This is a genomic window from Grimontia sp. AD028 (genome assembly GCF_000973155.1).
GTDB lineage: Bacteria > Pseudomonadota > Gammaproteobacteria > Enterobacterales > Vibrionaceae > Enterovibrio > Enterovibrio indicus.
Window position 1 is genome coordinate 1 of the sequence record NZ_LASY01000020.1, and the last position, 56,030, is coordinate 56,030.

The 56,030-nt window shown below is 51.0% G+C and carries 52 protein-coding genes; 18 read left to right on the top strand and 34 right to left on the bottom strand.

Going from position 1 to position 56,030, the window contains the following annotated elements; all coding sequences use genetic code 11:
- Window positions 1-143: 143 nt before the first annotated feature.
- Together ubiA and RN22_RS05140 are read right to left on the bottom strand one after the other, a co-directional pair.
- Window positions 144-1,004 (bottom strand): 4-hydroxybenzoate octaprenyltransferase, encoded by an 861-nt coding sequence (gene ubiA, locus RN22_RS05135; RefSeq protein WP_046303385.1) that lies wholly within the window; start codon window positions 1,002-1,004, stop codon window positions 144-146.
- A complete protein-coding gene (locus RN22_RS05140; RefSeq protein WP_046303386.1) occupies window positions 1,005-1,541 on the bottom strand; it encodes a chorismate lyase in 537 nt (178 codons plus the stop codon). It lies immediately after the preceding gene.
- Between the two features lie 201 nt (window positions 1,542-1,742).
- Here RN22_RS05140 and RN22_RS05145 point away from each other — a divergent pair, with 201 nt between their 5' ends.
- On the top strand, window positions 1,743-2,150 hold the full coding sequence (locus RN22_RS05145) for a flagellar basal body-associated protein FliL (protein ID WP_046303387.1): 408 nt from the start codon (window positions 1,743-1,745) through the stop codon (window positions 2,148-2,150).
- A gap of 57 nt (window positions 2,151-2,207) precedes the next feature.
- Here the strand turns inward: RN22_RS05145 and glpD are convergent, their stop codons facing one another.
- The 8 genes from glpD to ftsY form a co-directional block, all read right to left on the bottom strand.
- Complete coding sequence (glpD, locus tag RN22_RS05150; RefSeq protein ID WP_046303388.1) at window positions 2,208-3,743, bottom strand: glycerol-3-phosphate dehydrogenase; 1,536 nt, start codon at window positions 3,741-3,743, stop codon at window positions 2,208-2,210.
- Between the two features lie 151 nt (window positions 3,744-3,894).
- Window positions 3,895-4,656: a DeoR/GlpR family transcriptional regulator gene (locus RN22_RS05155; RefSeq protein ID WP_046303423.1), complete on the bottom strand. Its 762-nt coding sequence runs from the start codon at window positions 4,654-4,656 to the stop codon at window positions 3,895-3,897.
- Window positions 4,657-4,750: 94 nt separating this feature from the next.
- Window positions 4,751-5,587 carry a rhomboid family intramembrane serine protease GlpG gene (gene glpG, locus RN22_RS05160; RefSeq protein ID WP_046303389.1) on the bottom strand — a complete coding sequence of 279 codons (837 nt, stop codon included), beginning with the start codon at window positions 5,585-5,587 and terminating at the stop codon, window positions 4,751-4,753.
- A gap of 22 nt (window positions 5,588-5,609) precedes the next feature.
- Window positions 5,610-5,939: a thiosulfate sulfurtransferase GlpE gene (gene glpE, locus RN22_RS05165; protein WP_046303390.1), complete on the bottom strand. Its 330-nt coding sequence runs from the start codon at window positions 5,937-5,939 to the stop codon at window positions 5,610-5,612.
- Between the two features lie 321 nt (window positions 5,940-6,260).
- Window positions 6,261-7,124: an RNA polymerase sigma factor RpoH gene (rpoH, locus tag RN22_RS05170; RefSeq protein WP_002535417.1), complete on the bottom strand. Its 864-nt coding sequence runs from the start codon at window positions 7,122-7,124 to the stop codon at window positions 6,261-6,263.
- 128 nt (window positions 7,125-7,252) lie between these two features.
- The gene (gene ftsX, locus RN22_RS05175; RefSeq protein WP_046303391.1) at window positions 7,253-8,158 is read right to left on the bottom strand and encodes a permease-like cell division protein FtsX; all 906 of its coding nucleotides are present in this window, start codon (window positions 8,156-8,158) and stop codon (window positions 7,253-7,255) included.
- On the bottom strand, window positions 8,151-8,816 hold the full coding sequence (ftsE, locus tag RN22_RS05180) for a cell division ATP-binding protein FtsE (protein ID WP_046303392.1): 666 nt from the start codon (window positions 8,814-8,816) through the stop codon (window positions 8,151-8,153). Before ftsE ends, ftsX begins: the two co-directional genes overlap by 8 nt.
- A 5-nt stretch (window positions 8,817-8,821) precedes the next feature.
- Window positions 8,822-10,705 carry a signal recognition particle-docking protein FtsY gene (gene ftsY / locus RN22_RS05185; RefSeq protein WP_046303393.1) on the bottom strand — a complete coding sequence of 628 codons (1,884 nt, stop codon included), beginning with the start codon at window positions 10,703-10,705 and terminating at the stop codon, window positions 8,822-8,824.
- A gap of 245 nt (window positions 10,706-10,950) precedes the next feature.
- On the opposite strand from ftsY, the gene rsmD reads away from it, so the two are divergent.
- Window positions 10,951-11,586 (top strand): 16S rRNA (guanine(966)-N(2))-methyltransferase RsmD, encoded by a 636-nt coding sequence (rsmD, locus tag RN22_RS05190; protein WP_046303394.1) that lies wholly within the window; start codon window positions 10,951-10,953, stop codon window positions 11,584-11,586.
- The gene (locus RN22_RS05195) at window positions 11,583-11,867 is read left to right on the top strand and encodes a DUF1145 domain-containing protein (protein WP_002535427.1); all 285 of its coding nucleotides are present in this window, start codon (window positions 11,583-11,585) and stop codon (window positions 11,865-11,867) included. Before rsmD ends, RN22_RS05195 begins: the two co-directional genes overlap by 4 nt.
- 49 nt (window positions 11,868-11,916) lie before the next feature.
- Here the strand turns inward: RN22_RS05195 and RN22_RS05200 are convergent, their stop codons facing one another.
- From RN22_RS05200 to RN22_RS05215, 4 genes are all read right to left on the bottom strand, one after another.
- Complete coding sequence (locus RN22_RS05200; RefSeq protein WP_046303395.1) at window positions 11,917-12,153, bottom strand: YecH family metal-binding protein; 237 nt, start codon at window positions 12,151-12,153, stop codon at window positions 11,917-11,919.
- A 97-nt stretch (window positions 12,154-12,250) separates the two neighbouring features.
- Window positions 12,251-12,562, bottom strand: coding sequence for a DUF2007 domain-containing protein (locus RN22_RS05205; RefSeq protein ID WP_046303396.1), 312 nt, complete (start codon window positions 12,560-12,562; stop codon window positions 12,251-12,253).
- Between the two features lie 9 nt (window positions 12,563-12,571).
- Window positions 12,572-13,195, bottom strand: a complete 624-nt coding sequence (locus tag RN22_RS05210) for a lysoplasmalogenase (protein WP_046303397.1) — start codon at window positions 13,193-13,195, stop codon at window positions 12,572-12,574.
- Between the two features lie 197 nt (window positions 13,196-13,392).
- Window positions 13,393-13,755, bottom strand: a complete 363-nt coding sequence (locus RN22_RS05215) for a hypothetical protein (RefSeq protein WP_002535430.1) — start codon at window positions 13,753-13,755, stop codon at window positions 13,393-13,395.
- Window positions 13,756-13,968: 213 nt separating this feature from the next.
- On the opposite strand from RN22_RS05215, the gene RN22_RS05220 reads away from it, so the two are divergent.
- Window positions 13,969-14,304 carry a DUF2500 domain-containing protein gene (locus tag RN22_RS05220; RefSeq protein WP_046303398.1) on the top strand — a complete coding sequence of 112 codons (336 nt, stop codon included), beginning with the start codon at window positions 13,969-13,971 and terminating at the stop codon, window positions 14,302-14,304.
- Between the two features lie 10 nt (window positions 14,305-14,314).
- Here the strand turns inward: RN22_RS05220 and RN22_RS05225 are convergent, their stop codons facing one another.
- Window positions 14,315-15,355, bottom strand: coding sequence for an acyltransferase (locus RN22_RS05225; RefSeq protein WP_046303399.1), 1,041 nt, complete (start codon window positions 15,353-15,355; stop codon window positions 14,315-14,317).
- A 196-nt stretch (window positions 15,356-15,551) separates the two neighbouring features.
- Between RN22_RS05225 and RN22_RS05230 the strand changes: the two genes are divergently transcribed.
- The 3 genes from RN22_RS05230 (at window position 15,552) to RN22_RS05240 (ending at window position 19,272) form a co-directional block, all read left to right on the top strand.
- Window positions 15,552-17,153 carry an AbgT family transporter gene (locus tag RN22_RS05230; RefSeq protein WP_046303400.1) on the top strand — a complete coding sequence of 534 codons (1,602 nt, stop codon included), beginning with the start codon at window positions 15,552-15,554 and terminating at the stop codon, window positions 17,151-17,153.
- A 174-nt stretch (window positions 17,154-17,327) separates the two neighbouring features.
- Entirely contained in the window at window positions 17,328-18,338 is a 1,011-nt protein-coding gene (locus RN22_RS05235; RefSeq protein WP_046303401.1) for an alpha/beta fold hydrolase, read from the top strand.
- 133 nt (window positions 18,339-18,471) lie between these two features.
- Window positions 18,472-19,272, top strand: a complete 801-nt coding sequence (locus RN22_RS05240) for a Cof-type HAD-IIB family hydrolase (protein ID WP_046303402.1) — start codon at window positions 18,472-18,474, stop codon at window positions 19,270-19,272.
- Window positions 19,273-19,330: 58 nt separating this feature from the next.
- On the opposite strand, the gene RN22_RS05245 is transcribed toward RN22_RS05240, so the two are convergent.
- Window positions 19,331-19,798 (bottom strand): EVE domain-containing protein, encoded by a 468-nt coding sequence (locus RN22_RS05245; RefSeq protein WP_046303403.1) that lies wholly within the window; start codon window positions 19,796-19,798, stop codon window positions 19,331-19,333.
- 74 nt (window positions 19,799-19,872) lie between these two features.
- Between RN22_RS05245 and RN22_RS05250 the strand changes: the two genes are divergently transcribed.
- The 3 genes from RN22_RS05250 (at window position 19,873) to RN22_RS05260 (ending at window position 23,560) form a co-directional block, all read left to right on the top strand.
- Window positions 19,873-21,414, top strand: a complete 1,542-nt coding sequence (locus RN22_RS05250; RefSeq protein WP_046303404.1) for a COG3650 family protein — start codon at window positions 19,873-19,875, stop codon at window positions 21,412-21,414.
- Window positions 21,415-22,047 (top strand): tRNA-uridine aminocarboxypropyltransferase, encoded by a 633-nt coding sequence (locus RN22_RS05255; RefSeq protein WP_231590852.1) that lies wholly within the window; start codon window positions 21,415-21,417, stop codon window positions 22,045-22,047. It begins immediately after the preceding gene.
- A gap of 70 nt (window positions 22,048-22,117) precedes the next feature.
- Entirely contained in the window at window positions 22,118-23,560 is a 1,443-nt protein-coding gene (locus RN22_RS05260) for a coniferyl aldehyde dehydrogenase (protein WP_046303405.1), read from the top strand.
- Window positions 23,561-23,594: 34 nt separating this feature from the next.
- Here RN22_RS05260 and RN22_RS05265 read toward each other — a convergent pair whose 3' ends face one another.
- Window positions 23,595-24,479 (bottom strand): aldo/keto reductase family oxidoreductase, encoded by an 885-nt coding sequence (locus RN22_RS05265; RefSeq protein WP_156168170.1) that lies wholly within the window; start codon window positions 24,477-24,479, stop codon window positions 23,595-23,597.
- A 649-nt stretch (window positions 24,480-25,128) separates the two neighbouring features.
- Between RN22_RS05265 and ygjK the strand changes: the two genes are divergently transcribed.
- Entirely contained in the window at window positions 25,129-27,684 is a 2,556-nt protein-coding gene (gene ygjK, locus RN22_RS05270) for an alpha-glucosidase (RefSeq protein ID WP_046303407.1), read from the top strand.
- A gap of 67 nt (window positions 27,685-27,751) precedes the next feature.
- Here ygjK and RN22_RS05275 read toward each other — a convergent pair whose 3' ends face one another.
- The 4 genes from RN22_RS05275 to RN22_RS24965 form a co-directional block, all read right to left on the bottom strand.
- Window positions 27,752-28,936, bottom strand: coding sequence for an NAD(P)/FAD-dependent oxidoreductase (locus RN22_RS05275; RefSeq protein ID WP_046303408.1), 1,185 nt, complete (start codon window positions 28,934-28,936; stop codon window positions 27,752-27,754).
- Window positions 28,937-28,998: 62 nt separating this feature from the next.
- Complete coding sequence (locus RN22_RS05280) at window positions 28,999-30,123, bottom strand: mechanosensitive ion channel family protein (protein ID WP_046303409.1); 1,125 nt, start codon at window positions 30,121-30,123, stop codon at window positions 28,999-29,001.
- A 108-nt stretch (window positions 30,124-30,231) separates the two neighbouring features.
- The gene (uspB, locus tag RN22_RS05285; protein WP_002535458.1) at window positions 30,232-30,570 is read right to left on the bottom strand and encodes a universal stress protein UspB; all 339 of its coding nucleotides are present in this window, start codon (window positions 30,568-30,570) and stop codon (window positions 30,232-30,234) included.
- Between the two features lie 3 nt (window positions 30,571-30,573).
- Window positions 30,574-30,783 (bottom strand): hypothetical protein, encoded by a 210-nt coding sequence (locus RN22_RS24965; RefSeq protein WP_156168171.1) that lies wholly within the window; start codon window positions 30,781-30,783, stop codon window positions 30,574-30,576.
- 375 nt (window positions 30,784-31,158) lie between these two features.
- Here RN22_RS24965 and RN22_RS05290 point away from each other — a divergent pair, with 375 nt between their 5' ends.
- Window positions 31,159-31,584, top strand: coding sequence for a universal stress protein (locus RN22_RS05290; protein ID WP_002535461.1), 426 nt, complete (start codon window positions 31,159-31,161; stop codon window positions 31,582-31,584).
- A gap of 93 nt (window positions 31,585-31,677) precedes the next feature.
- Entirely contained in the window at window positions 31,678-32,547 is an 870-nt protein-coding gene (locus RN22_RS05295; RefSeq protein WP_046303410.1) for a carboxylate/amino acid/amine transporter, read from the top strand.
- Window positions 32,548-32,623: 76 nt separating this feature from the next.
- On the opposite strand, the gene fre is transcribed toward RN22_RS05295, so the two are convergent.
- The 6 genes from fre to trxA form a co-directional block, all read right to left on the bottom strand.
- Complete coding sequence (gene fre / locus RN22_RS05300) at window positions 32,624-33,343, bottom strand: NAD(P)H-flavin reductase (RefSeq protein WP_002535463.1); 720 nt, start codon at window positions 33,341-33,343, stop codon at window positions 32,624-32,626.
- The gene (locus RN22_RS05305; RefSeq protein WP_046303411.1) at window positions 33,333-33,611 is read right to left on the bottom strand and encodes a 2Fe-2S iron-sulfur cluster-binding protein; all 279 of its coding nucleotides are present in this window, start codon (window positions 33,609-33,611) and stop codon (window positions 33,333-33,335) included. Before RN22_RS05305 ends, fre begins: the two co-directional genes overlap by 11 nt.
- Before the next feature lie 3 nt (window positions 33,612-33,614).
- Window positions 33,615-35,495 (bottom strand): 4-hydroxy-3-polyprenylbenzoate decarboxylase, encoded by a 1,881-nt coding sequence (gene ubiD, locus RN22_RS05310; protein WP_046303412.1) that lies wholly within the window; start codon window positions 35,493-35,495, stop codon window positions 33,615-33,617.
- Between the two features lie 85 nt (window positions 35,496-35,580).
- Window positions 35,581-36,579 (bottom strand): hypothetical protein, encoded by a 999-nt coding sequence (locus RN22_RS05315; protein WP_002535467.1) that lies wholly within the window; start codon window positions 36,577-36,579, stop codon window positions 35,581-35,583.
- 175 nt (window positions 36,580-36,754) lie between these two features.
- Window positions 36,755-38,020 (bottom strand): transcription termination factor Rho, encoded by a 1,266-nt coding sequence (gene rho / locus RN22_RS05320; RefSeq protein WP_002535468.1) that lies wholly within the window; start codon window positions 38,018-38,020, stop codon window positions 36,755-36,757.
- 188 nt (window positions 38,021-38,208) lie between these two features.
- Window positions 38,209-38,535 (bottom strand): thioredoxin TrxA, encoded by a 327-nt coding sequence (gene trxA / locus RN22_RS05325; protein ID WP_002535469.1) that lies wholly within the window; start codon window positions 38,533-38,535, stop codon window positions 38,209-38,211.
- Window positions 38,536-38,648: 113 nt separating this feature from the next.
- Here trxA and rhlB point away from each other — a divergent pair, with 113 nt between their 5' ends.
- Together rhlB and gppA are read left to right on the top strand one after the other, a co-directional pair.
- The gene (gene rhlB / locus RN22_RS05330; RefSeq protein WP_156168172.1) at window positions 38,649-39,947 is read left to right on the top strand and encodes an ATP-dependent RNA helicase RhlB; all 1,299 of its coding nucleotides are present in this window, start codon (window positions 38,649-38,651) and stop codon (window positions 39,945-39,947) included.
- A gap of 24 nt (window positions 39,948-39,971) precedes the next feature.
- A complete protein-coding gene (gene gppA / locus RN22_RS05335; RefSeq protein WP_046303414.1) occupies window positions 39,972-41,453 on the top strand; it encodes a guanosine-5'-triphosphate,3'-diphosphate diphosphatase in 1,482 nt (493 codons plus the stop codon).
- Window positions 41,454-41,520: 67 nt separating this feature from the next.
- Here the strand turns inward: gppA and prlC are convergent, their stop codons facing one another.
- A complete protein-coding gene (gene prlC / locus RN22_RS05340) occupies window positions 41,521-43,563 on the bottom strand; it encodes an oligopeptidase A (RefSeq protein WP_046303415.1) in 2,043 nt (680 codons plus the stop codon).
- Window positions 43,564-43,695: 132 nt separating this feature from the next.
- Between prlC and RN22_RS05345 the strand changes: the two genes are divergently transcribed.
- The 3 genes from RN22_RS05345 to RN22_RS05355 all read left to right on the top strand — a co-directional run bounded on the left by RN22_RS05345 (window position 43,696) and on the right by RN22_RS05355 (window position 48,088).
- Window positions 43,696-44,535, top strand: a complete 840-nt coding sequence (locus tag RN22_RS05345) for a 23S rRNA (adenine(2030)-N(6))-methyltransferase RlmJ (RefSeq protein WP_046303416.1) — start codon at window positions 43,696-43,698, stop codon at window positions 44,533-44,535.
- A gap of 89 nt (window positions 44,536-44,624) precedes the next feature.
- Window positions 44,625-45,980, top strand: a complete 1,356-nt coding sequence (gorA, locus tag RN22_RS05350) for a glutathione-disulfide reductase (RefSeq protein WP_002535478.1) — start codon at window positions 44,625-44,627, stop codon at window positions 45,978-45,980.
- Window positions 45,981-46,306: 326 nt separating this feature from the next.
- Window positions 46,307-48,088, top strand: a complete 1,782-nt coding sequence (locus RN22_RS05355; protein WP_046303417.1) for a hypothetical protein — start codon at window positions 46,307-46,309, stop codon at window positions 48,086-48,088.
- 48 nt (window positions 48,089-48,136) lie between these two features.
- Here the strand turns inward: RN22_RS05355 and RN22_RS05360 are convergent, their stop codons facing one another.
- The 6 genes from RN22_RS05360 to RN22_RS05385 form a co-directional block, all read right to left on the bottom strand.
- The gene (locus tag RN22_RS05360) at window positions 48,137-48,904 is read right to left on the bottom strand and encodes an SPOR domain-containing protein (protein ID WP_052737495.1); all 768 of its coding nucleotides are present in this window, start codon (window positions 48,902-48,904) and stop codon (window positions 48,137-48,139) included.
- A gap of 145 nt (window positions 48,905-49,049) precedes the next feature.
- Entirely contained in the window at window positions 49,050-49,847 is a 798-nt protein-coding gene (locus RN22_RS05365) for an SPOR domain-containing protein (protein ID WP_046303418.1), read from the bottom strand.
- Between the two features lie 115 nt (window positions 49,848-49,962).
- Complete coding sequence (locus RN22_RS05370) at window positions 49,963-50,895, bottom strand: ABC transporter permease (protein WP_369700090.1); 933 nt, start codon at window positions 50,893-50,895, stop codon at window positions 49,963-49,965.
- 11 nt (window positions 50,896-50,906) lie between these two features.
- A complete protein-coding gene (locus RN22_RS05375; protein WP_046303420.1) occupies window positions 50,907-51,884 on the bottom strand; it encodes an ABC transporter permease in 978 nt (325 codons plus the stop codon).
- A gap of 172 nt (window positions 51,885-52,056) precedes the next feature.
- A complete protein-coding gene (locus tag RN22_RS05380) occupies window positions 52,057-53,610 on the bottom strand; it encodes an ABC transporter substrate-binding protein (RefSeq protein ID WP_046303421.1) in 1,554 nt (517 codons plus the stop codon).
- 108 nt (window positions 53,611-53,718) lie between these two features.
- On the bottom strand, window positions 53,719-55,425 hold the full coding sequence (locus RN22_RS05385; RefSeq protein ID WP_046303422.1) for an ABC transporter ATP-binding protein: 1,707 nt from the start codon (window positions 55,423-55,425) through the stop codon (window positions 53,719-53,721).
- Window positions 55,426-56,030 lie beyond the last annotated feature (605 nt).

The window sequence follows — 56,030 nt, forward strand, 5'->3', positions numbered from 1 at the left end:
AAGGGAGGCCCTCAATGCGCCCACTTCTTCGTTAAATTCCACGGAAATAGAACGACTATTCCTCGCGAAATTTGCCTCGAATTGAACGCATTGATGACCTCTGAATTCAAGCATCTTCAGGTTGTTTGGGTATATACAGCGTATCACTTGATCAACACAGCAAGCGCCAAACCAATAAAGACCAGCATTCCGACGTAGTTATTATTCAGGAAGGCTTTGAAGCAAAGCTCTCTCTCACGACCACGCGCCAACCACTGCTGATAAACAAACAGCGCCGAAGCGGCCAGCAGGAACCAGTAGTAAACTTGTGAAAGCTCACTGAGGTAGCCCACCAGCACCAACAACAGGACCGTAATCAGTTGCAGGATACCAACGGCAATCTTGTCGAAGCGGCCAAAGAGAATGGCGGAGGATTTGATGCCGACTTTCAGATCATCATCGCGATCAACCATGGCATACAGGGTGTCATAGGCCACGGTCCATAACACATTGGCCAGAAACAGCATCCACGCCACTGGCGGCAATTCGCCGGATTGCGCCGCATAGGCCATCGGGATCGCCCAGCTAAATGCCATTCCAAGCACCAACTGCGGCATATGGGTAAAGCGTTTCATGAAGGGATAGACAGACGCTAACAGTGCAGCGACCACAGATAATTTGATGGTCAGCGGGTCAAGCGTGAGTACGAGCAAGAATGCGCCCAAAATCAGCAAGCCAAACAGGGCTAATGCCTCTTTGGCGGTCACCAGTCCTGAAGGTAGCGGGCGGGCTTTAGTGCGTTTCACATGGCCATCAAAGTTACGATCAGCAAAGTCATTAATCACACAGCCTGCTGCTCGCATCATAATAACGCCAAGCACGAAGACGACTAGTACGTGCAGATTCGGCACCCCGTCTGCAGCCAGAAACAATGCCCACAGTGTTGGCCACAGCAGTAACAAACTACCGATTGGCCTGTCCATGCGCGTTAATTGCCAATACGCTCTCGCCTTGGCCGCATCCATTTAGCCTTCCTCCTGATACACCGGCGCATCCGGCAAAAAAAGCTCGGAGACCAGCATTGGCTTTTCATTGACCCACAAGCGCGAACGGCGCGCCAGCAGGGTTTGTCCTTCTACCACAACAGTCGTGACTTCAATGGCATCACGACGGGCATTGGCCTGATTAAACACGCGCTGCCCCAAAGGCACCGCGCCAAGATCTGCAATATCTTGCTCTTTTTCTGTCAGGGTCGATTTAGGCACCAAAGTACGTGCACACAGCCATGCATCCCCATCACCAGACAGGACCACTTCACGCACCAAACAAGACTCTTCACCTAACAGGCCGAGCTCGTTCTCAGTCAGGGCAGATTGTTCTATTTCATGTAAGCCCAACACCTCAACGGCCAGCGTGCGACAGTGCGCTTTCAACCTTTCTGTCATCGAGTGGCGTTCCAGTAACCACGCCCCTTCGCGGGTAGTTTCAAGTGTTTGCCAGTCTGGCTCCTCCCACTTTGCATTCATGAGAGCTTGTAAGTGTAATTCCTTGAATTCTGACATGTTATCCTGAGCCAAAGAGCAAAAAAACCACAAAACTTTCGCCGAATCGGCCAATAGTGTTTAGTATTAATATACCTAAACCACTTAGAGATTCGGGCTTTAAGTGGTTTAGGTATATTGCGCTATTGTACAAGCTGTGCCCCTATTCGCGCAGCTAAACTACCATAAGAGATTGATGAAATCCGGGGTTTGGCAAAAACCATGAAAAAAAATATCACTGCTGTTTTCGCCTTAATCGTGTCTCTGCTGTTTTCCCTTCCAACCTTGGCTGAGGAAGAGAATGCCGCGCAGTTCAGCTATTTTACGCTTGAGCCAGAGATCACCACTAACTTTATTACGGAAGGCCGCAAACTTGGGTTTATTAATGTCCGAGTTGACCTAATGGTGGATGACCCTTCACTGATACAGATGCTGGAATATCACCAGCCGCTGATCCGCGACACCATCATTGAAGTGTTGAGCCAGGAAAATGAAGTGCGTGTGAAATCCCTCTCCGGCCGCGAGTCGATTCGCAAAGCGTGTCTGGACAAGGTAAACGAAATGCTATTGGCGGAAACCAATCAGAAAGTCATTTCTGACCTGCTGTTTACAAAATACTTGTACCAGTAAGCGTTAAGAACTGAAAAGGCGGCCAGAGGGCCGCCTTTTGTTTTTTGCTTTCCGGACTCAGGCCGTCGCGGCCTCATCCATTGCTGATGCGCCTCTGGAAATGTAGTCAGCAACCTGTTGTTGCTGTTCCTTAGAAAGGTACAAACCCAGTTTGGTGCGACGCCACAGCAAATCTTCAGCATCCTGCACATATTCAGATGCCATCAGATACTCCACTTCGCGCTGTGACAGACCTTCACCGAAGTCGATACCCAAATCAGCAGCCGTCTTCGCACCATTGAGCCACACCCAGACGCGACTGCCATAAGTGATGGCCAAACGGTTAGCCGTGAAATCATCCATCCACGGACACTCTTGTTTCAAGCGCTGCTGTACATCGTCGAAGCTTGAAATATCCTCACCGCCCGGCAATACCTGATCTGCGGTCCAGTCTTCGCCCATCTCAGGGAAGAAAGGTTCCAGCTTATTCACCGCTGCACGAGCCAGTTTACGGTAGGTCGTCAGCTTTCCACCGAAAATGGTCAGCATAGGCGCATCACCGCCATTGTCATCTAGGTCGAGGGTGTAATCACGGGTGATGGCTTGTGGTGAGTCAGATTCATCGTCACAAAGCGGGCGCACGCCGCTGTAGGTCCACACCACATCATCCGTACTTAACTGACGTTTAAAGTGCTGGTTATAAACCTTCAGCACATAATCGACTTCTTTCTGCTCAATCGCCACTTCACGTGGGTCGCCCTTGTATTCCACATCAGTCGTACCAATGATGGAGAAGCGGTCAAGATACGGCAGCACAAACACAATACGGCCATCTTCGTTTTGCAGGATGTATGCAGCCTCTTCGTTATGGACGCGAGGCACAACTACATGGCTGCCTTTGATCAGGCGAATGCCGCGAGGCGATTTGAGCGAGGTGCTGTCGTCATAGAAAGATTTCACCCAAGGGCCGGCCGCATTCACCAACACTTTGCATCGGCGACTGAAGACTTCTTGAGTCACAGTATCGAGGATATCCACGTCCCAAACTCCACCGTTTCTCTCTGCGCGCACAACCTTACAGCGGTTACGCACTTCCGCGCCACGCTCGGCTGCGTCCATGACATTCAGGATCACCAATCGCGCGTCATCCACCCAGCAATCTGAGTATTCGAAGCCCTTTATCATTTCAGGCTTCAGGACAGAATCAGCACCAAAACGAAGTCCTTTGCTGGCGGGCAAGGTGGTGCGCTTTCCAAGATGGTCATACATAAACAGACCGATACGGATCATCCAGGCCGGGCGCAGGTGTGGGCGATGCGGTAAACGAAAACGCATCGGCCAGGCAAGGAACGGGGCTTTTTTCAAAAGCACTTCACGCTCGGCCAAGGCTTCACTGACTAAACGAAATTCATAATGTTCGAGGTAACGAAGGCCGCCGTGAATAAGTTTGGAGCTGGCTGAAGACGTCGCAGAAGCAAAGTCGGCCGCTTCATAAAGGCCAACACTCAAACCGCGACCAGCAGCATCCGCAGCAATACCTGCGCCATTAATGCCGCCACCGACAACAATCACATCCAACACGTCGTTATTTTGATTTTCTTTTGCCTGTTCCATTACACCCTCGCGCTCATACGAACATTTTAACTTTCGTTTTCGAGCATTCTAGTACAAAAAAGCGCCATCCCCAATGACAAAATGAAGAAAAATCGCGCATTACGGGCATAAAAAAACCGCCATCAGGCGGCTTCATCATCGAAAAGGAAAATCACTCGACCATTTCTATTTGAGTTTCAGTATCTTGCAACCGCGCTTGCAGCGTTTCCGGTAAAGGCGCATTGGTGAAAAGCATATCGACCTGTGCAATGTCTCCGACGTTGACCATGGCACTTCGGCCAAACTTGGTGTGGTCAACGGCCAACATGACTGAGCGGCTATTCTCCATAATGGCCTGCTTTACACGCACTTCGTGATAATCAAAATCTAAAAGGCTACCGTCGAGGTCGATACCACTGATCCCCAGAATGCCGAAATCCAGACGGAACTGGGAAATGAAGTCCAGCGTCGCCTCACCCATAATGCCACCATCACGGTTGCGCACTTCTCCGCCCGCCATGATGATGCGAAAGTCTTCTTTGGCCATCAGAATACTGGCTGCATTGAGGTTATTGGTCACAATGCGCAGATCTTCGTGGTTCAGCAGCGCACGCGCGACCGCTTCCGGCGTGGTACCGATGTCGATAAAAAGAGTCGCACCATCTGGAATATGCGCCACAAGCGCCTGTGCCAACTTATTCTTGGCTTCGTGCTGCATTGCCTTACGGGCGTCATAAGCCGTGTTCACAGAGCTGGAAGGGATGGTTGCGCCACCATGCTGGCGACGGATTTTGTTCTCGGCCGCAAGCTCGTTCAGATCGCGGCGGATGGTTTGGGGGCTGACATCAAAGTGAGCCACCAGATCGTCAGTGCTGACGTATCCTTTGCTTCGAACAAGATCGAGTATTTCCTGGTGGCGTAATGTCTGTTTCACGGCATCCCCTGCGAAAAAGTAAAAACCACCCACAGTTTACGTGGCTGCACTGGGATTGCCAATCAGGCCAGTTCAAGGATGAGCAGAGCTCACATTACCTCGCTCTTCGCAGTTTGGCGTCTATGAACCCAAGCGCACAGCCTGACACTAAACCGAAAAGGTGCGCCATATTGGCAATGGCCATACCAAAGGGTTCGAAAAAGCCCACGGCAAGCCAAAGCAGCATAAAGCCAACATAGGCAGGTTCAATGGAAAGCCCACGTTCTGGGGCTAATGTGCCCATCAACCACAAGTATCCCAAAAGTGCATAAACTACACCGGACATTCCACCGAAAGCCGGGCCTTCAAAGGCGTACTGACCAAGGCCGGAGAAAAGTGCTGTCAGCAGAAAAAGCTGCATGAGCTTGGCGCTGCCACTGTGTTTTTCGATTTTGCCGCCAAGCACCCACCACCACAGCAGGTTGAAAACGATGTGAGTCGCAGAGAAATGAAGCAAAGCGTGGGAGAACAATCGCCAAAGTTGCCACTGCTGATCGTCCGTCGCCGGGAAGTGAAGCAGAGAGAAAACATCATTGCCGAAACCTAACGTCAGTCCGGCATACACCACAATACACACCACCATGATAGAGAGCGTGAAAGGCCCCGCATTTTGTTTGAGTGAAGTAAGCAGCCCCTGGCGTGGATAGAAAAACTTGGCGGTGCGGCTTTCAGCCATGTTCCACGACGCTGCCTGATATTTCTCATCGCCCGGGTTTTGAAGGAAAGCGGCGAGTTCGGCTTCAGCTTCAATCTGGTACTGGCTATCTGCCAGCCATAAGGCAAACTGCCCTTCCCCTTCTGGCATCATCTGAATCGCGATGTTCCTTGATGCCATGTAATCGATAAAAGCCTGCGCGGCTCGGGGGTTAGAAAGTGCAGTCAGCCTTATCATAGTACCTCTTTGTTGTTTTCGATCAGATGCCCGATTCCACCGGCAGGGATTGTCGGTGCCAGGCTTCGAATCCACCATCTACACTGTACACCTGCTCAAAGCCTTGGTTAATCAAATATTGTGCTGCGCCCTGACTGCTCACGCCGTGGTAACACATCACCAACACAGGCTGTTCGAAGTCCACTTCATTCATGAACTGCACAATGGAGTCATTGGTAAGGTGAAATGCGCCCTGTGGATGAGATAATTGAAATGACTGAGGATCCCGGATATCCACCATCACAGCGTGATGATCATCACCTTTCAGCATTGCCAAAGCGTCCGTTACAGAGATATGCGCAAATTGTTCCATGGGTTATTCCACTCCCGTCTGACCTGATCAATATACCTCTCCCAGCCACTTATGGCTCCAAGAGACGTAAAACAGCATTGTACATGACTTTTTTCTTCACCATGCCATGGAGAATACAAGGACTTTGTATGCTTTTTCACCACCTGTGGAAAACACTGTGGATTGCGTTGATAAAGTATGATCTGAAAGCCGGATCCACTATATGTTGTGTTGATCGTAATAAAACTGTGGAAAACATTTTTATCGGGGCGATTTTGGAAGAATTTTAGGTACAAAAAAACCGACAATCTGTCGGTTTTCTTCAACGTATTCAGTAGGCAATCACAAAGCGTCGCCAACGGCTTCTTTCAGTTTACGCATCGCGTTCTTTTCAAGTTGACGGATACGCTCTGCAGACACCTGATAGTGATCAGCCAGTTCCTGCAACGTGGCTTTGTTGTCATCGTCCAGCCAGCGTGAACGGATAATGTGCTGGCTACGCTCGTCGAGTCCGGACATGGCTTGTGCCAGGCGACGATTCGCGTGGTCTTCCCAGTTCTGTGATTCCAGGTTGGTCGCGACATCCGAGCTTTTATCTTCCAGATAGAAGACAGGAGCAACTGCACCACCTTCACGCTCATCATCATCTGCGCCAGCGTCAAACCCAGCATCCTGCGCCGCAAGACGGGATTCCATCTCACGCACTTCTGCCGCATCAACGCCCAACTGGTCTGCGACCATATTCACTTCTTCGGCGTTGAACCAGCCCAGACGCTTCTTAGACTTACGCAGGTTGAAGAACAACTTACGTTGCGCCTTGGTGGTTGCGACTTTCACGATACGCCAGTTACGCAGTACGTACTCGTGAATTTCTGCTTTGATCCAGTGAACAGCGAAAGAAACCAGACGCACACCCACTTCCGGGTTAAAGCGCTTCACGGCCTTCATCAGACCAATGTTACCTTCCTGCACCAAATCAGACACTGGTAATCCATAACCGGAATAACCACGGGCGATATGAACAACAAAGCGCAGGTGAGATAGGATTAGGCCTTTTGCCGCATCCAGATCTTCCTCGTAGTGAAGACGTTCTGCCAGCTCACGCTCCTCGTCCGCAGACAGCATTGGGTAGCCGTTTACCTGCTGCAGATAGCTATCAAGGCTATCTTGGGAGATGGGGGCCAGTGCATACATCTCTGTTGTCATTTTCACCTCTTTTCGACTTTATCGAACTATTCTTCGCTTTCGAAGCGAACCAGATACTCTACTCGAGTTCAAAAAAACTGCAAGTAGGTACCATTTTGTGACCTGCTTTTATCGGATAGGTTCAAACATCAAACAGGTTCAATATCCCGCATATGTTTTGCTGCGGCGAGTCTGGCAGCCAGAAGGCCAATCAGTCCTGACACCATCAGCAAAATCAGCCCTTCTTCAAGGCTTAGCGCCGATAGCCTGAAACCGCTGCTATATAATGTAGCCAATTTTGCTACGGCTGCATCTAAAAGTAGGCTATTTACCATAGTAACCAACCAAGCCACGATGGCCCCAGACAACGCCAGCCAAACGCCAGTGTATAAATAAGGGCGTAGGATGTAGCTGTCGGTCGCACCCACCAGCTTCATGACCTGAATCTCTTCTTTCTGGCTTTGTACCTGCAGGCGCAGGGTGTTGCCGATGATCAGGAACACTGCCATTAGCAATAGACCGGAGAACACCCAGGTTAATGTCAGAACCAGTGATTCAATAGCAGACAGGCGTTGAAGCCAATCGCTGTCGAGACGCACTTCCTCCACTTCCGATGTGGCTCGCAATTTCGCGGCAAGGGCAGTCACGGCCGCCGCATCATCACTCGCAGGCGTCAACACCACGACTGCGGGCAGCGGATTATCTTCCAAAAGGCTTACGGCTTCTTCAAACCCTTGGATCTGTCGAAGCTCGGTTAATCCCTGCTCCGGAGAGATATATTCAGCAGTCGCCACTTCAGACCAAGCAGCAAGCTCTTCGCCGAAGGCTTCCGCGCGGCTTTCCGACACCGGGTTCAGATAGACCGTTAATTGGTTGGGAGCCTGCCACTCTTGCGTCACTGCAACGACGTTTTTCGCCAACATAAACAGCGTGGCTGGCAGTGCCAGTGAAAACGCAAGCGCCAGAATGGTCAGCAAGTTACCTAAAGGTTTCGCCATTAAATCGCGAAACGCCTGACCGCCCTGCTGTTTGTGCACAGAAATGAAGTTAGCCACGTGTCACCTCCGACAGATGACCCTGATTCAATTCAAAACGACGCATGTCATAGCGGTTGAGTAGCGACGTATCGTGGGTGGCCATCAGTATGGTCACGCCGACTTGGTTAAACTGGCGGAACAGTTCCATGATTTGCTGTGACAAATCTGCATCCAGATTACCCGTTGGCTCATCAGCCACCAGCACCATCGGACGGTTGACCACCGCACGGGCAATGCCCACGCGTTGCTGTTCACCACCGGAAAGCTGAATCGGCAAGCAGGCTGCCTTATCCAGCAAACCTACTTTATCCAGTGCCGCTGAGACACGTTTCTTGATGTCGTTTTCACTCGCCTGTTCGATGCGTAGCGGCAATGCCACGTTGTCGAACACACTTCTGTCCATCAGAAGTTTGTGATCCTGGAAAATCACACCGATATGGCGGCGCAGAAAAGGAATATCTTTTCGCGCAATACGTGAGATGTCGTGGTCATTAAACAGAACTTGTCCGTCACTTGGCCGTTCAATCGCACACAGCAATTTCAGCAGGGTACTTTTCCCCGCACCCGAGTGACCGGTCAAAAATGCCATGTCACCCTTGGGTAAGTGAAAACTCACTTTTTGCAGTGCCTGCTGCCCACCGCGGTAGGCCTTACTTACCTGCTGAAACTGGATCACGCCTATCAGTCCTCCTGACTAAACAGAGCTTCGATAAAGTCTTCCGCCACAAACGGACGTAAATCGTCAATGCCTTCACCTACACCGATAAAACGGATTGGGATGTTGAATTGGTCAGCCACCGCGAAAATCACACCACCTTTCGCCGTCCCATCCAACTTGGTCAGGGTGATCCCGGAAAGCGGTGCGATGTCGTTAAACAGACGCGCCTGACTGATCGCGTTTTGGCCTGTGCCTGCATCGATGGTCAGCATGATTTCATGCGGCGCATTCTCGTCGAGCTTTTTCATCACGCGGACGATTTTCTTCAGCTCTTCCATCAGGTTAGCTTTGTTTTGCAGACGACCCGCAGTATCGGCGATGACCACATCCACATTACGTGCTTTTGCAGCTTCAATCGCGTCATAGATCACTGATGCACTATCCGCGCCTGTGTGCTGTGCAATCACGGGAACGCTATTGCGATCGCCCCATACTTGCAGCTGTTCGACTGCGGCTGCGCGGAAAGTGTCACCTGCTGCCAGCATGACTGACTTACCTTGCTGCTGGAATTGCTTGGCAAGCTTACCGATGGTGGTGGTTTTACCCACACCATTCACGCCAACCATCAAGATGACGAATGGGCCATCTTTTTTCTCAACGTCCAGTGGCTTTTCCACCTTGCTCAGGATGTCTGCCATTTCTTGCTTGAGGATGCCGTAAAGCGCTTCACCATCTTTTAACTCTTTGCGAGACGCTTTGTCAGTGAGGCTGTCGATGATCTTGGTAGTGGTGTCCATACCCACATCAGCAATCAGCAGCTGTTCTTCGAGCTCTTCAAACAGCTCATCATCAATTTTCTTACCGCTGAACAGGCCAAAGAAACCTGCGCCCAGATTGACTTTGGTTTTCTGAAGACCACGTTTCAGGCGCGCAAAGAAGCCTTCTTTTTTCGGTTTTTCCTGCTCAGCCTGAGCCGCTTGCTCCGCTGCAAGACGCGCCTCTTCCTCGGCTTTTGCTTGCGCTTCAGCTTCTGCCGCTAAGCGAGCCTGTTCTTCCGCCTGCGCTTTTGCTTCAGCTTCTGCCGCTAAACGGGCTTCTTCTTCCGCCTGTGCTTTCGCCTCAGCTTCTGCCGCTAAACGGGCTTGTTCTTCCGCCTGCGCTTGCGCTTCAGCTTCTGCAGCTACACGGGCTGCTTCTTCCGCCTGCGCTTTCGCTTCGGCTTCTGCCGCCAAACGGGCTTGTTCTTCGACCTCTGCTTTGGCTTCAGCTTCTGCCGCCAAACGGGCTTGCTCTTCCGCCTCTGCTTTTGCTTCAGCTTCTGCCGCTAAACGGGCTTGCTCTTCCGCCTGCGCTTTCGCTTCAGCTTCTGCGGCTAAACGAGATTGTTCTTCCGCCTGCGCTTTCGCTTCAGCTTCTGCCGCTAAGCGAGCTTGTTCTTCCGCCTGTGCTTTCGCTTCAGCTTCTGCAGCTAAACGGGCTGCTTCTTCTGCCTGTGCTTTCGCCTCAGCTTCTGCCGCTAATCGAGCTTCTTCTTCCGCCTGTGCTTTCGCCTCAGCTTCTGCTGCTAAACGGGCTTGTTCTTCCGCCTGTGCTTTCGCTTCAGCATCTGCCGCTAAACGGGCTTGTTCTTCCGCCTGCGCTTTCGCTTCAGCTTCTGCCGCTAAACGGGCTTCTTCTTCCGCCTGCGCTTTCGCTTCAGCTTCTGCGGCTAAACGAGCTTGTTCTTCAGCCTGCGCTTTCGCTTCAGCTTCTGCCGCTAAACGGGCTTCTTCTTCCGCTTGCGCCTTCGCTTCTGCATCCGCCGCTAAGCGCGCTTCTTCTGCGGCTTTTTGCTGAGCATCTTGTTCGTCATTTTTTCGGCCGAAACCCAGCCAGGACATAAATCCGCGTTTCTTTTTTTCTGCCATTGGCAAATCCTAAAGCTTGATTGGTACAATCGGCGCGATAACAGCGAGCTGATCTAAAACTGTGAACACTGCGCCTAAGTCAATGCAGTGTGGTAACGGCGGTTAAATGCATACCTTTTCTCGACGCAGCAACCCCGGCGAAAGTGGCCAAAGCCCTTACGTCGCTAACTGAATAAGATTGGGGAAAATGCAGAGCCATTACCGAACGCGTATAGTCTAACACCTTCTTAGCGGTCAAAAAATCTATGGTACGACGTAACCCTAAAAACACTGCGAACCGAAACACCGGTCGTGGTAATGCTTCAGCAGCAAATGCAGGAGGCGGATCAGGATTTGTCCGCATCATCGCCGGCAAATGGCGTGGTCGCAAATTGCCGGTAAAAAACGTGGAAGGCCTGCGCCCTACAACAGATCGCGTGAAAGAAACAGTCTTTAACTGGCTGGCAGCAGATCTGTATGAAGCGCGCTGTCTGGATGTGTTCGCCGGCAGTGGCGGTTTGGGGCTGGAAGCCTTGTCCCGTCAGGCAGAGCAAGTGACACTGCTGGAGCTGGACAAAGGCGCAGCGACCCAAATCAGTCAGAATCTCAATACGCTGAAAGCGGATAACGCGACAGTGCACAATACTGATGCATTGTCGTATCTCTCCAATAAAGGGCAGCCGTTTGATGTGGTTTTCATTGACCCGCCGTTTCGTAAAGACTTGCTGAGTGACGTTATCAGCAAACTTGAGCAGAACGGATGGTTAAGCCACAACGCGCTGATTTACATTGAGGCGGAAAAAGAACTGGGACAACCGGTTGTGCCAACTCATTGGGACATGATTAAGGAAAAACATGCCGGACAAGTCAGTTTCCGGCTGTATCAAAGAGAGGAAAAATGAAAGCACTCATCCTGTTAGCAAAAGCGGCCATCGGCTTTGTCTGGTTTGTTCTGTTCGCCAATATCGTGCATCCGTTCCCGGGTGTGGCAGCAATGGCGCTATACATCATGACCGCTTTCCTGTTCTGTATGCACGGCCTGCAAATGCTGATCTTCATCGGTGCCTTCGGCGACAAGATCAACATGACGAAATGGGAGAAGTGGTCGATCCTATTTTTCGGGATCTTTGCCCTGCTCGATATTCGCCGCAAGTATATGGTTGGCGACAACGTCAAAGAATAAGATGAAAAAGGCCTCAGTAGAGGCCTTTTTTACGTCAGTTCACCGCAGTTCAGTGATTGCAGACCCGCGCTTCATTGACTGAAATCGCGCCCATGTCTTCAAAGATTTTTTTGCGACGACGCAGAAACTCCAGCACTTCGCTGAAAGAGAGCCCTTGTTGGCTGCAGGTATGAAAACGCGCACTCGCGCCCCATTGACCATCGACCCAATGAGTCAGCGCCTGTTCGGACATTGGCTGTTGCTTAAGATGATTCAGGATCTCATGCACATGAATTGATGCAGGCATGTTGGTTCCACGCTATTAGAATTTGCGCATATAGAAACACAGCCTCAGGCGGCAATTCTTGATATAGAGCAAAGCTTAATCAGCTTTCAATCAGTACTCAGCGCTCGCTGCGTGGTGTGCTGCACTGCCAGCAAATCTCAAAGCTGCCGCCATTTTCCTCACCACAGGCGTGACAAAACCAGACTTGCTCGGCCTGTGCTTCGTAGTCATTGAGGGCTTGACGTGCTTGTTGCTCGCGCATGGCATCCACCCAAAGCGTCACTGCAATAGCATCAGAAGGGAGCTCACCTGTCGCACTGGAAAGGGGTTCTCCTTTCAACACCACCTCAATGCCTATGCTTTCCAGCATGCCTTTAAGGCTGTGCGCCTCCAGTGAATTGCTCGCACTATACACCTGAACCCAAGACATCTTTACCTCCTACGACAATATGGAGAGCGTGATCAGCCCTTGCGCGCAAAAGTAAGTGCTCATGATGAGTAGCACTGAGGTTTTGAAAGGGCCTTTGAAACGGTCAAACGCCAATACAGTGTCAGACACCATAAACAGCAATGCACCACCGAAAGCATGCGCCGCGACCTGCGTTTGGGCATTCATCCAGAATTCCCCTGCGCCCCAGGCCATTTGGGCAATCACCGCTATGTATAGCCCAACAGGAATGAGCAAAGGGCCAAGGTTAGGAAGAAGAAGCAGGAAGACGATGACGCTCGCAGCGCCAATCAAAGAAGGCAGCCACCAGACCATTGGGCCTTCAAACTGCTGCCAGAAAGCGACGCTGTAGAGAATGTGCGCCACCAGAAAACTCGATAAGCCCGGAATAAACCGGTCTTTTGGCAACATCAGGAAAATATCGCCGACCAGCGAGAAGGCAAGCCCTGCAAGGATCAGGTAGGTATAGCTGCTCGCTTCACCGCCCATCATGCCAATCAACATCATCAAGGCGATCGTCAGGGGCTTGAACAGATAAAACTGCCATTGAGGCCCTTTATACGCGGCATTGATGTGTAGTAGGCCTGAAAAGCAGACGGCAACCCAACTCAACATGATTTATTCCCTTAAATTGCGAGCCAACCAAGTCTAGAGATGCAGGATTTATTGTCCACCGCACACGTCTCAGAAAGCGAACAAGGCATCAAAAGCACTTTTATACCCGCAACAAGGGTAAGTGTTTACATATAACTTTCAGTCTCGATTAAAAGAAAAAGGCACGGAAAACCGTGCCTTAGTCAATCATGCTGCCGTTACTGCCCGACAATATGTCGCCAGTTTTCGATATAAAACCAGACCGCTCCCGCCGTCACGGCGAAGATCAGGAACAGGGCAATTCGCCAGATAGTGCGGCTGCTGCGGGGAAGTAACTCTTTCTCGCACTGCTTACATGCACTCATGAATCCGCGCATGTCATCCACTTCATAGCCATCTTCATGCACCGCTTTGTTGCGGATGGTGGCAATGAAGCGAAGCTTGGAAATCACATCATGCGGCAGACGTTCCTGACAGCTGCTCACCAATTCATGCAATCCACGACCTTCTGCGTGGTAGTGTTCTTTGAGGAGCCGTTCCAGACGCCGACTCTGTCTCACGACAATGGCAATTTCATCCATGCAGGCCTCCTTCTTCTATTTAGTCCACCTCATATCATTAGCTTACGTCATAACACTAAAACTGAGAATGCACTTTAACTTTGTTTACATTAGCGCCAATGCTGAGCAGGATAAGTGGAGTGGATCACGAAATTTCTGCTCATCAGGTTTGCGAAATGGGTCTGTGAAGTAGACTCATTGCCGACCGATAATGGCCGGATAAAGGAGAACACCGTGCCGATTTCTGTGATATTGCTCGTAGGCGCCCTCGCGGTGATCGCTGGTGTTTACTTTGTACTTACCATGCAAAAGCACATGCTGGGCCAAGGGGCGGAAGAGCGTTCTATTGATATCCGTATTCTCGACAAGCAATCTGTCGCCATTCCCGACCCGCAGCAGCATGAAGATCCGGAAGAGTATTGGATCTATGTCGAGCCGATTGAAGGCGGACCAAAACGGGAATTTCAGGTGGGTATTCACTATTACCATGCCCTACAACCCGGTGATTGCGGCACCCTGACCTATCGCGGCGCTGAATTTATCCACTTCGCGAAGCTACAGCGCCACTAAAGCCTTCGTCTTATGGCACCAACCATGACGTGAAGCGCGACTTCGACAATCCCACACTGGCCATGTAAGACAATACGAACACGGCCAGTGTCACCAAGGGGATGGTCAGCCATGTCATTCCCGGCGTGAACGCCAACTCCCTCACAGGCCAGAGAAAGACGGGATGCACCAGATAAATCCCCAGCGAATGACGGCTAACCGCCGCGACCTTTCGCTGCATAGGCTCAGATACCCGCTCCGCCCAATGTTGGCAAAGCCCGAATACCATCGCAGCAATCAATACCGTGTTCAGGGTTTTATAGGAAAACCATCCCGCACTTGTGTATCGACTTCTTGAGACGCTTTCAGAAATGGCGGTGTACTCGGTTGCCACCAGCGCCGAGATGCCGATAAACAGCAGCCACTTCAACGGCAGTTTGCTTTGGTGCAACAAATAACCCAGCAGCAAATAGCCGCCATAAAGCACCAAGTCTTCCACCAGCCCCAGCGATATACCGGCAAGCCGCACTGCGCTCAGGACGAACCAAGACCCCAACAACGCATAAAAGAGCCCCGGATCATCCCGTTGGGCAACAGGACGCAATATCGGCACTAAGAGGTAAAGCGGAATAAAGTAATAGAAAAAACCCAAGTGATAGTAAGTTTCTTCGGTTGGAAAGGAGGTTAACCGCTGTACAGTTTCCGACCAATTTACATTTTGTAACGAAATCCCAGCTAGTATCGCGTAAAAAACCGACCATGCAACAAACGGCACGAACACTTTCATGATCCGTCGACGGACAAAATATCCCGGCGAAAATGGACGGGTGTCTGAAAGCAACAATGCACCGGTAATCATGATAAAAACCGGGACAGCCCAGCGACTTGCACCATTAATGGCTATCGCAGAAACCCAGTCGCTTTGCGGGATTTCGCCCATCAGGTAGCGATAAGGCCCCAACACATGAATGGCGATCACCGCCACCGCGGCGACCACCCGCAACAGCTCAATATAAAAGACTTTTTTCTGGGTTTGGCTGCTCAAACTTGATGTTCTCTCTGCATGTTTCATTTCCACACTAACCGTCGGTGACATTTCCATCAATCCGAATATAAAACAAACAATATTAACCACCATTTATTAATTTATTGTTAATTTTTATGCCTGCAAAAGTCATTATTGATAGCACTAAGTATTGCAAAATGACATTTCTATGACCTAGGATGCTTTCCAGTTAAATGGACCGTTGTATGACATGGAGGATCTGATGCAGTCATCAGCTTCGCAACAACAATCTGGCGGGAAGCCGAACAAGTCGTTTTTTTCCCGTTTTCTCGATACCGTCGAATTCCTCGGCAACCTTCTTCCTCACCCGGTAACCCTGTTTGCCATTCTGTGTGTGATCATTTTCTTTGCATCGGGTATCGCCGGCTATTTTGGCCTTTCCGTCGCTGACCCTCGTCCGGAAGGTGCCGCAGGCCGCGCTGCCGATGGCATGATTTACGTCAACAGCCTGCTGAACGCTGAAGGCGTGCAACTTATCGTCACCAACCTGGTGAAAAACTTCACCGGCTTTGCGCCACTGGGTACCGTGCTGGTTGCCATGATGGGTGTGGCGGTTGCTGAGCACTCAGGCCTGCTGTCTGCCACCATGCGTTCTATGGTGATGGGCGCCTCTCGCCGTATGGTCACACTGACCGTGGTATTCGCAGGTATCATCTCTAACACCGCTTCTGAGCTTGGCTATGTGGTGCTGATCCCACTGGCAGCGATGATCTTCCACTCACTGGGTCGTCACCCACTGGCGGGTCTGGCTGCAGCATTTGCGGGCGTATCCGGCGGCTATTCAGCGAACCTGTTGCTGGGTACCGTTGACCCACTGCTGTCAGGCATCACTGAAACCTCGGCACAGATGATTGACCCAACTTACACGGTTGGCCCTGAAGCAAACTGGTACTTCATGTTTGCCTCCACCTTCCTGATCACCATTCTGGGTGCCTTGGTGACTGAGAAAATCGTTGAGCCGAAACTGGGCAAATACGACCAATCGATGGCAGCGGAAGATTTCGAGGCCAAAGAAGCGGGCAAAGTGACTGCGATTGAGAAGCGCGGTATGCGTAACGCAGGTATCGCTGCACTGGCAGTATCAGCCGTGCTGGCACTGACCATCGTGCCTGAGTGGGGCATCCTGCGTCACCCGGAAACCGGTGAAGTGGCAGGCTCTCCGTTCCTGAAAGGTATCGTGGCCTTCATCCTGGTGTTTTTTGCGATTCCTGGTTTTGTTTACGGTAAGACTGTCGGTACCATGAAGAACGACCGTGACGTGATTGATGCGATGGCGAAATCCATCAGCGCCATGGGTCTGTACATCGTACTGGTGTTCTTCGCGGCGCAATTTGTTGCTCTGTTCAAATGGACCAACTTTGGTCAGGTGATTGCAGTCGGTGGTGCTGACTTCCTGCAGAGCATCGGTCTGACAGGCCCAATGCTGTTCTTCGCCTTCATCATCATGTGTGGCATCATCAACCTGACTCTGGGTTCTGCGTCAGCACAATGGGCAGTTACCGCGCCAATCTTCGTCCCTATGCTGATGCTGGTTGGCTACGCGCCGGAGACTATTCAGGCGGCTTACCGTATCGGTGACTCAGTGACCAACCTTATCACCCCGATGATGAGTTACTTCGGCCTGATTCTGGCAGTCGCAGCAAGATATAAGCGTGACTTGGGTATCGGTACTTTGATTGCCACCATGCTGCCATACACACTGGTGTTCCTGGCGGGCTGGAGCGTGTTCTTCTACCTATGGGTATTCGTGGCAGGCTTCCCAGTCGGTCCAGGCGCTGAGACCTATTTCAACTTCCAACAGTAAGTATGAAACTCTCTTCCCTAAACAGCCGGTCTTGACCGGCTGTTTTTCTTTTACGTTATGCGTGACGTTTCACCCGCTGATAGAATCCTTTATTAACCTGAGTGAAAACGCCATAAACTCGGGTCTGTTTGCCATTAAGTGATATGCTAATAAGAAAACAACACCGGATTCCACATGCCAATTGAACACCCTTTTTTATTTTCCCGCGAGGATGCGCTAACCGAGACCATGGAAAAGGTGATTGCCCCGTTTTGGGCGAACCGTCAGCACGGTGAATTCGTCGGCCATGATGGCCTGCGTTTGAACTGGTGCGCCTTTACCAAGCCCGAGCACACCCGCGCGATTGTGGTGGTCAATGGGCGTATTGAAGGGGTGGCGAAATATCAGGAAATTTTTTTCGACCTCTTCAACCAAGGCTTTGATGTTTACAGCTATGACCACCGTGGTCAGGGCCACAGCCAGCGTCTGGTGACAGGTTCAGATATCGGCCATGTGGTGGAGTTCGACCATTACGTTGACGACCTTGATACCTTTATCAATGAAGTCGTCACCACCAAGACACACAGCCAGCGCATGATCCTTGCCCATTCCATGGGTGGTGCTATTTCTGTGCTTTATGCTGCGCGTAAACCCAATGCCATTGATGCGATTGCGCTCAGCGCACCCATGCTCGGCATTAACTTGTCACGCCCTTTGCAAATGGCTGCCAAGCCGCTGTGTAAAGTGCTGTCTAAGCTCCAGCACCCAGCTGGTTTCGCGCCGGGTCAGGTGCCGTATTGGGCAAAGCCTTTCAAGCACAACCTGCTGACGCAATCTGAAGCACGTTATCAGTGGTTCCGCGAACTGTATGAAAGTGACGAGACACTAAAGGTGGGCGGCCCGAGCGCGCAGTGGATTTGGCAAAGTATGGACGCCTGCGAGCGCGCCGTGAAAACCGCCACTGACATAGATATGCCAATCCTGCTGATGCAAGCCGCACGTGATGAGATTGTCTGCAATGGCGTGATGTTCCAATTCCACCGTGAGCGTCAGGCAGCAGGCCTGCCGATTCAGTTCGAAATTCTGGCCGACTCCCGCCATGAACTCTTGTTCGAGCGCGACGTGACCCGCGATAAATCACTGGCATTGGCTCTGACATTTTTCGACTCGCTCATTGAAGAAACCGAGCTAGAACAAACCGCATAAGCCTATCTAAATTTCCGGTCAGTTTTTTCCTAAAGCGGAAAAATTGGCCGGCATTTTGATCCCTTTTATTTCCCCTTTTTCTGGATACACTGGAGAGGTGTTTAAAAACATCTTCTCTCCTATTGAGGTATCCATGTACAAAATCGTTGCATCTGATCTCGACGGCACTCTACTTACTCCTGAACACACCATCGCGCCTTTTACCCGCGAAGTGCTTCAGCGCCTTCATACAAAAGGGGAGCACTTTGTGTTCGCCACTGGCCGTCACCACATCGATGTGGCACACATCCGCAAAAGCGTTGGCATTCCAGCTTGCATGATCACCTCTAACGGTGCCCGTGTGCATGATGAAAATGACAAGCTGATCTTCAGCCGTAATGTTGACCCGGCATTGGTTGCCCAACTGGTGGAAATGGTGAAAAGCGACGAAACCATCACCATCCACATTTACCGCGAAAATGACTGGCTGCTGAACCGCGTTGACGAAGACCTGGCGAAATACCACAAAGATTCCGGCTTCAGCTTCAAAGAGTTCGATGTGGAAAATCCACCGGTTGATGACGTAGCGAAAATCTTCTTTATCCGCCACGACCACGATTACCTGATGGGTTACGAGCAAAAATTCATCGAAACCTTTGGTGATAAAGTCAGCGTGGCCTTCTCAACCCCATTCTGTCTGGAAGTGATGGCAGCGGGTGTTTCTAAAGGTGAAGCACTGAAAGCGGTAGCGGAAATCAAAGGTTTCAGCCTGAACGAGTGCATCGCGTTTGGTGATGGCATGAATGACGTGGAAATGCTGAGTGCTGCGAAGAAAGGTCTCATCATGGAAACGGCGCACCCGCGCGTGAAAGCAACCTTGCCGGACAATGAAGTGATTGGCAGCAACGCCGAACAAGCGGTTGCCCGTTATCTGGAAACTCATCTACTGGGCTAACAACGCCGCTAAGTAGATAGCCAAACGGCAGCGCTCCCCCTCGCTGCCGTTTTCTTATCTAACGCTTAAACCCGCCTTCCGACATCGCGATAATTTCATCCCACTGTGCTTCGGTCACTGGCATGATGCTGAGACGGCTGCCCTTCTTTACCAGCGGTAATTCTTCCAGTGCTGGATTCGCTTTGATGCGTGCCAAAGAAACATATTTCAGGTGCTGGCGGTATTCCACATCCACCATGATCCAGCGGGTATTGTCCGGCGAGCTTTTGGGATCAAAATAGGCACTTTCCGGGTCGAACTGGAAATGATCGGGATAAGCTTCTTTCACCACTTCCGCGATACCCACCACACCCACATCCTTACAAGAAGAGTGGTAAATAAACACTTTATCGCCAAGCTTCATCCCATCACGCATCATGTTTCGTGCCTGATAATTTCGCACACCTTCCCAGCAAGAGACCTTTTGTTGTTTTAAGGTGTCTATAGAAAAGGTATCGGGCTCGGTTTTCATCAGCCAATACGCCATAATTTCCCCGTTTCAGCTTTTGGTTTTCCCAAAGTTGTACCCCGTTGGGCTTTGAATGAGAAGAGGAATCTCCGTTGATTATCCAAAAACGCCGCCTTTCCCACGTGCTGGGTCTGCTCTCCGCTGCCGCCTTGCTTTCTGCCTGCAGCCAAACACCATCAGGCCCGGTCGAACTCGGTAACTCTGACGATTTAAACCCGCAGCAGGAGATTGCCAAAGTGGCAGGAATTCAACCCCAGCGTTTTATGCTGCGTGGTGAAGTCACCCTCGGGCATGAAGTCCGTGCCATCACACCTTGTGGCAGCAACACCCAATACTGGCTGCAACTGCCGGACTTGCTCAATCAAGAAGGTCAGGCGCTGACCATGGAGCCTTACCAAAGTGTGTATGGCGAAGTGATTGGCGAATTTGTAAAACCCGCGATGGATGGCTTTGCGGCGGATTACCCGGCAACGTTCAAGGTGACACAATTGAACCTGATGTCGGCAGAAATTGATGGCTGCAACCAAACGCGAAACCGCACCGTAGCGTCCGGCAATGAGCCATTCTGGTCAGTGTCTCTAGAAGGCAATGCGCTCAATTACCAACAGCTCGGCTTTGAAGCGGAGACATTCCCGCTAACCGGCCGAGATATTTCTCCAGCTGCCCGAATCTATCAGGCCAATGGCGCGACACTCACACTTCGTCCAGAACTCTGCAGCGACACCATGAGCGATAGCATTTACGGCTGGCGTTCAACCTTCACCAAAGGCAACAAAACCCTGACGGGCTGCGCGACGCTCTCGGCGGATGACCCGACGCTCGGCTGGGTCGGCGACTATCAGGGCATGACCAACCTAGGCGGCCAGTCACTGACCACCACCTTAGTGCTCAATCCCGACCACACGGCCACAACCCGCTATGAGCAGGCAGGCGAAGATGCCGTTGTGGAAACCGGTATCTGGCAACAGGTCGGCGATAGCAAGGTTCAGGTGATGATGACCCGCCATCAGGGACAATATCTGGTCAGTGAGCGCCTTTTCACCCGCAGCGGCTTTACCCTGAAAGCCGAAAAGGAAATCATCAACGGCCGCGAATACAGCCTGGGTCCGGAGGGACTCGCGCTCTCTTTGATGGTCGGCAACCAGCAGCCTGTCATTTCCGGTGGTGTGGAAGGCTCTGCCTCCTTTAACGAGAAAGTTGATGCGGCTTTTAAGGCATATCTTGGCGAGGAAGGTGTGAAGCAGGCAGCGGGCACCCGCTATCGTTGGCTGACACAAGATCTCAATGGTGACCTGCAGGATGAGTTGATGATATTCACCGACTGGTGTGGCACAGGCGGCTGCACCCTTTTGGTGTTTAACAATGACAGCAATGTCTGGCGCTTCAACAGCCGCATCACGCTGGTTCATCTGCCGTTTCAGATGAGCCAATCCACCAGCAACGGCTGGCACGATCTCATCATGCCGGTTGGCGGAGGCGGTGCAAAAGCCTCTTCCCGCGTGCTTGAATTTAATGGCAAACGCTATCCGGGCAACCCTTCAGTGGCGCCGGAAGTGCTGTTGCCTGACAGCGCCGACCCTTACCTTTTCGCTGACGGTATTTATCCGCAGCAAGAAGGTGTAGAGCTGAAATAAATGGAAAAGGTATCCCGAATGGCAGAAAAGCCAACGCCCTGCCCATCTTGCGGCTTTCACTACAACTGCCTGTGCGAGGCCGTGCCTAAGCTCGATAGCCATGTGCGTATCGAGCTATTAATGCACGAAACAGAAACCGGGCGCGCCACCAATACCGGTCAGCTGCTGGAAAATGCGCTGCCGCATTGCAGACGCCACGTCTGGCAACGCAAAACGCCGCCACTGGAATTACTCACGCTGCTTGCCGACCCGGCTGCGCTGCCGTATCTGGTATTTCCCGGTGAAGGGGCTGTTGCGCTCGAAAAAGCAGTCAGCCGACCGACGTCCAAACCGGAAGCCAAGCCGATTCACTTCATCATTATCGATGCGACCTGGCAGCAGGCGCGGAAGATGCTGCGCCAAAGCCCATGGCTTGAAGATGTGCCTATGGTGACACTGCCTGAAGGACTCAGCACCCGCTATGCCCTGCGCCGCAATCAGCCGGAAGGTTCTCTTTGTACCTGCGAAGTCGGCATGGTGCTGCTGGACGCCATGGGAGAAACCGAGAACGCGGTAGCAGTAGGCCAATACTTCGATAAATTTATGCAAGTATTTGAAGCGGATAGACAACATCAATCGTTACAAAAGCTGTGATAGAGAAACTTGCACAGAATCTGGTCAGACCTTAATGTTAAGAAGGTAATCAATAAGAAAGGATTTGCAGATGAGCGTGGTTTCGATGACAACTGGTATCCCTGCTGAACAGCAGATCAGCGAACTGGAATCGCAATTTGCCAAACTGGTCGCCAAGACCACCCAAGATCCCGACCCTGCCTACGCCGAGCGTATTCGGGACTTGAAGCATCTGCAAAAGGCATTGAAAAAACACGCCGACACCATCGTCGATGCCCTGTCTCAGGATTACGGGCATCGCAGCCGCACCGATTCACTGATGGCAGACATCCTTCCCTGCTTCCAAATGTTGCATTACACCAAGCGCAAGCTGAAACGCTGGATGAAACCATCTCGCCGCTCCGCGGGATTGCTCATCACTCCTGCCAAAGTTGAAGTGCACTATCAGCCGCTTGGCGTGGTTGGCATTATCGTACCGTGGAACTTCCCCATCACTCTAAGCCTCATTCCACTGATGACAGCAATAGCCGCCGGAAACCGAGTGATGCTCAAGATGAGTGAGTTCACGCCTCTGACTGCACAGGCCGTTAAAGCCATGCTGGCCGAAGTGTTCGATGACGATAAAGTCTGCGTCGTGGAAGGCGATGTATCAGTGGCAGAAGCCTTCACCCGGCTTCCGTTTGATCACCTGATGTTCACTGGCTCGACCGAAGTCGGCAAGAAAGTGATGAAAGCGGCATCTGAAAACCTGACGCCGGTAACGTTAGAGCTTGGCGGCAAATCACCGGTGATTGTCGGACCGGACATCGACCCCATGCTCGCAGCAGAACGCATGCTGTTTGGTAAGAACCTCAATGCCGGGCAAATCTGCGTGGCGCCGGATCATGTGTTTGTGCACGAAGACAATCTGGAAGAGTTCGTCGAAGCGCTGCGCGTGAAGTGGAATGAAGCTTACCCACAAGGCATTCAGAGTGATGACCGCACCGCCATCGTGACTGAGCGCCAGTTCTCGCGCCTGAAAAGTTTGATGGAAGACACCGACAAGCGCGGCATCACCACCATCCCACTGGCTAATCCGGCTATCTTGCCTGAAACGCGGAAAATGGCGCTTCATCTGGTGATCAATCCGCCAAAAGACAGTGCCATCATGCAGCAGGAAATTTTCGGTCCCCTGCTACCGATCATCACCTATCAGGATGTGCATGATGTGCTTAATGCACTTCGCCATCAGCCCCGCCCGCTAGCACTGTACCTGATGACACTCGATCAGAATTTCATCCAATACACCATTAGGCATACGCATTCTGGCTCTATCGCTGTGAATGACACCATCATGCAGGTCGCGGTGGATGACACACCTTTCGGCGGCATTGGTGCATCCGGTATGGGGCACTATCACGGCATTGAAGGCTTCCGCACCTTCAGTCACGCCAAAACCGTATTCCAGCGCGGCAAGCTGAACCCCGGAAAACTGATGGCACCGCCGTATGGCAAATGGTGGCAGAAAGTGATGTTTAAGCTGTTTTTGCGTTAGATAGACACTAAGAAGGCGCCATTGGCGCCTTTCGTTATTTTACTCCGTGTCCGACTGCCGCGGTCCATACCTGGTACCACCGTTCCCTGTTTAAAGAGACTTTACTGGCTTCGACCAAAGGACGAATGTTATCTATTTTTCCGGAGCCGGTAATGATTCTTGGCTGGCTAGGTATCGCCAACACCCAAGCATAGATAAGCTCAGCCAATGAAGAGACACCAACCTCTTCCATCACCTCACCCAAGCTTTCTGATAATCGCTGAGTAACCTCATCCTGTGGGTCAAACAATCTACCACCTCCCAAACAAGACCAGATCATTGGACGGATGCGGTTTTGGTAGCATTGATCGAAAAGGCCATTGTCCAGAGCTTCTGTCTGAAAGGGGGAAAACTCAAACTGATTGGTACATAACGTCACATCCAGCGCGTCTTGCAATAGCGAGAATTGGGACACACTGAAGTTGGACACACCGAAACGGCGGACTTTACCCTGCTGCTTTAGTGTATTTAATGCCTCATTCACTTCCTCTACATCCATCAGGTAGTCTGGACGGTGCAACAGCAAGGTATCGACGTAATCCGTTTTAAGCGCTTTCAACGAATGATTGACCGACGACAGGATAGTTTCTTTGGAAGAGTCGTAATGGCTGACGCTGCGAGCATCAAGAGCACCGTTGCCTACACCTCGAATGCCGCACTTGGTAATGATGTTAACCCGGCTTCGTAATGTCGGTGAAAGCGCTAATGCTTCACCAAAGCTTTCTTCACTGCGATAAACATAGGCATGATCAAAATCGGTCACACCAATATCAATGAGCTCGCAGATAAAACGGTTCAACGCCTGGTCGGAAAGCCCCCACGCACTTGTGCGCCAAAAGCCAGCAATTATCGATTTATCACCATTCTCTGCCTGCATCATTGTGATCCTCTTCGCCTTCAAAAGTGCCGAGAATAAAGGCTTTCAGCAAAGTAAGAGTAATGAAGTAGCAACAGGTGCGAGAGACAACCCAAACTTTTCGGTTCCATCTACTTTTCAGACAACGTGAAGTGCTTCGAAGAGACATCCGCTTTCGGGGCTTTGTCTTCGCCACCTCCAAATGTAAGAAACGTTTGGTGGGGTTTCCTTTAGCTAGGAAGAACAGTTTCATTTAACGCCACACTAAACCCGTTTCTACTCTGCTCAGGGAGACATTGCTAACGGAGGATTGAAAAACACAGTTCGTTAGTGACTGGCTGTCATTCAATGAGCTTGCTTCCACTTTCCCGCCAATTTTATTCGGCCTCTCATCGCCTTTTCCATTAACCATCCACCGAACTTTTTTATTCCAACAGCGCCATAACCAAGCCTGTTTCTGTTTAGGGAAAATGATCTGACAGCAGCGCAAAATCTGACATTTCTACTGGTTAACATGCGGCATTTTTGCACCTTCTCCCGTGGTGTAATTTCAGGTAACGAAGCGTTTCACCGTGATCTTTATTTCAAATCGCTTTTTGTACTCCTCCTATGATGGTCGCCGAATTGAAGAGGCCGGTCTTGGCCTTTTGCAGATAACCTGACAGGTGTGAAAATGACGTTTAAATTGGCTCCTCTTTCTGCATCCATCCTGCTTTCACTGGCACTTGCCGCCCCTGTTACTGCTGCCCCCTCAAGCAGTGACTTACTTCAGCAATACACTAACGTTCTCGACCGAACTGGCGACCCACAATTTCTGCGTGACTACGACAGTTACAGCAACCTTAAATACAACGCCTTTGTCGATAACGGTGCCTGGCATGGCCACCTGCTGCCTACCGATGAAAAAGGCTATGGCGCAGTAGGCGGCATCATGCAGGTCACGCAGGAATACGCCCACTACCTGTCAGATCAAGCCTTCGATAAAATAGTACTGACTGACAACAAAAGCGGCGAGGTGATTGATTTTTCATCCGCACAAGCGAACATCTACAGTACGCCGGACGCCTTGGTACAGGAATTGACGACACCCAGCCTGAAAGTGACCATGACCCTGCGATTTGTCACCGACCGCACATCCTTGCTTGAAACCAAATTTGAAGATTTAAGTGGCAAAAACCGTCATTTCACTGCTGAATGGCAAGGCGAATTGCTTTCCCATGCCCTTTCGAGCCAGCCGACAAAAACCGTTGACGAGTTCTACCCTGATTACGGCCGTAAACTCACGAAAAACAGACTGGGCCTGACCATTTCCAGCAACGAAATGAAAGGCAACTGGGCGATTCGCAATGATGCAGATTCCGCGTTCGTGATTGCCCGTTCGGTCAAAACCGACACTGACATTGATGGTCTTGCGTACACCGAAACCGCCAAGATCAAGGTGAAACACAACAAAAACACCCGCATTTTCACCACCTTCTCGCATTTGCATAACGCCGAAGAAGTGGCCGCCGAAAGTCCAAAAATCAAAGCCATCCTGAAAAAGCCTGATACCTACATGGAAGCGGCAAAGACACGTTGGACGGAGTATCTCAGCAAGGGCCTGACTAACGAGCAGGCAACACAAGCGCAAAAGCGTGTTGGCGTGAAAGCCATGATGACACTGAACAGCAACTGGCGCGCCGCAGCTGGTGACGTAGAACATGACACCGTGACCCCTTCGGTCACGGGACGCTGGTTCTCCGGCAACCTGACCTGGCCTTGGGATACCTGGAAACAAGCCTATGCCATGGCGCACTTCAACCCAGACGTCGCGATGGAAAACATTCGCACCGTGTTCCAGTATCAGGTGCAGGAAGATGACGTTATCCGCCCACAGGACAAAGGCTACCTGCTGGATGTGGTGACTTATACTGCACCGGAATCCCGCGGTGGTGCGGGCTCTGAAAACTGGAATGAGCGCAACACCAAGCCATCATTGGCAGCCTGGGCGGTGATGGAGATTTATCACGCCCTTCGCGATGAATTTGACCGCCAGGCAGATGCACAGGCATGGATTGATGAGATGTATCCAAAGCTTGTTGCCTACCACGACTGGTGGCTGTCCAACCGAGATCACAACGGTAACGGCGTGCCAGAATACGGTGCAGCAGTCGACCCGGCCCACAACACAGAAGATGGCCGTATGTATGTGGAAGTGGTCACGAAAGAAGATCTTGGCGCCAAGTTTGGTGCAGATGCCGTCTTGATCGGCAACGTGAATGGCGAGCGTCAATATCAGGTTATCGGTGTGGATAACTATAACCGTGTGCTGGATGAAGTAATTTACTCCGATCTCCATGTTGGCGCTCAGGAAGCCGCTGGCTGGGAATCCGGCATGGACAACGCCGCACGCTTTGGTTTTATCTATGAAGACCAACTGCAAGCCTACGCTGACAACACCTACAACGGCGATGTGGAACGCGCACGCAGAGACTGGCAAGTCCGCTTTGGCGAGAACCGCGATGCTGAAACCAATGCGCTACTTGGCTTCTCTATGTTGCAGGAGTCGGTTGATCAGGCCTCTTACATGTACTCAGATAACTTCTATCTGGCGGACATGGCTGAGCGTGTATCGGTTAGTGTAGACGGTAAAGAGCGCGCACAAGAGTTCCGCACTGGTGCAGAACAAATCAAAACTTACATCAATACCTGCATGTTCGACGAAGCGACTGGCTTCTATTACGACATCCGCATGGTGGATCAAAATGGCAAGGACACCGCCTACGAGAAGAACGGCATCATCTGTGCGGGCGAACCACTGGTCGAACGTGGCCGCGGCCCGGAAGGTTGGGGGCCGCTGTTTAACGGCGCAGCTACCCAGGCGCAGGCTGATAGCGTGATCCGCACGATGACAGACCCAGACGAGTTTGCTACCTCGGATGCCTTCCCGGGTTACGGTATTTCCCTGCCTACCGCGAGCCAGACCAACCCGGCTTATGGCAAAGACATCTACTGGCGCGGCCGGGTATGGCTGGATCAGTTCTACTTTGGCGTAAAAGCGATGGAGAAATACGGCTACGGTCCAGAAGCGGTGCAAATGGCACATCAGCTGTTTGAAAACGCCGAAGGCATGACAGCCGACGGCGCCATTCGAGAAAACTATAACCCGGAAACGGGCGCGGTTCAGGGGGCTTCTAACTTCTCATGGAGTGCGGCGCACCTGTACATGCTCTACCGTGACTTCTTCTGATTGAAGGGTCTCAAAAAACAAAACGCTCCCATTAGGGAGCGTTTTTGTATGCATTGATTGATACAGCTTAAACGTGCTGCCCTGCTACCCAGCCTGAGCTCCAGGCCCATTGGAAGTTGTAGCCACCGAGCCAACCGGACACATCCATGACTTCGCCGACAAAATAGAGTCCCGGGACTTTCTTGGTTTCCATGGTTTTTGATGAAAGCTCGTCGGTATCCACGCCGCCAAGCGTCACTTCTGCCGTGCGGTAGCCTTCGGTGCCATTTGGTGCGATGTGCCACTGATGCAGATAATCGCCAAGCGCGCTAATGTCTTTCGGGTTTAGCTGCTTAAGAGGCTTATCCTGAATGTCACCACGTTCGATCATGGCTTCCACCAGACGCTTTGGCAGTAATCGCGCCAAACTGTTTTTCAGACTCTGTGCGGGATGCTTGTCGCGCATGGCGTTGATGGTTTCCACCACGTCTAAATCTGGCAGCAGGTTGACCTCCACTTTCTCGCCCGGCGTCCAGTAAGAGCTCACCTGAAGAACCACAGGGCCAGATAAACCGCGGTGAGTAAACAGAAGGTTTTCTTTAAACAGCACGCCGCTTTCGGTGGTAATGGTCACGGGAATCGCGATACCGGACAAATCAGCAAACGCCGCTTTGTCTTTGTCATGCAGGGTAAACGGCACCAGACCAGCAGTCGTCGGTATACGTGCCAGCCCGAACTGCTCGGCGATTTGGTAGCCAAACGGGGTGGCACCGAGCTTCGGCATGGAAAGACCACCGGTTGCCACCACCAGTGACTGGCAGCTTACCGTGTCCGTATCCAGCTTCAGGGTGAAGCCGTCTTCTGTCTTTTCGATATCATGCACATCGCAGCGGTAACGCTGTTCAACGGTCGGCAGGTCGCACTCTTTCAGCAGCATTTCAACGATGTCTTTGGCGGAGTCGATACAGAACAGCTGGCCATGCTCGCGCTCTTCCCACGCAATGCCGTATTCGTTGACCATGGAGAAGAAATCCCACTGGCTGTATTGCGCCAGTGCAGATTTCGGAAAGTGCTTGTTACGGCAGACGAAGTTAGCAGCTGAGACATCATAATTGGTGAAGTTGCAACGGCCACCGCCGGAGATCAGGATTTTCCGACCCGGTTTTTTGCCGTTATCGACCACCAGCACATTGCGACCACGCTTACCTGCCTGCGCGGCACACATCAGGCCTGCTGCGCCTGCGCCAATGATCACTACATCATACTGCTTCATCTTTATTGCCCATTACACGAAATCGGGCGGCATTGTAGCCGCCCGAGCACCTTGGAGCCAGTCTAGTTTTTGTCCGGCGCTGGCGCCAATTCGGGATTGAGCGGGATCTGCGCTTCCATGCCATCATCACGGTCAAAGGCGATGGTGCGGGTCGGGAAGGCAAAGTCGGCACCATGTGCATGAACAATCTCGACAATTTTCAGCATCACGTCCTGCTTCACTTCATGGTATCTCGCCCAGTTGATGGTTTTGGTGAAGGTGTAGATAAAAAAGTTCAGTGATGAACCTGCAAACGCATCAAAATTCACCATCAGGGTAGCGTTCTGCTCGATGTCCGGATGGGTCTCCAGCATCTTTTTCACATCGGCGACGATAGCTCCCATCTTGTCGGCATCTTTGTAGCGGATACCGATGGTTTCGTTGATGCGACGATTACGCATCCGCGACGGGTTCTGAACCACGATATTGCTGAACACCGAATTCGGTACATAAAGCGGGCGGCTTTCAAACGTGCGGATCATGGTCATTCGCATACCGATACGCTCAACCGTACCTTCTATGTGTCGGTCTGGAGAGTTAATCCAGTCGCCGACACTGAAGGGTCGGTCGAAGTAAATCATCAGGCCGCCGAAGAAGTTCGACAGCAAATCTTTCGCCGCCAGACCGACAATCAGGCCACCGACACCACCAAAGGTGAGAAGACCTGTCAGGCTGATACCAAACTCTTGCAGCAGCGTCAGCACACCAATAAAGGCAAGCAGAAGGCGCATCACATGACCAATGGCGGACACTGTGGTCTGATCGCGTTTATCCGACTGGGACAGGTACGCTTCGATAGCATTCACCAAACGCAGCATGACCCAGAGCATCAAAACGATGAGCAGTACGCGCCGGGAAACGCTCAGCCAATCCGTACCGACTTTGGCACCCACATCTATCAAACTGCCCATCGCAAAGGTTGTCGGCCATAGCCAGATAAACACGCTCACTGGCGTACTAACGGCCTTTAATACAATTTCGTCCCACTGGGTACGGGTTTTCTTAGAGACTTCCAACAGCTTACTGAACACCAATCGCCATACCAGCCAAGCGATTGCCGCTGCACCAAGCATCAGACCGACATGTTCCAGCCAATCAAAATTGAATCCCTCAGCACTTTGCTGCCACCACGTAAGAAATCTATCCAAAGCCTGCTCCGACGTTATGAGTTTGTTCTGGTTCAGAAGGTTAACAAAAAAAACGCTGGCATCTGCCAGCGTTTTCCGAGATTTGAGTTTGCGATGGTTTTTCTCGCTTTAAAGTCCTGCAAATGCCACAAAAAAGAGGGACATAACCAGTGCAAGCACCAGCGCCGTCGAAAGAATGAAAAGGTGGCGGACTTTGTTGCACTTGGCAATAAACGCATCGTCGTGGTGATGCAAATATTCCTGGCTTCGAATGTAATGAAACAGACGCTTCTGGCGGCTGATATCGCCTTGCGGCGCAAAAAAGTTATTGCCGCGTGCCACTTGTTGATACAGCAGAGGATTGGCGTCCCGCAACATTACCAGCAAGGTTCGCAGCGAGCTCAGATAGCGCATGATGTTAACCAGTGTGACGAAAAAAATCGCAATAATCAGGGCGTCTCCGCTCATGGTTCATCTCCCAGTATTACTGATGTGCAGCCCTATTAGGATTGCCCACCACAGAGGCAGTTCACGAAATACTGCGCCTGTCAGATAAAACTCAATGAAGAACAGGGTCTTTCCGTCTTCCCCCAAATCCGTTTTGCGCTCGCTTAGCGAAAATGCAAACCGATAGACCAGACTGAATGGATAGATACGACAATCTGGTATCAGATGGCTCAACCTCTCCGTAATGAGGTGTTATCCACGCTGCTGTCTCCATGGTTTGAGACCTGCGTTTTGCCATCACACGTCACCCTTAGTGATTTAGTTTTCGGCTCCGTGTTTTATTTAAGTATAGATTTGATGCAGAAAACGCCAACTCAAAGTGCATATTCTTTGTGCTTTGAGCTGGATTCCAGATAAGCGATTGTTTTTCTTTTTTATCAATCTGATAGCTATTCTATCTATAGAGGGAAAGCTGTTTTTCCCAGAAAAATCATGCACTGGTAGTCGAGTCACGCAATGCGCATCGGCAGTGGGATCCAGGCAACAGTCTTCGCACAGGGACAGTGGTAATTTTCACCTGTAATCATTGGCTTAATGGGGAGTCAGGCTATGGGCTATAAACACATTTTGGTGGCAGTGGATTTGTCATCTGACAGTGAGGTGTTGGTGCAAAAAGGTGCGGCTCTGGCAGCTCCTTTGGGCGCAAAACTCTCGCTCATTCACATTGATGTGAACTATGCGCAGCTCTATACCGGCCTTATTGATGTGAATTTGGTAGAAACCCGCAACCGCATCATTGATGAAGCGCAGTCCCAGTTAAATGCACTGGCAAGACATGCCGATTATCCTGTTGCGCATACGCTGGTTGCCAGTGGCGATCTGGCGGATGAAATCACGGAGTCCATTAGCCACTACGAGTTTGATTTAGTGCTTTGTGGTCATCATCAGGACTTCTGGAGCACCCTCATCTCGTCGGCCAAACAGCTTATCAACAAAACGCCGGTCGACATGCTGATGGTGCCACTGCCAAGCTGATCGCGACGCTCCTCCGTCCAGCATAAGATCGCTACACATTGCCGCCAAGTTCATTAGAATTGGCGGCAATTTTAATGATTTTAGGGAAAGAAAATGGGGTATTTATCGTTTGTCACCCTGCTATGGGCGTTTTCATTTAGCTTGATTGGCGTGTATCTCGCCGGACAGGTCGACGCTTGGTTTTCCGTTGTCACCCGTGTGGCACTCGCGGCACTGGTTTTCCTGCCGTTCCTGCGTCTGAAAGGCGTACCTAAACCACTGATGCTGAAACTGATGGCCATCGGTGGCATTCAGCTTGGCTTGATGTACTGCTTTTACTACCAGTCTTTCCTCTACCTTTCTGTACCGGAAGTCTTGCTGTTCACGGTTTTCACACCGGTCTATGTCACCCTCACCTACGATTTACTGAACCGTCGTTTCTCGCCTTGGTATTTGATAACAGCGGCATTAGCGGTATTAGGTGCGGTGGTGATCAAGTTCGCTTCCGTAAACCCGAACTTTATGCTGGGCTTCTTGATTGTTCAGGGTGCAAACCTCTGTTTTGCAATCGGTCAGGTCGGCTACAAGGTAGTGATAGAGCGTGCCGAAATTGAAGTGCCTCAGCGTACTGTGTTTGGTCTTTTCTACCTTGGCGCTCTGTGCGTTGCCCTGCCTGCGTTCCTACTGCTTGGCAGCACCGATAAATTGCCCACCACCAATCTGCAGTGGGGCATTCTGATTTACCTTGGCACTATCGCTTCCGGTTTGGGCTATTTCCTGTGGAACAAGGGTGCGACCCTTGTGAATGCCGGCGCGCTGGCCGTGATGAACAATGTGTTGGTGCCAGCAGGTATCATAGTGAATGTACTGATTTGGAACCGTGATGCAGACCTGATGACACTGGCGTTTGGCGGTGTGGTGATTCTGGCGTCGCTCTGGCTCAATGAAACCTGGGTGAAAAAGAAAGTCGAAGCGACCGCTTAATTCTTCCAAGCCTATAAACAAAAACACCGCCATCTGGCGGTGTTTTGCTATTTGACCTTCGCGCTTGGCTGAGCACTTACAGGAAAGCGTAAGCATCCGCAAACAAGTGGTCTCGCTCTGCGCCACGTTCGTTACAGAACATCTCGCGGGCCGCGCCTGCCATTTCAAATCGACCTGCGATGTAAACATCGTACGCAGACAGTGATACGAAATCTTCCATCACGGCTTCGAGCACGTTGCCCACTTTGCCATTCCAGGCTTCCGGTGCATTTTCAACCACCGGGATGTAGTTCAGGAGGCCGTTCTTCAGTGCCAGTGCTTCCATTTCGTCATTGGCGTAGAGCTGGCTCGCATCGCGGCCCCCCCAGTATAGGAAGATAGGCTGCGCAAAGTTCTGGCTCAGGCAATGGTCAACCATACTGCGTACGTAAGAGAAGCCCGTACCACCCGCAATCAAGACCAGCGGGCGCTGGCGTTCTTCACGCAGCCAGGCATCACCGTGTGGCGCTTCAATCACAAAAGAGTTGTCGCCTTTTTCCAATGTCGCTTTAGCCGCTTTCACCACGTCCATCGCGTAGGCATTTTCTTCTGCCGCGCCGATGTGCAGTTCCAGCTCATGGCCGTTCTGGCGACATGGGCTGCTGGCAATCGAGAATGGACGCTTGTCTTTCTCACCCATCACTGCCAACAGGTATTGACCTGCTTTGTAGCTCACTGGCTGTTCAGGCTTCAATAAAATTCGATAAGTGTTATTGGTCAGTGACGACACTGACGTAACTTCACATTTAATAGTCATCGCTTTCCTCAAAACTAACCACCAGATCACTGCATGGAATGGCCTGACAGGCAAAGATCCAGCCTTGTTGTTTTTCCTGTTCAGTCAGCATTGGTTCGAGATGATATCTCACCTCGCCTTCAACCAGCCGACACAGGCAGCTTGCACAAGCCCCAATCTGGCAACGGTTAGGAAAAGGTACCCCTGCGTCGAGCGCGCCTTGTAATAATGTCTGGTGTCCGGATACGGTAAATTGCGTTCCGGCAGGCATCAGGTGTACCGCATACATGTTCTAGAGACCCAGTTTATCCCACATTTCATCAACATTCGCGACAGTTAGCGGGTCTTTGCTGATAGGCGTTCCCCACTCACGAACCGACTCACCCGGCCATTTGTTGGTCGCATCTAATCCCATTTTAGACCCCGGACGCAGAGCCTGAGACTCATCATCCTGCGCGTTTGCGCGCAACAGGGTATCACGAGCGGGATCCATTCGGGTGGTTATTGCCCAAATTACATCGTTCCAGTCGCGGATGTTGACGTCTTCCTCATCAAACGCCATCACAAACTTCACGTCAGCCACTTCCCCAAGTGAATTCCAAATCGCCTCGATGATTCGCGGGCCGTCGCCGAGTGCCTGTTTCTTGATGGTCGCCATCACCATGCCATTGGCATGCGCTTCCGGTGGCAGGTAAATATCCGTCAGTTCACTGTGTGCCGCTTTAAGAGCAGCAACGCGGGATTCAATCTCTTCACTGTCCGCGACACGAGCGTCGTCATTGGCGTAACCTGAAAGCTCAGCTTCCCACTTCTTGGTGACATCCAAGCCCATTTTTGAGCCCAAGCCGACAACAGGGGATGCAAAGTCCAAGGAATCAATTGGCGTGTGCTCAATCATCAGGGTATCGCGCACCGGATCCATGCGGGTCGTCATCGCATGAGCCACACTGTGCCAGTCACGGGCGTCCACGTCTTCATCACAAACAATCACATACTTGGTGTACATAAACTGGCGAAGGAATGACCACACACCCATCATCACGCGCTTGGCATGACCTGGGTACTGCTTCTTCATGGTCACCACTGCTGCGCGGTAGGAGCAGCCTTCCGGTGGCAGGTAGAAATCGACGATCTCCGGGAACTGCTTTTGCAAAATAGGCACAAACACTTCGTTCAGTGCCACACCCAGCACCGCAGGTTCATCCGGCGGACGTCCGGTGTACGTGCTGTGGTAAATCGGCTTCTGGCGCATGGTCACATGAGTCACAGTAAACACGTGATGGCGTTCAACCTCGTTGTAGTAACCAGTGTGGTCACCATAAGGGCCTTCATCCGCAAACTCATTTGGGTCGATGTAGCCTTCCATCACAATTTCCGCGCTCGCAGGCACGTCCAAATCGTTACTCAGGCTTTTCACCACTTCGGTTTTACTACCACGCAATAGGCCAGCAAACGCGTATTCAGACAGGGTGTCCGGCACTGGGGTCACCGCGCCAAGAATGGTTGCCGGATCGGCACCATAAGCGACTGAAACCGGGAAAGGTTTACCTGGATGGGTTTCCATCCATTCACGCAGGTCGAGCGCGCCGCCACGGTGCGCCAACCAACGCATGATGACTTTGTTCTTACCGATTTTCTGTTGGCGGTAAATTCCAAGATTCTGGCGCTTTTTGTTAGGGCCACGGGTAATAGTTAATCCCCAGGTCAGCAATGGTGCCACATCACCCGGCCAGCAGCTCATTACCGGAATTTTATCGAGATCGACTTCATCGCCCTGCCACACCACTTCCTGACACGGGGCTTTGCGAAGACGCTTTGCGGGCATGTTCAGTACCTGACGGAATACAGGCAGCTTTTCAATGGCGTCTTTGAAGCCTTTTGGTGGTTCAGGCTCTTTCAGGTAGGCCAGCAATTTGCCGACTTCGCGCAGTTCTTTCACTTCTGTGCGCCCCATCCCCATTGCCACGCGCTTCGGTGTACCAAACAGGTTGGCCAATACAGGCATGTCATAGCCGACAGGGTTTTCGAATAAGAGTGCAGGCCCACCGGCACGCAGGACGCGGTCGGCAATTTCGGTCATTTCCTGATCTGGGCTGACAGGGTGAGAGATGCGTTTAAGCTCGCCCACAGATTCCAGGTGGTCGATAAATGCGCGTAAGTCAGTAAATTTCATAACCTTCCCGGTTGAGGTGTGTTGGTTCGATTATAACGAGCCGATAAAACCTGAACAGGCGGATATGTAAGAATTCTTAAGGCAATTAGCCTTCTACCTGTTCCAGTCCATTGCGGATGTTTCTGCGAGTCACGCCAGAGGTCGTTTGTTCGAGCTCACGCAGCCATTCTGTATGACCTTTGCGGGCGATCAGCTCAACAACGTTTTTACCTCGCTGACGATCGGCGATTTGCTTTTGCAGGAAGTCTTTAACGTTTTGAGGCAAAGGGTGCAATCCCGCGAGCTGTCGCACAGCCGTTTCCGCCAGTACGGGGTTGACGGTGGCGGCGATCATCAGCTCGATATGCTTGTTGGAAATAGGCGGCATTTCGAGTTTCTGGAGGGCAGCCAAACTATAACTGTCTGTGCGGCGAAGCCACAACAAGTCGTACACTTTGGGCTTGTCGCTTTTCTCAGCAAGCGCTGCAAGCAGTGCATTGTCTGGGCTCCATACCATGTTTTTGTCATCAAGGTACAAAGTGACCAACTTATCCAACTGGGTTTGATTGAGTGTGGGTACGAGAGTGACGATCGCTTCACGACGCAACGCGTAGTCATTCGAGGAAAAAGAGAGCCACTTCGACAGGTTAAGCTGGTTGTAGTTGAGAAGGCGCATCGCCTCATCCTGCATCAACTTGATTTGCCAACGGTTGAGTACCCATTTCGCTTCCCCAGCGTAGTTAAACGCCGGCATGGTGACCCAAAAGCCATCCCCCTGACTTTTCACCAGGTATTTGGGTTGTTGTCTGCTGATGGTTACCAGAAACTTTTCGCGCTCTGGTGTCATGGTTGAAAAATCGAGCGCCCTGCGAGCCAGAACGGTCAAGGCTTCTTCTTTTTGAAGTTCAGGCAGGGAGTCCAGGTACGTATTAAGCGCATCGATGTCGTTTTCATCGAACAATTTCGTGGCACGCAGGATTTTGGAGACGGAGGCAGGATCGGCCATGTGTGCTGCCACGTCGTTGGGAGAAAGCGTCACAGCACGTGACACCCCAAACAACAGGGTTGGCAACATAACAGCGAATAAAATCAGTAATCGTTTCATCCCGGAAATCCTACGTCAGCCTATCCATTTACGCTGACTGGTTGGCGATTTGCCTCAATTCTGATGATCTGTATCAGTTTTGGCAACTAATAAGATTGTAATTAGAGAACAATCCGTTTGTCAGCCTAATAAAAAAGCACCGCATTGGCGGTGCTTTTTTATCAATTTGAAACGCTTACGACTTCTGACGACGCATGGCTTCGAAGAACTCGTCGTTGGTTTTGGTCATTGCCAACTTGTCGATCAGGAACTCCATGCCTTCGATTTCGCCCATTGGGTGAACAATCTTACGCAGGATCCACATCTTCTGAAGTTCGTCAGGCTTGGTCAGCAACTCTTCGCGACGGGTACCTGAACGGGTGAAGTCGATAGCAGGGAAGACACGCTTCTCCGCAATCTTACGGGACAGGTGCAGTTCCATGTTACCTGTACCTTTAAATTCTTCGTAGATAACTTCATCCATCTTAGAACCGGTATCAACCAGTGCCGTCGCGATGATAGTCAGGCTGCCACCTTCTTCTACGTTACGTGCCGCACCGAAGAAACGCTTCGGACGGTGCAGTGCGTTGGCGTCCACACCACCGGTCAGTACTTTGCCTGAGCTTGGTACCACGGTGTTGTATGCACGTGCCAGACGGGTGATGGAATCCAGCAGGATAACCACGTCTTTCTTATGCTCAACCAGACGCTTGGCTTTCTCGATCACCATCTCAGCAACCTGTACGTGACGGCTTGCTGGCTCGTCGAAGGTTGAGGCAACCACTTCACCTTTAACCAGGCGCTGCATCTCGGTCACTTCTTCCGGACGTTCGTCGATAAGAAGTACCATCAGCTCACACTCAGGGTGATTGTAGGCAATGCTCTGCGCAATATTTTGCAGCAGCATGGTTTTACCCGCTTTTGGCGGTGCCACAATCAGACCACGCTGACCTTTACCGATTGGCGATGCCAGATCCAGCACACGTGCTGTGATGTCTTCGGTTGAACCGTTACCGCGCTCCATCACCATACGCTCGTTGGCGTGCAGTGGGGTCAGGTTTTCAAACAGGATCTTGTTACGCGCATTGTCAGGCTTGTCGTGGTTAACTTCGTTCACTTTCAACAGTGCGAAGTAACGCTCACCGTCTTTCGGTGGACGAATTTTGCCTGAAATGGTGTCACCGGTACGCAGGTTGAAACGGCGAATCTGGCTTGGCGACACGTAGATGTCATCCGGGCCTGCCAGGTAAGAACTGTCTGCGCTGCGCAGGAAGCCGAAACCGTCCTGAAGAATTTCCAGCACACCGTTACCAAAGATATCTTCGCCGCTTTTCGCGTGCTGCTTAAGGATGGCAAAGATGATGTCTTGTTTACGGAGGCGGGCAAGGTTCTCAAGGCCCATGCTTTCGCCCAAGGCTACAAGCTCAGAAACGGCCTGATTCTTCAGTTCGGTAAGATTCATAGTGGTAGGTGTCTTGTCAGTCAAATTTGAGGTCTGAGTTAGTTAGGGTTTAGCGATCAAGGGTGTGATCGAGGAATGAACAGAAATGTACAATTTACGTGCAATAAGTTAGCACCAGATTGGAAAGCTGTCTAGCTGGCGGAAAGAATTAAGCCGTGCCCGGGGATGGTCACGGCTTCTCTGTCACATTACAGGTTTGCGTCCAAGAACTCTTTCAGTTGAGTTTTAGACAGTGCGCCAACCTTAGTTGCCGCCACGCCACCGTCTTTGAACAGCAGCAGCGTTGGAATACCACGGATACCGAACTTAGGTGGTGTACCTGCGTTCTGGTCGATATTCAGTTTACCAATAGTGACTTTCCCTTCGTATTCTTCAGCGATCTCGTCAAGAATCGGGGCGATCATCTTACAAGGACCACACCACTCTGCCCAAAAATCAACCAGTACAGGGCCTGCAGCATTGATAACATCTGCGTCGAAGCTGTCGTCGGTCAGCTGCAAAATCTTGTCGCTCATCTTTCACTCCAATGATTATTTTTTGTCACTGGTGATATACCAACCAGTAAATCATCGCACTATTTGAATGTATTCACTATCGTATTGCAAGCCTAAGCTGATATTCTATGCGGATGAAAATGACGCATCTCACAGAGCAGAAATTTGCCGACTTCGGTCTTCACGCCGATGTTATCAAGGGTTTGGAAGAAAAAGGGTTTCATAATTGTACCCCTATCCAGGCTCTGGCATTGCCGGTCCTGCTCACCGGCCAAGACATTGCAGGACAGGCCCAGACGGGCACAGGTAAGACGATGGCATTCCTGACTGCGACTTTCCACCATTTGCTGACAACGGAGGCACCTGCCGACCGCAAGAAAAACTGTCCGCGCGCTATCATCATGGCACCAACGCGCGAACTTGCGATCCAGATCTATAACGATGCTGCTCCGCTGCTGGCTTCAACCTCTCTGACTGCGGGTCTTGCCTACGGTGGCGAAGCTTATGAGAAGCAAAAAGAAGTACTGGAAGGCGGCGTTGATATCCTGATCGGTACCTGTGGCCGTATTATCGATTTCTACAAACAGCGCGTGATTGACCTGAGCGGCATTCAAGCTGTTGTGCTTGATGAAGCAGACCGTATGTTCGATCTGGGCTTTATCAAAGATATCCGCTTCCTGTTCCGTCGTATGCCAGCACCGGCAGACCGTCTGAACATGCTGTTCTCCGCGACCCTTTCTTACCGCGTGCAGGAACTGGCGTTTGAGCACATGACCAACCCAGAGCATGTTGTGGTTGAGCCAGAGCAAAAGACCGGTCACCGCATTAAGGAAGAACTGTTCTACCCGTCGAACACCGACAAGATGCGCCTGCTGCAAACCTTGATTGAGGAAGAGTGGCCGGAGCGTGCGATCGTGTTTGCAAACACCAAGCATCGCTGTGAAGACATCTGGGGTCACCTGGCAGCTGACGACCTGCGTGCAGGCCTGCTGACTGGCGATGTTCCTCAGAAGAAACGCGTTAAGATTCTGGAAGAGTTCACCAAAGGCAATGTAGACATTCTGGTTGCAACCGATGTTGCTGCACGTGGTCTGCACATTCCTCAGGTAACCCACGTATTCAACTATGACCTGCCAGATGACTGTGAAGATTACGTTCACCGTATCGGCCGTACCGGTCGTGCGGGTGCAAGTGGTGCGTCTATCAGCTTCGCGTGTGAAGAATATGCCGTGAACCTGCCAGCGATCGAAGAATACATCGATCACGCCATTCCGGTATCTGAATACAATGAAGACGCCCTGCTGACTGACCTGCCTGCACCTATCAAGGTACATCGCCCACGTCAGGTAAACAGCCGCCGTAACACCTCCGGCAAATCCGGCTCACAATCACGTGGCCGCGGCCGTCGTCGCCCGTCGACCAACAAAGCGTAAATCTATCAGGGGTAACCACAGAGCATGGAAAACGCGCGTTCGCCCCTGTACGCTGCCATTGACCTCGGTTCAAACAGCTTCCACATGCTGGTTGTGCGTGAAGTTCAAGGCAGCGTACAAACGTTGGCAAAAATTAAACGTAAAGTACGCCTGGCCTCCGGCCTCGACAGCAATTTGAATCTCAGTGACGAAGCCATGCAGCGCGGCTGGGATTGCCTTTCATTGTTCGCTGAGCGCCTTCAGGACATTCCTTCAGACAACATCCGTATCGTCGCTACCGCTGCCCTTCGCAGCGCCAAAAACGCCGATGTGTTTATCAAGCGTGCCAACCAAATTCTTGGCCACTCCATCAATGTGATCACAGGTGAAGAAGAAGCCTGTACCATCTATCAGGGCGTGGCACACACCTCGGGTGGTAAAGGTAAGCGTCTGGTGGTCGATATCGGTGGCGCCAGTACCGAAGTGATTATCGGCGAAGGCTTTGATGCTGCGGCATTGACCAGTCTGGATATGGGTTGCGTGACCTGGCTGGAAAAGCACTTCAAAGATCGCTCACTCACCGAAAAGAGTTTCGACTCCGCCATTGAAGGCGCAAAAGCGGTGCTTTCCCCTATCGTCAAACGCTATCGCGAACTCGGTTGGGATGTCTGTGTCGGTGCCAGCGGCACCGTGCAGGCCTTGCAGGAGATCATGGTGGCGCAAGGTATGGACGAAACCATCACCCTGGCGAAACTCCAGCGCCTTCGCAAACAGGCAATTGGCTTTGGACAGGTAGAAGAGCTCGATATCGACGGCCTGACGTTAGAGCGTGCTTTGGTATTCCCAAGCGGTCTCTCTATCCTGATTGCGATATTTGAGGATTTAGGTATCGAGTCAATGACGCTGGCAGGTGGCGCACTGCGCGAAGGCTTGGTGTATGGAATGATGGATACAATGTCCGAACAGGACATCCGAAAGCGTACCATCCAGAGCATACAGTCTCGCTATCAACTGGACGACATCCACGCAGACAACGTCGCGAAGACAGCGCAAAGCCTGCTGCAACAATGCGGTGAAGGCTGGATTGCAGAGCCTGTCGCTCCCGTGATGCTTGATGCTGCTGCGAAGCTACATGAAATCGGAATGAGCATAGGCTTTAAAAAAGACGGTGAGCATGCCGCTTACCTGCTCGATAGCCTCGACCTACCCGGCTTTACCCGCGCGCAGAAAAAACTGCTGGCTGAAATGCTGCGCCACTACCGCGAGCAACTGGTTCCGATTGCGCCGCAAAGTGCGATTTCACCCAACAGCGCTAACCGCCTGCTGCGTCTTTTACGCATAGCGGTACTGCTCTGTCACCGCCGAGACAGTAAAGCGATTCCTGCTGTTACGCTGAAAGCAAACGGCGACTCGCTCGAACTGACGATGCCTGATAACTGGCTGAACGCAAATGTGCTGATGGCGACTGAGTTGACGCTTGAAGCAGAGCGCCAGAGCGATAACCACTGGCCGTTGACCATAGCGTAAGTCAATCGAAGGCACAAAAAAGCACGGTCAAGACCGTGCTTTTTCTTTTTGGGTTGATAATGGCGAGTTAAACGCCAATCCCGCTGTGGCGCAGCAGCGCATCCGGTGATGGCTCGCGACCACGGAAGCGTTTGAACAGCTCCATTGGCTCTTCACTGCCGCCGCGCTCAAGAATGTTCTCAAGGAACGACTGGCCGGTTTCAGTGTTGAAGATACCCTCTTCTTCAAAGCGGCTGAACGCGTCTGAAGACAGCACTTCCGCCCACAGATAGCTGTAGTAACCCGCACTGTAACCACCCGCAAAGATGTGGCTGAACGAGTGTGGGAATCGGTTCCAGTCTGGAGAAGGCACAACCGCGACCTGGCTCTTCACTTCTGCCAGCGTTTCTAACACTTTCGCCCCTTCTTCCGCGTCGAAACGGGTAAACAGGGTGAAGTCGAACAAGCCAAACTCCAACTGGCGCAACATGCCCATGGCAGAGTTGTAGTTCTTCGCCGCCAGCATTTTGTCCAGCATCTCTTTTGGTAGTGGCTCGCCGGTCTCATAGTGGCCGGAGATAAACGCCAGCGCATCTTCTTCCCAGCACCAGTTTTCGAGGAACTGACTTGGCAACTCAACCGCATCCCATGGCACACCGTTGATACCGGATACCGACGACACATCAACCTTGGTCAGCATGTGGTGGATACCATGGCCGAACTCGTGGAACAGCGTCACCACTTCATCATGGGTAAACAGCGCGGGTTTACCACCGATTGGCTTGTTGAAGTTACAGGTCAGGTAAGCGACCGGGCTTTGCAGCTCACCAGATTCGGTCACACGACGCACTCGGCATTCGTCCATCCAAGCGCCGCCACGTTTGTGTTCACGGGCGTAAAGATCAAGGTAGAAGCTGCCACGCAGTTCGCCTTTCGCATCGAAGATATCGTAGAAAGACACGGACTCATGCCACACGTCCACGCCGTCACGACGTTTAACGTCCATGCCGAACACACGTTTCAGCACTTCGAAAAGACCAGCAACCACTTTGTCTTCTGGGAAGTACGGACGCAGCTCTTCATCAGAAATGCTGTATTGATGCTGCTTAAGCTTCTCGGCGTAGTAACCCACATCCCAAGGCTCAAGCGTTTCCACACCGAAATTGTCTTTGGCGAATTGCTTGAGGGTATCGAATTCTTTTAAGCCCTGCGGGCGCGCTTTTTCCACCAGCTCGTTCAGGAAGGTCAGTACCTGATCGGTAGACGCCGCCATTTTGGTTGCCAGCGACAGTTCACTGTAGGTTGCAAAGCCCAGCAGACGGGAAATCTCACTTTTCAGCAGCAGGGTTTCATTGATGAGGTCGGTGTTGTCCCACTTGCCTGCATTTGGACCACGGTCAGATGCGCGGGTGGTGTACGCCTCGTACATTTCTGCGCGAAGCTCACGGTTGTCACAGTACGTCATGACTGGCAGGTAAGACGGAATGTCCAACGTCAGCACATAGCCTTCAAGCTCTTTGCTTTCTGCCTGCGCTTTAGCTGCAGCAAGCGCGGATTCAGGCATGCCCACCAGCGCGTTTTCGTCGGTCACATGCTTGGACCAACCCATGGTGGCGTCGAGCACATTGTTCGAGAAAGTCGACGACAGCTCAGACAATCGCTTGCTGATCTCACCAAAGCGGTGCTGCTCTTTAGGCGGCAGTGCAATACCGGAAAGCTCGAAATCGCGCAGAGAGTCTGTGATGGTCTTTTGTTGAGCTGGCGTCAGGGAGTCAAAATCATCACGCGCTTTGATCGCCTTGTAAGCATCATAAAGCGGCTTGTGCTGTCCAACCCAGGTCGAGTAGTCAGACAACATAGGAAGGCAGGCTTCATACGCCTCTCGTAATTCCTGACTGTTCACCACCGCATTCATATGGCCTATCGGTGACCAAATGCGACTTAGTCTGTCGTCGCTTTCTGCCAGTGCTGCACAGATGTTGTCCCAGCTTGGATCTGTGTTGTTTTCCAAAACCGCTTCAATCGCAGCGCGGCAATCAGCAATTGCCTGCTCGACGGCAGGTTGCACGTGCTCAGGTTTGATTTGAGAAAAAGGAGGCAAATCGTTAAACGACAGCAGCGGGTTGGACATAATGAGTTCCTTCATAATATTCAGTCTTAGTATTTATGAAGGCAATTAAGCGGCTTTTCAATGCTGAGGCTGGATCCATCCCTCCAATAAGCGATAATGCTCGACACTTTTCTATTTTCACCGGATATCGACATGCTCAGTTACCGCCACAGCTTCCATGCTGGCAACCATGCTGATGTGCTCAAACACATAGTTCAAAGCCTCATCATTGAATCGCTCAAGCAAAAAGACAAAGCCTTTGTCTACCATGACACCCATAGCGGTGCGGGTCGCTACGATTTATCTGACGAGCGCGCTGAGAAAACCGGTGAATACAAAGAAGGCATTGGCTTGATTTGGGAGTGCAACGATGCACCTGAAGCGATCAAACCTTACCTTGATACTATTCGTGCACTGAACCAAGGCAACAAACTGCGTTACTACCCAGGCTCACCGAAAGTCGGCCGCAGCCTGCTGCGCGAGCAAGATCGCGCTATTTTCACAGAGCTTCACCCTAGCGACTTCCCTCTCCTGCTTCAGGAGTTTCGCGGTGACCGCCAAGTAAAAATGTACAAGGAAGACGGATACGCACGTCTTAAAGCCAGCTTGCCACCCAAAGAGCGACGCGGAGTGGTGTTGATAGACCCACCTTACGAGCTCAAGCACGAATATCAGGACGTGGTAGATGCGATTGATGAGAGCGTGAAGCGCTGGGCAACCGGCACCTATGCGATTTGGTATCCGGTGGTTTACCGCAAAAATATCGACCTCATTACCAAAGGTCTGGAAAAGCTCGGCATCCGCAAAATCCTGCAAATCGAACTGGGTGTAGCGGAAGACAGTGAAGAGCGCGGCATGACAGCGTCCGGCATGATTGTGATTAATCCGCCATGGACGATGGAAGCACAGATGAAAGAAATTCTACCTTGGCTGCAAAGTAAAATTGCACCCGAGACAGGCCACCAATTAGTACAATGGGTAGTGCCTGAATAACATACGGATCTTGAAAGGTCTGATATTATCAGGGGATGCTAATGCTTCCCCGCTCAACGGGATTTAAGAATAACCAAACGGAGAAACTCATGGCCAAGCATTTTGATTATATTTGTATCGGCGGCGGCAGTGGCGGTATCGCCTCTGCAAACCGTGCCGCGATGTACGGTGCAAAAGTCGCGTTGATCGAAGCGCAACACCTCGGCGGCACCTGCGTAAACGTAGGCTGTGTACCGAAAAAGGTGATGTGGCACGGCGCGCAAATCGCAGAAGCCATCAAAATGTACGGCCCTGACTACGGCTTTGACACCACACTGAACAAATTCAGCTGGGACAAGCTGGTAGAAAACCGTGAAGCCTACATTGGCCGCATCCACACCTCTTATGAAAACGTGCTGGGCAAGAACAAAATCGAAGTGATTGAAGGCTTCGGCAAGTTTGTTGATGCTAAAACGGTTGAAGTAAATGGCGAGCACTATACCGCTGACAACATCTTGATTGCTGTCGGTGGCGCACCAACCATTCCAAACATTCCAGGTGCGGAACATGGTATCGATTCAAACGGCTTCTTTGAGCTGAATGAGCAACCAAAACGCGTTGCTGTAGTTGGTGCAGGCTACATCGCAGTCGAAATCGCCGGCGTATTGAATGCACTGGGCACTGAAACACACCTCTTTGTGCGTAAAGAGTCTCCACTCCGCAGCTTCGACCCGATGATCATCGATACCATCGTTGAAGTGATGGAAAAAGAAGGCCCAGCGCTTCATACCCACTCGATTCCGAAAGAAGTGGTGAAAGAGTCTGACGGTTCACTGACCTTGCATTTTGAAAGCGGTGAGACCCACAACACGGATCTGCTGATCTGGGCAATCGGCCGTCATCCAGTCACAGAGAAAATCAATCTGGCTGCAGCAGGTGTTGAAACCAATGACCGTGGTTACATCAAAGTGGATGAGTTCCAGAACACCAATGTTTCTGGCATCTACTGTGTGGGTGACATCATGGAAGGCGGCGTCGAGCTGACGCCAGTCGCGGTTAAAGCAGGTCGTCAACTGTCAGAGCGCCTGTTCAATGGCAAAGCAGACGCCAAGATGGACTACGAGCTGATCCCAACCGTGGTGTTCAGCCACCCACCCATCGGCACTATCGGCCTGACTGAAGGCGAAGCAAAAGCGCAGTACGGCGAAGAGAATGTGAAGGTTTACACCTCCAGCTTCACCGCCATGTACACCGCCGTCACCCAACACCGTCAGCCATGCAAAATGAAGCTGGTATGTGCGGGAGATGACGAGAAAGTCGTAGGTCTGCACGGCATCGGCTACACCGTGGATGAGATGATTCAAGGCTTTGGCGTTGCGATGAAGATGGGCGCCACCAAAGCAGATTTCGACAGCGTAGTCGCGATCCACCCAACAGGCTCAGAAGAGTTTGTTACCATGCGTTGATCGCCAAGCGATTAAAAAGAGCCTCGCACTTGCGGGGCTTTTTTATGCTCCCAAATCAGATAAATAGTCAAAGCACTCCCTAACACTCCGCCAACTATCTCATCACGAGACTTGTAGCCAATTTGCCTGACCTCAAATACACCGTGCGCTAGATCACAATACAATATCTCGCCTGTTAAAATCTCTCAGATAAAACTCTCACAAAAAGAAGGTCTATTGAGCTTTCTGTCTCTTTCAAATAATTAGACCTTCATTCCAGAACGCTGAGTGCGACTGGTCAATTTATCTAAGTATCTATTCATATATTTATTCATTCCGGGTGAGAGATGAACTTTAAAACTTCTGTGTTAGCAGCATCAGTTGCTTTGATTCTGGCGGGTTGTGGTAGTGATGATTCAGCACCAATTACTGGCGGCGGCTCAACAGGCGGTACTTCTACTGAACTAGCAAAAAAGCCAACTATCGCAGTTCCTGAAAGCGGTCGATTCATCGATGCCCAAGTAGAAGGCTTGTACTACGTTCAGGGCGACTTGGCGAATGACGAAGGTCACCTGACAGACGAGACTGGCGCATACGATATTCTTGAAGGCAGCCCTCGTGTGAAATTTGTGCTGGGTAACCAATATGGTGGTCTGGTACTGGGTAGCGTTTCAGGTCGTGATATCAGCACGCCTTACGAAGTATTGGGCACGCAAGACCGCGTCATCTCTTTGGTTCGCTTGCTGCTGACTATCAACGAAAATGCTGATGACACGCTGATCCGCATCCCTACTGAAATTCAAGATGCTGCCGAAGATTCAAACCTCATTGAAGCACTGATGGCTATTGAACTGGATCGTTTAGAAGAAACCGTCGAACCATTGTTAATCGCTCTACAAATGACGATTAACGAACTGGTTACCGAAGAGACCGCGAAAGAACACCTTAAGAATTCGCTAGCTGGCTTGGAGCGTGGCTCCGACACCATTTTGACACACTGGGCAAAAGGCTCTAACTGGACTTTTGTACAACGCAGCGCGACGCAACGCATAGTTCAACCAAATACAAACGCATACGATAACCAACTGGTTATTCACGCTGACCGTTCGTTTGGTAACAACGTATTCGAAAAAACGAACGCGCCAGCATCCTCTATCTTTACTCTTCAGAGTGATAAGTTCATTGAGCGCGCAGGCTCTAATGACGGCTCCATCAGCAGTGACTACGCCCTAACTTATTTGAACTGTATTGCTAACGATGGCGAGTTTAGCTGGGTAGAAGAAAACGGAAATGAACTCCCAGCATGTAATGGTGACACCGACTATCCAAAGCCTGAGTGGGACGACGTTCTCTACCACTATGATTATGAGCTAGTGGATCCAGAAAGCACTATTACTGAAGACATTGCCCACTCTTGGGATGGCGTTGCTGAAATGGGTAACATGTACGAATGTATGGCGAACGCCAATTGCAGTGAAAAAGCACTGACCCGTTATCAAGAGCTTACACGTGATGATTCTGACGCACAGGATGGTTCTGCAATGCAGAAGGAAACACTTGTCGGCTCTTATGACCCTATCACTGATGTTTACACCGAAACGCGTACAAAAGAATACCTGAACGGAAACCACTTAGGTCGAGCTGTTGAAAGCATCAGTTTCACTTATCCAGTTGAAAAGCCGGGAGTAGACCGCTACGTCGACTTTATTGGTACCTGGGAAGCAACCGCGCTTAACCCTGTTTGTCCAGAGATGGTCGCAAAAGCAACCTTTACCTTCACTGAGGTGGGTTTGAGCATGTCTGGTGAGGAACTGAGCACCAACCAAGATGGCTGTTACATCAGCCAGTATGAAGAAGACGTGTACTCTTACGCTGAATTGGCGAGTATCGACTACTGGTGGTTTGGTACGAATGAAGCTGGTGCGTCGAAAGCAACACTAGACCAGCTTAACTCGACGATTCGTTGGAACGATCGCGAAGCAGATGACGTGGAAGACAACTTCAAGATCAACCGCTTCAGCTACATTCCTGCAGGTAAAAACTGGGACCAAGGCCTATTCTACCGTTTCACACTTGATGATAACGGAAACAAAATTGCGACAGAGACATTGCGCAAAATTGCTAATTGAGGTCAATTTACGCAAAAAAGCGGCCATCCGGCCGCTTTTTTCTCCCTATCACTCACACAACACATTCAATGTCAGCGTGTCAGATATTGCCACAAATGACATATCCAGTTTGATGTCGTAGACCTGCCCGTTACTGAGCCAGTAGGGATAAAGATCTGGCAGTGCTTTTGCACCATGCGATGTTGATATCGCCTTTCTCAGGCTCCTTTCTGACACCAGTTTTTTGCCGCTCTTGCGGCAGGCATTGTTGGCTTCCTGATACGTTGCCCGCCACCAGTCACGGCGGTTAATGGTGTATCGTGTATCCATGCCCGTGGGTTTGGGTGCCCAAAACCCTAAAACCTGTTCCTGATGCCTGATTGGCCCCTTCTTTACGGAAGCCGACGTTGTCTTCAATACTGTTTTTTTCACGCTTGGCTGATAACCCACCTGACGGATAAAGGCATCAGCGGTTTCAGCTTGGGTTCGCAAGCCGTTTCGCATTTCAATCGCTTCGCCAAAAGAATCAAAAGGCCCTGCTAAACATCGATACTGGCGTTCCTCTTTTCGGTAGAGCGCACCATTGATGGTCTCGCTCTGAGCAGGTAGTTCCGCATAAATGCCACATTGCACCCAAAACGCGCCATTCTTAGCTGGCTTTCTCCCCCATAACCCTTCGCCAATAGGACAGCTTTCGCCCACAACAGAGTAGCCCTCAGACGATTTTTCACCTTTGCAGCGAGCATCAAGATCCTCAGAAGCAAACGCAGAAGTGCTCAGTAAAATAAGGATACTTGAGAGAGCTAGCATCAAAACAGGGAGACTGCGGGAGTGCATGAATGATTTGCCTTTTTACTGCCGTACAACGAAAAACGCGTGCCTTCTTCGGAGCTATTTTAAAAGCGGCAGGCGACGAGGAGGGATTTAACGTTTGTTTCTACAGCAGAATTCACAACTCTGACCGAAGCCCAGCACCATTGCCTCACTGAGGCTCACAAAGCACCAGTAACGCTGATTCAAGTGAAAGCGGCATGGAAAGTCCCATCACGACGTCGAAGGCGCGCATTTCTGCCACCCAGTAAGGCAGTCTGCTTGGATAGGTACTTTTCCAATCCGGCGTGGATGACAGGGTTTTCAATGTCGATTCAGATACCAACTTCATACCATCTTGCCGACAAGCTTGATTGGCTTCCCTCAACGTGGCACGCCACCAGACGTTTTGTTTGGCACTGTAGCGCGGTTCATTAAGTTCTGGCTTCGGGCTTTTCAACGACCCGACATCAATGTATCGACGTTCTGTCTTCGCTGGCTTCGAAGCCTTTACGACCGCCGTTTTCTTTGGCTTGGAGGACTGGCTGAGCTTTGTTGCCTTCTCGGGCTGAGATATATCGCGGATAAAAGCTGAAGCGAACACTTTGCGCTGCTTCATGACATCCTTAACAATTTCTGCTTCCGAGTAGCGTTCAAACGGCCCAACCAGACAGCGGTATTGATTGCCTTCCTGGCGAAATACCAGTTTGTCCTGCATAAGCACAGCTTCAACTTCTTTCTTAAACCAAGGCTTAGGTAACTGGCTGACCACGCCACATTGCACCCAGAACCGACCTTCGTTTTTTATAGGACGTTTTGACCAAAGCCCAGCCCCCACTTTGCAGCTTTGCTCCACGACTTGCCATCCATCTTTTTCTACGGACTCGCAAGCTTCAGCTGCCTGTGCCGAAGCGAAGGAAAATACGCAAAGTAATGAGATAGCTAGAATGCTGAAAAGTCTTGAGAGCATTGAACTCGATACCGCCACGAAGTTTTATTGTTCAGACAGTTAGCCTAGCGCGAAATTGGCGAAATAACGAGTGAATAACAGAAAGGGCAGCGTGATGCTGCCCTGTCTTTATTCATTAACCTTTGTAAATTTTGGGGTTGAAGACATCGCGCAGCCAGTCACCCAGAAGGTTGATCACCAGCACCAAGGTGACGAGCACAATGCCAGGGAATGCAGTGATCCACCATGCGCCAGAGAAGATATAAGTGAAGCCGATACTGATCAGTGAGCCAAGCGAAGGCTTATCAACTGGCATCCCCAAACCAAGGAAGGAAAGCGCCGCCTCTGACATGATGGCGTTGGCTACCTGCACGGTACAAATCACCAAGATTGGCGACAGACAGTTGGGCAGAATATGCCGGAACATGATGCGAGGCGCTTTGAAGCCCATCACCTGCGCTGCTTCCACATACTCTTTTTTCTTTTCAGCCAATACGGAGGCGCGCACTGTACGGGCATACTGCGGCCACTCTGCAATACCGATAATCACCACCAGCATTAAAATCGCGTACTCACTGTAGAAGTCGCTGCCAAAGCTGGCTTTGAAAATTGCCGACACGATGATCGCCACCATCATGGTGGAGAAAGAAAGCTGAACGTCAGCGATACGCATCAGGAAGCTATCAATACGACCGCCAAAGTAGCCAGCACTCAAACCGATAACTATGCCAAGTAACAGCTGAAGTGCCACCGCGCCCAGACCAATCATCAGTGAGATGCGCAGACCGTAAAGAATGGTCGAGAGAATATCCCGTCCCTGATTATCAGTACCCAGCAAGAAGCGCTCATCGCCCCACTCCATCCAGGTCGGAGGAAGCTCGGAGTCCATGATATCGATGGACGCTAAATCGTAAGGGTCACTTGGCGAAATCAAGGGTGCAAAAATCGCGGCCAGCACAAACGACAAGAACACGGCGAAGCTAAACATCGCCACTTTGTCGCGTTTGAAGAAATAGAAAAAGTCCGAGTCCAGAAACTGCTGCCAGCGAGAAGGCGTTTTGGTATTCATATTGGTCATGATTATGCCCCCTTACCTGTCAGGTTAACCGTTGGGTTAATCAGGCCGTACAACAAGTCCACTAGGGTATTGGTGACCACAAACAGCAAACCGACAAAAATGACATACGCTGTGATAAGTGGCGTATCCACACGGTTGATAGCTTCGAGGAACAGAAAGCCGGTACCTGGCCACTGGAAGACTTTTTCCGTCAAAATGGTGTAAGCCACCATGGTACCTATCTGCACACCACCGACCGTCACGACTGGCAGCATGGTGTTTTTCAGAGCATGTTTGTACTGCACCGTTCTTTCTGGCAAGCCTTTGGCACGGGCAAATTTGACGTATTCAGTGCTCAACGCTTCCAGCATTTCAGAGCGAACCAGGCGGATAAACAACGGCAGCATGATAGATGACAGAGCGATACTTGGCAGGATCAGATGCGAAAGACCATCCAGTGAGAGGAAACCGGTCTCCCAGCCGAACACATTGACCGTATCACCACGGCCAAATGAAGGAAGCCAGCCAAGCTCAATGGAGAAGATATACATCAACATAATGGCAGTCAGGAACACAGGAATCGAGATACCGATACTGCTTCCTGCCATAATAATTTTGGTGAAGACGCTATTTGGGTGAATGGCAGAGTAAACCCCGAGCGGAATAGAGAAGACAACAATAATAATGGTCGCCCCGATCACTAGCTCTAACGTAGCCACAAGTTTATCGAGGATGACGTCAACTGCCGGGCGTTTGAAGAAATAAGAGGTACCCAAGTCACCTTGCAGCGCATTGCCCACAAAGCGTGAGTACTTTTCGATGAAAGGGTCGTTCAATCCAAGCTCATCACGCAGGGCTTGTCTTTCTGACTCTGATACAGACTGACCCACCATTTCACGCAACGGATCGCCAAGGTTGTCCTGAATGGCGAACGCCACCAGACTGATCACAAACATCACTATCACCGCCTGAATTAGGCGCTTGACGAGAAAGGTAAACATTCCTAGCCCCTTCACTTTCCTTGAAGATTTTTGCTTTTGAATCTTTCAGTAGAGACTTCCTACTGAAAGAAACGGCCGGACATTCCACGGGTGGTCATGACGGCCGTTTCCGTTTTACGTTGTTTCGTCTCCGCCGGAAATAAGGGCTCTCCGGCGGAAAAGCAGTCGCTCGTTACTTAACGACCAGGTCACCGAAGTAAGGGAAGTTCATCCCGTTCACGATTGGACCAATTTCTACGTTCTCTTTCGCTGCCCAGGAAGGATCTTGCCAGTGCAGAGGAACGAACGCCGCTTCGTTGTAGAGGATTTCCTCTACTTTCTTCAGCATCGCATTACGCTTGGTCAGGTCAGTTTCTTTGTTCGCTTCGTTAACCAGCTTATCCACTTCAGAGTTGCTGTAGTGACCACAGTTGTACTGGCCTTTACCAGTGTCAGCATTACGGGTCATCGCCAGGAACTCAGTGAAGTTCGCAGAATCTTCAGTATCCGGGTGCCAACCGATCATCAGCATGTCAGCCGCACACTTGTCGAACTCAGGCCAGTATTGCGCTTTTGGCATGGTTTTCAGGTCAACGTCGATACCGATTTTTGACAGCATTGCAGCAGTGGCCTGCGCAATCTTGTCATCGTTCACGTAGCGGTTATTTGGCGCCATCATGGTCAGCTTGAAGCCGTCACCATAGCCTGCTTCTTCCATCAGCTGCTTCGCTTTTTTCAGATCATAACGCGGCTTCAGGCTCTCGTTGTAACCGGCATAGCCTGGAGGGCTTTGCTGTGCAGACGCTGTCGCTGCGCCTTTCATGACCTTCTTCGCGATACCTTCATTGTTGACCGCGTAAACAATAGCCTGACGCACACGCGCATCTTTCAGAGCTGGGTTGCTATTTTGGTTCATTTGGAAGGTAATGATGCGGGTACCTGGCATGGTGTAGAGATCCACACCTTTCGCGTTCTCGATGCGCTTGTAATCGTTCGGTGAAACCGGCGCAATCATATCAACATCGCCAGACAGCATTGCTGCTACGCGGGTTGCATCTTCTTTGATTGGCACCAGAGTCAAGTTCTCAACGTTACCGCCAGAATCCTTGTCCCAGTAGTCTGCAAAGCGTTCGAATTCAACTTTTACGCCCTGCTCGCGGGATTTAACAATAAAAGGCCCTGTGCCAGAAAGGTTGGTCGACGCGAAAGAGTTACCGTGCTTCACCACCTCAGCTTTGTCTTTACCATCAGCAGTGGTGCCCGTGTAGAACTTACTGTCCATCGGGAAAATGTAGGTCGCCACGTTTTCGATCAGCGGGTATGTGCCATCGGTTTTGATTTCTACTGTGTGGTCATCAACCTTGGTCAGGGAAACCAGCGGTGCAAAAATACCTTTGAAGTCTGGTGATGATTTCAGGCGGTTGAAAGTCCAAACCACATCATCAGCAGTCATATCGTTGCCAGAGTGGAATTTCACGCCTTTGCGCAGGTTAAAGCGCATGGTTTCGTTGTCTACACGCTCCCAAGATTCCGCCAGACGTGGTTCAAACTCCATTGACTGGTTAAAACGCACCAGTGGGTCGAAGACCATATGTGACAACTGAAGAGTACCGCCAGAAAGCTGCTCATGCGGGTCCAGCGACACTGGGTCGGCATCGTAAGCAACGGTAATATCTGCTGCAGACGCAGCAAAGCTCAGGCCCGCTGCCATCATCGCGAGCGCGATTTTACTCTTGAAGGTTTTCATTGCATGACTCCTTATGCTGGGAGCCTTAGCTCCCGTTTTGTTGTGTATTGCAAATTGAAACCACCAGCGAACACAACATCATCCTTTCGCCGATGGTGGGATTCGTTTTTACCCTGCGACTGCACTCATGCCTTTGAACTCAGGCATCAAAGAAATCAACTGCTTGCTGTATTCATGCTGTGGTGACTTAAACAACGCTTCGGTGTGCGCCACTTCGAGCAGGGTGCCTTTTTGCATCACACCAATGCGGTCACACATTTGTCTGATAACAGGCAAGTCGTGGCTGATGAACAGCATGGTCAGGTTCAACTCTTGCTGCAGATCTTTTAAAAGGTTCAGGATTTGCGCCTGTACCGACACATCCAATGCGGAGGTTGGTTCATCACAAATGAGAAGGCGTGGACGGGTTGCCAATGCACGTGCAATAGAAATACGCTGGCGCTGACCACCGGAGAATTCATGGGGATATTTGATACCGCTCCCGCGGCCTAGCCCAACGTGATCGAGCAGATCGCCGACGATTTGGCGGATCTGATTTTCATCTGCCAGCTTATGGAAACGAATAGGCTCAGCAATGATGTCCTGCACTTTCATGCGCGGATTCATTGAAGAATAAGGGTTCTGGAATACCATCTGCATCTGGCGGCGCATCGGACGGCGTTGCGCTTCACTTTTCAACGACGTCAGATCGATACCTTCAAACCATACCTTCCCCGAGTTCGGCGGATAGAGACCTGCAATCACACGGGCAATGGTCGATTTTCCAGAACCAGATTCACCCACCAGACCAAATGTTTCACCCTCATGGACTTCAAAACTGACATTATTCGACGCCTGCACGTATTCTCGGCGACTTTCAAAGAAGGAGTCTTTGGTGACAAAACGCAGGTTTACGTTTTCGACTCTCAGCAAAGAGCCTGTGTATTCACGCTCGTCCTGACTTTGCCCCAGCCAATGGGTTTTCACATCCAGCGGCTTCATCTCCACCGCCTCTTCGATGTAACTCACGAGCGGAAAGCGATCGAGTTTGATATCTGAACGCGGTACAGCGGAAATCAGGCTGCGGCTATAGGGGTGTTCAGGGTTGTTGAGCACTTTGGCGGTTTCACCAAACTCTACCAAATCACCACGGTACATCACCGCAATTTTGTCTGTGACATTGGAAACCACACCCATGTCGTGGGTCACCAGCATACAGCCCACATTTTTTTCGACACATAGCGTGCGGATAAGGTTAAGGATCTGATCCTGAATCGACACATCCAGCGCTGTTGTCGGTTCATCTGCAATAATAAGGTCGGGTTCACCAGCCAGTGCAATAGCAATCACCACACGCTGACGCATGCCACCGGAGAATTGATGCGGGTACTGTTTGATACGGTTATGTGCTTCAGGAATACCCACCTGTTCCATTAGCGCCAATGCGCGCTTTTTGGCTTCTTCTTCACCAACATTCAGGTTAACTGTGATGGTTTCAACCAGCTGCTGCTCAACAGTGAACAGTGGGTTGAGGGACGTCATCGGATCCTGGAAGATAAATCCAATTCTCGCGCCGCGGTAACGACGGATTTGGTCAGGCGCAAGACCAGATATTTTCTCACCATCAAGGAACACATCCCCACTGGCTACTCGACCCGGAGGGCTCAATAAATCGATAACGGCATTACCTACCGTCGATTTCCCTGCACCAGACTCACCAACCACGCCAACTATCTCTCCTCTTTCGATAGAAAAGGAGAGATCTTTCACTGCTGCAAATACGCCGTGACGAGAGGGGTACTCGATACGGAGGTTTTTAACTTCCAATAATGCCATTGACCAGACCCTTGGTACTGCACAATTCCGTGCCTGCCGGAAAACAATCCCTGTTTAACATCAACAAAACAGGCTAAATAAGCGCATTACAATCTGGCAAATGTTTCACGAGAAATCAACATAATGAAACTATCAGCCATAAGAAGCGAGATTTATCGAATAAATATTCAATAGAAAGGCATTAACAGATAAACAACCGTATGAGTATTAACCCTTGTTTTACGGGCAGTTGCCGATAAGACAAACAGGTAAATGTGAGGCGGTAATCAAAGTGTTTAATATGGTTAGCTATGCATCTGATAACTAAGAAAATGTAACATTTCACGTGTTTCCATGATGAATAGCGTTCACTTTTAAATCAAGAGTGTGAAGAAACCCCAAAAAAGAATAGGGCACCGAGCCAGTATTTAACGTTAGTCGACAAGAATAAGACGGCTTATTGTCCTGATTACAAGGGAAGGCGCGGTAGCAAGCAGTGCTAACTAACCTCCAGCAGATCGCCACACCAAGCAAACCAAGAAGTTAAAAGTGTAATAGAAAGCAGATACGAAAAAGCCCGCTCGATTGAGCGGGCTTCTCTGAAAGTGGTCGGTGAAGAGGGATTC

Bases quoted from the DNA above. Each gene is read 5' to 3' on its own strand.
- RN22_RS05245 (WP_046303403.1), bottom strand. From the start codon at position 19,798: ATGGCGTATTGGCTGATGAAAACCGAGCCCGATACCTTTTCTATAGAC.
- RN22_RS05365 (WP_046303418.1), bottom strand. From the start codon at position 49,847: ATGCTCTCAAGACTTTTCAGCATTCTAGCTATCTCATTACTTTGCGTA.
- RN22_RS05145 (WP_046303387.1), top strand. From the start codon at position 1,743: ATGAAAAAAAATATCACTGCTGTTTTCGCCTTAATCGTGTCTCTGCTG.
- RN22_RS05360 (WP_052737495.1), bottom strand. From the start codon at position 48,904: ATGCACTCCCGCAGTCTCCCTGTTTTGATGCTAGCTCTCTCAAGTATC.
- ubiD (WP_046303412.1), bottom strand. From the start codon at position 35,495: ATGAAATTTACTGACTTACGCGCATTTATCGACCACCTGGAATCTGTG.
- RN22_RS05385 (WP_046303422.1), bottom strand. From the start codon at position 55,425: ATGGCATTATTGGAAGTTAAAAACCTCCGTATCGAGTACCCCTCTCGT.
- RN22_RS05235 (WP_046303401.1), top strand. From the start codon at position 17,328: ATGCCAATTGAACACCCTTTTTTATTTTCCCGCGAGGATGCGCTAACC.
- RN22_RS05290 (WP_002535461.1), top strand. From the start codon at position 31,159: ATGGGCTATAAACACATTTTGGTGGCAGTGGATTTGTCATCTGACAGT.
- ygjK (WP_046303407.1), top strand. From the start codon at position 25,129: ATGACGTTTAAATTGGCTCCTCTTTCTGCATCCATCCTGCTTTCACTG.
- RN22_RS05305 (WP_046303411.1), bottom strand. From the start codon at position 33,611: ATGTATGCGGTACACCTGATGCCTGCCGGAACGCAATTTACCGTATCC.
- RN22_RS05240 (WP_046303402.1), top strand. From the start codon at position 18,472: ATGTACAAAATCGTTGCATCTGATCTCGACGGCACTCTACTTACTCCT.
- RN22_RS05215 (WP_002535430.1), bottom strand. From the start codon at position 13,755: ATGGATGAAATTGCCATTGTCGTGAGACAGAGTCGGCGTCTGGAACGG.
- prlC (WP_046303415.1), bottom strand. From the start codon at position 43,563: ATGTCCAACCCGCTGCTGTCGTTTAACGATTTGCCTCCTTTTTCTCAA.
- RN22_RS05230 (WP_046303400.1), top strand. From the start codon at position 15,552: ATGCAGTCATCAGCTTCGCAACAACAATCTGGCGGGAAGCCGAACAAG.
- gppA (WP_046303414.1), top strand. From the start codon at position 39,972: ATGGAAAACGCGCGTTCGCCCCTGTACGCTGCCATTGACCTCGGTTCA.
- RN22_RS05295 (WP_046303410.1), top strand. From the start codon at position 31,678: ATGGGGTATTTATCGTTTGTCACCCTGCTATGGGCGTTTTCATTTAGC.
- gorA (WP_002535478.1), top strand. From the start codon at position 44,625: ATGGCCAAGCATTTTGATTATATTTGTATCGGCGGCGGCAGTGGCGGT.
- RN22_RS05205 (WP_046303396.1), bottom strand. From the start codon at position 12,562: ATGTCTTGGGTTCAGGTGTATAGTGCGAGCAATTCACTGGAGGCGCAC.
- RN22_RS05195 (WP_002535427.1), top strand. From the start codon at position 11,583: ATGAAAGCACTCATCCTGTTAGCAAAAGCGGCCATCGGCTTTGTCTGG.
- RN22_RS05315 (WP_002535467.1), bottom strand. From the start codon at position 36,579: ATGAAACGATTACTGATTTTATTCGCTGTTATGTTGCCAACCCTGTTG.
- rho (WP_002535468.1), bottom strand. From the start codon at position 38,020: ATGAATCTTACCGAACTGAAGAATCAGGCCGTTTCTGAGCTTGTAGCC.
- uspB (WP_002535458.1), bottom strand. From the start codon at position 30,570: ATGAGCGGAGACGCCCTGATTATTGCGATTTTTTTCGTCACACTGGTT.
- RN22_RS05380 (WP_046303421.1), bottom strand. From the start codon at position 53,610: ATGAAAACCTTCAAGAGTAAAATCGCGCTCGCGATGATGGCAGCGGGC.
- glpE (WP_046303390.1), bottom strand. From the start codon at position 5,939: ATGGAACAATTTGCGCATATCTCTGTAACGGACGCTTTGGCAATGCTG.
- RN22_RS05225 (WP_046303399.1), bottom strand. From the start codon at position 15,355: ATGAAACATGCAGAGAGAACATCAAGTTTGAGCAGCCAAACCCAGAAA.
- RN22_RS05345 (WP_046303416.1), top strand. From the start codon at position 43,696: ATGCTCAGTTACCGCCACAGCTTCCATGCTGGCAACCATGCTGATGTG.
- rsmD (WP_046303394.1), top strand. From the start codon at position 10,951: ATGGTACGACGTAACCCTAAAAACACTGCGAACCGAAACACCGGTCGT.
- fre (WP_002535463.1), bottom strand. From the start codon at position 33,343: ATGACTATTAAATGTGAAGTTACGTCAGTGTCGTCACTGACCAATAAC.
- glpG (WP_046303389.1), bottom strand. From the start codon at position 5,587: ATGATAAGGCTGACTGCACTTTCTAACCCCCGAGCCGCGCAGGCTTTT.
- ubiA (WP_046303385.1), bottom strand. From the start codon at position 1,004: ATGGATGCGGCCAAGGCGAGAGCGTATTGGCAATTAACGCGCATGGAC.
- RN22_RS05275 (WP_046303408.1), bottom strand. From the start codon at position 28,936: ATGAAGCAGTATGATGTAGTGATCATTGGCGCAGGCGCAGCAGGCCTG.
- glpD (WP_046303388.1), bottom strand. From the start codon at position 3,743: ATGGAACAGGCAAAAGAAAATCAAAATAACGACGTGTTGGATGTGATT.
- RN22_RS05200 (WP_046303395.1), bottom strand. From the start codon at position 12,153: ATGCCTGCATCAATTCATGTGCATGAGATCCTGAATCATCTTAAGCAA.
- RN22_RS05255 (WP_231590852.1), top strand. From the start codon at position 21,415: ATGGAAAAGGTATCCCGAATGGCAGAAAAGCCAACGCCCTGCCCATCT.
- RN22_RS05355 (WP_046303417.1), top strand. From the start codon at position 46,307: ATGAACTTTAAAACTTCTGTGTTAGCAGCATCAGTTGCTTTGATTCTG.
- RN22_RS05260 (WP_046303405.1), top strand. From the start codon at position 22,118: ATGAGCGTGGTTTCGATGACAACTGGTATCCCTGCTGAACAGCAGATC.
- trxA (WP_002535469.1), bottom strand. From the start codon at position 38,535: ATGAGCGACAAGATTTTGCAGCTGACCGACGACAGCTTCGACGCAGAT.
- RN22_RS05210 (WP_046303397.1), bottom strand. From the start codon at position 13,195: ATGTTGAGTTGGGTTGCCGTCTGCTTTTCAGGCCTACTACACATCAAT.
- RN22_RS05375 (WP_046303420.1), bottom strand. From the start codon at position 51,884: ATGTTTACCTTTCTCGTCAAGCGCCTAATTCAGGCGGTGATAGTGATG.
- RN22_RS05370 (WP_369700090.1), bottom strand. From the start codon at position 50,895: ATGAATACCAAAACGCCTTCTCGCTGGCAGCAGTTTCTGGACTCGGAC.
- ftsY (WP_046303393.1), bottom strand. From the start codon at position 10,705: ATGGCAGAAAAAAAGAAACGCGGATTTATGTCCTGGCTGGGTTTCGGC.
- RN22_RS05265 (WP_156168170.1), bottom strand. From the start codon at position 24,479: ATGATGCAGGCAGAGAATGGTGATAAATCGATAATTGCTGGCTTTTGG.
- rhlB (WP_156168172.1), top strand. From the start codon at position 38,649: ATGAAAATGACGCATCTCACAGAGCAGAAATTTGCCGACTTCGGTCTT.
- RN22_RS05140 (WP_046303386.1), bottom strand. From the start codon at position 1,541: ATGTCAGAATTCAAGGAATTACACTTACAAGCTCTCATGAATGCAAAG.
- rpoH (WP_002535417.1), bottom strand. From the start codon at position 7,124: ATGACAACAGAGATGTATGCACTGGCCCCCATCTCCCAAGATAGCCTT.